The organism is Sphingomonas humi (assembly GCF_039536725.1).
In the GTDB taxonomy this organism is placed as follows: domain Bacteria; phylum Pseudomonadota; class Alphaproteobacteria; order Sphingomonadales; family Sphingomonadaceae; genus Sphingomicrobium; species Sphingomicrobium humi.
This window is the reverse complement of the sequence record NZ_BAAAZD010000001.1, coordinates 1,535,162-1,584,951: the sequence shown is the minus strand read 5'-3', so window position 1 is coordinate 1,584,951 and position 49,790 is coordinate 1,535,162. Positions and strand designations below refer to the sequence as shown.

The following is a 49,790-nucleotide window of genomic DNA, read 5'->3' as shown; positions in this document are numbered from 1 at the left end:
GATCGGCTGGTGCAGCTACGGCCATGTCGTCGTTTCCCCCTGGTATCGAACAGCAGCGCGGCGACCGCCTGCTAGAATGAGCACTCCATGCCTGCCGGCATATCCTGCCGCGCAAGCCGCGCAATCTTGAGGTTGAGCGGACCTGCGCTGCTGATCGACAGCGTCCGGCCCGTCGCGGGCGCGCAGGCGCTGGTGATCACCATTTCTCGCCAGCCCTTGCCGGCCGATGCCTTGAGCCCACCGGTGATATCGATCGCCTTGCCACCCGTCCTCAGCGTGACCGCGGCAGTCGGAGCATCGGCGATCTGGTACACCAGGCGGAACCCGCCCTTGCCGCGCGCAGCGTCGGCAAAGGTCAGCGTCGACCCTGGCGCAAAGCTGATCTCGCGCGCGTCTTCCTGGCGATTGCGATCGATGCCCCTGGCAACAATCCCGGTGCCAGTGCCGCGTAGGTTGGGCAGCAGGACGTCGCCGCCCCGGGCGGTGATCCCGGCGCCAAGTCGCCCGAGGTCGAACCATTCGGCCGACCGCGTATCGAGGATCGGGCAGGCTTCGGACAGTTTCGCCAGTCCGCCCAGCTGACCGAACGACAGGCCGTACCCGCGCTCGAACAGCGCTCCCTGCGGCCCATTGACCGGCTGGCCGGTGCAGGCGGCAGGCCAGCTGAACGACAGCCGTCCCGTCGGCGCGCGGCGGCCATAAAGCATGTCGGCAACGCCCGCCCCTTCGCCGCCCGGAAGCCAGCTTGCGACAAAGGCGTCGGCGGCGTTCAGTTCGCGGTTCATCCACAACGGGCGCCCCGACAGGAACAGCGCCACGGTCCGGATCCCGGCCTTGCGATACTTGCGCAACAGGTCGAGCCCTTCGCTATCGGCGAAAACGAGGTCCTTCCGGTCGCCTGCGAACTCGGCATAGGGCTTCTCGCCGAACACCACGACCGCGACGTCGGGCCTGGCCGAAAAGCTGCCGTCCGGCGACAGCGTCGCCTTCCCGCCGGCCTGCGTCGCCGCGTCGCGAAGCCCGGCCCAGATCGACGTGGCGCCGGGGAAGCGCGCGTTGGTCAGTTCCTCGCCGCCCTGCCAGGTCAGCGTCCATCCGCCCGCGGCCTGCGCGATGTCGTCGGCCGCGCGGCCGGCAACGAGGATCGACGCCCCCGGCTTGAGCGGCAGCACGCCATCGTTCTTGAGCAGCACCTGGCTCTTCGCCACCGCTTCGCGGGCAAGCGCGCGATGTTCGGGCGATCCGAGCAGCGACAGCTTGCCGCCGTCGAACCGCTCCGACGGCCGCTTTGCGCCAGCGTCGAGCAGCCCGGCGCGAAGCTTCATCCGCAGCACGCGGGTGACCGCTTCATCCAGCCGGGACATCGGGATCGTCCCGTCCTTCACCTGCGCCAGCAGGCTGGCGTGAAGTGCCTTCGCGTCGTCCGGCACCATGTAGATGTCGAGCCCGGCGAGGAGCGCCTGGGGACAGTTGGAATTGGTGCAGCCGGGGATCTGCGCATGTCCGTTCCAGTCGCCGACAACGACCCCCGTGAAGCCCATCCTCCCGCGCAGTAGGCCGGTCAGCAGCGGTTGGTTGCCGTGCATCTTGGTGCCGTTGATCGAATTGAAGCTGGCCATCACCGCTTCGACCCCCGACGCGATCGCCGCCGGATAGGGACGCGCGTGGATCGCCTCGAGGGCGGCGATGTCACCATCGACATTGCCCTGGTCGACACCCTGCGCGGTGCCGCCGTCGCCGAAGAAATGCTTGGCGGTGGCGATCACATGGCCCTGTCCGATGTGGCCGGTGGGGCTCGTCTTGCCCTGCAGGCCCTCGACCAGCGCCGCGCCCAGCTCGACGACGATCGCGGGATCTTCGGAATAGCTTTCGTAGGTCCGCCCCCAGCGATCGTCCTGCGCGACCGCCACGGTGGGCGAGAAATTCCAGTCGATGCCGGTGGCGGCAATCTCCGCCGCGGTAGCAGCGCCGATCCGGCGGACAAGGTCGGGGTCGCGCGCCGCGCCAAGGCCGATATTGTGCGGGAAGATGGTCGCGCCGACGACATTGGTATGGCCGTGGACCGCGTCGGTTCCCCAGATCGCCGGAATCGCCGGCTCGCCACCGGGAAGCGGCGCGGTCGAGGCATCCCACATCTCGTCGGCAAGCTTCAGCCACGCCGCCGCGGGGGCGAACTCATCGCCATAGGGTCCGCCATTGCCGCCATTCAGGTAGCTGCCATAGCGGTAGGTCCGCATCTCCTCGGGCGTGACCGAATTGATCTGCGGCTGGATCAACTGCGCGACCTTGCGCTCGAGCGACATGCGCGACAGCAGCGCGGCGATGCGTGCGTCATCGGATTGCGGTTGCTCAGGGGTGGCGGCGGGAGGGACTGCTGCAACGGGTGCCGGACGCTCGGCAGTGTTGCAGGCCGCAATCAGGCTAGCCCCACTGAGCACCGCCAGCGATTTCCACATTCGTCCCGCCACGCAACCGGCCCCACTCTTGAGAACGTTCTCAAGAACGTCTTGCATGCACCTTACGGTTTTGCAAGCGACTAAACCGGGCGCGACATGCCGATCAGCAGGATCGTCGCGGCGGCGGCAAAGGCGGCCAGTGCGATGAACAGTCCCGTGAAGCCGAAATGGGGCACCAGCGCGAGGGTCAGCCAGGGCGTCACCAGCGACGGCGCGGTGTTGGTGAGGTTGAACAGGCCAAGGTCGCGCCCGCGCGATCTGGCCCGCGGCAGCACCCGCAAGGTCTGCGCGCTGTGCAGCGACAGGAAGACCGACGCGGCAAGTCCGAACAGCATGTATCCGGCGATCGCGGTCCCAAGGCCCGGCGCTCCCGCCATGACCAGCAAGCCGATCGCGGCGGTCCCCGCGCACAGGGCCAGCGGCGTGAAGGGCCGGTCGTGGCGATCCGCCCAGCGGCCGGCGCCAAGCGCCAGCGGGACGGCGCCAAGCAGGATCAGCCCGAAGATCTGCGCCACCTGCGCGTCGCTCATCCCCGGGTCGATGCTGCGCAGCCAGAACAGGAGATAGGCGAACAAGGCGGCCTCCGACACCTGCACCATCAGCCGCGCCAGCCACATCCGCGCAACCTCGCCGCGAGGTCGGCGGCGGGCATGATCGACACTTCCTTCCACGCTCGAGATCGCAACGGTCCGCGGGCGGCCGACCAGCAGGACGGGCGTCACACACAACACAACCAGCAGCGCGACCAGCCACAGCCGCGTGTCGGCAGCGGCAAGGCCCGGAGCCGTCACCAGCACCCCTGCCCCGGCCCCGGCCGCCGGGGCGAAGGACAAGAGGCCGCCCAGCGTCCCTTTCTGCGCGTCGGGCACCTCGTCCCCCGCCCAGGCGGCGAGCGGCGCAAGCATCATGTTGAGCGCGACCTGCCACGCGACCAGCAGGAGGATGACCGCCGACGCGCTCACCACCGCGCCGAAAGCGCCAAGCAGCAGGCACGACGACACTAGCCCCGCCGCGATCCACGGCACGCGTGCCCTGGTCACGTCGCTCGCCCAGCCGAAGGTGATGTTCGAAACGCTTGCCGCCACCGCGCCTGCGAATGTCGCATAGGCCAGCAGGGCGATATCGCCGGTGCCGGCCATGGCGGTGACGCGGGTCGGCAGGAGGATGGTCAGGAACGGAACATAGGCGATCGCGCCCCCGGCCACGGCCAGCGCGTACAACCAGAGGAAACGCCGCGACTGGAGCGCTTCGCCGCCCGCCTCAGCCGGCAACCGGCACCGGCCCGGTGGAAGCGCGCTCGATGAGGCGGGCGGGGATGTTCACCGGCCGCGCAAGCAGTTCTTCTCCCCGGCTTTCGGCGATCAGCAGCTCGACCGCGCACGACACCGTTTCGGCAATCGGCTGGTCGATCGCCGTCAGCGGCGGGTTGGCGAAGGTGGTGACGGGCGTGTTGTCGAAACTGACGATCGACAGGGCGGCCGGGACGGCAATGTCCATCTGCGCGGCGGCGTCCAGCGCGGCCAGCGCCATCTGATCGTTACTGGCGATGATCGCGGTCGGCCGGGGCGATAGTTCGAGCAGCGCGCGGGCCGCGGCGAGCCCGGAATCGTAGCTGAAGTCGCCGCGCAGGCAGAGGCCGTCGACGGGCAGTCCGGCCTCCTTCATCGCGCCCAGCCACCCCGCCTTGCGCCAGTCGCTCAGCGAATATTCCTTCGATCCCGCGATAAAGCCGATCCGCCGATGCCCAAGCGCGATCAGGCGCTGGGTCGCCTCGCGGGCGGCGTCCTCGTCCCCCATGACGATCGGGATCCCGCCATTCTTCCCCTTCGATCCGATCCGCGCGAAGGGCACGCGGCGGCTTTGCAGAAAGCCCGTGATCAGCGGATTGTCCGAATGCGGCGGGGTCAGGATGACGCCGTCGGGCTGCAGGGACGCCAGCGTCGCGGCCAGTTCTCGTTCGACGTGGTCGTCGTGCGTATCGACCAGTTCGAACAGCATGCGATAGCCGTGCTCTGCGCATTTGAGCATTCCACCCAGCAGCATCTGGTCGACCCAGTCCGAACCCTGTCGCGCGCGCCACGCTTCGAGCGTGCGGTCGCGGTCGTTCAGCGCGAGGATGAGGTAAGAACGCGACCCGCTCATCCGCTGCGCCGCGATCGAGGGAATGTAGCCGAGCCGGTCGATCGAGGCCTGAACCCGTTCGCGCATCTCCTCGCGGACATTGGGCTCGGCGTTGATCACCCGGCTCACCGTCTGAAGCGATACGCCCGCATCGGCGGCGACATGCTTGATCGTGACGGCCTGGCGCCTTCTCGGCATCGGTTCAGCGGTCTCCCTTGCAGGAGGCCCCGCTAGCCGCGACCGGCCGGCATTGCCAGACCCGCACCCAGTCCACCTGCATCCGCTGCGGCCAGATCGTCTCGTCGACGCCCTTCACCCCGCGTTCCTCGGATAGCCCGCCCCCGACCGCGAGGTTGAGGATGAGGTGGAACGGCCGATCGAACGGCGCATCGGGATCGCGCGACGCGGCGCTCCACCATTCGCCGCGGCGCTTGGTCGCATAGACCCGGCCGTCGTAGGTCCAGTCGATCCGGCCCGGTGCCCAGACGATGCCGAAGGTGTGAAAGCCATCGAGGACGCCCGGTGCATTGGTCTCGGTGCTGTTGAACGCATTCTTGGGCCACTGCCCGCCAAAGTGGAGCGTACCGAGGATCGTGTTCTCGCGCCCGCCAGGACATTCCTTGCACGCGACGCCGAGATTGACCGCTTCGAGGATGTCGATCTCGCCCGACGCAGCCCATGCCCCATAGGCCTGTTCCTCGGGAAGCATCCAGATCGCGGGCCACGTTCCCTGCCCTGCCGGAAGCTTGGCGCGGATCTCGATCCGGCCGTAGCGCCATGCCGCCTTGCCCCGGGTCACCATCCGGGCAGAGGTATAGTCGCGGGTCGCGCGCTCGGCGGCCTTGTCCGGCGCGGTGCGCATATGTGCGGGCAGCGCCGGCCCTGCGAAACGCTCCTTGCGGGCGGTGATCGTCAGCAGGCCGCCCGCCACCGCGGCATTGGCCGGCCGGTCGGTATAGCATTGCCGTTCGCTGTTGCCGCCGCCCCAGCAGTCGCGGTCGAAATCCCACTTGGCCCGGTCAATCGACGAGCCTGCGAATTCGTCCGCCCAGACCAGCTGCCATCCCGCCTCACCGCCCGGTTCGCGCGCCGCGCCCGCGGAGGGCAGGGCGACCTTGGCGACGATCTTGGCCGGGCTGTCGGGCCCGAGCGGCGGAGCCGAACTGCCGGCCGGGGCGGCGGCCGCGGCGGAAGAGCCGCCAAGCGCGAGAGCGACCGGCAGGGCGATGAACGATGGACGCAGTCTCACTCCGGCAACCTCCTCCGGCACGGGTGGCCGTTGCTGGATTGACCAAAGGGTCAACGCAAGGCCACCCAATTCCGGTTCGTCAGAATTCGAACCTTGCGAGGAAGGTGAAGCGGCGATCGTTGCGGAACGCCGAGCGGGTCACCCGGTTGCCCTGGAAGTCGATCACCTGCGTGGTCCGGGTCACCTCGTCGAGGAGGTTTACGCCCTGCACGCCAAGCTTCAGCTGCTTGCTGAGGTTATAGAAGACCGATGCGTCGAGCTGGCCGCCGCCTTCCTGCCAGATCGGCGAGAAGGGGAAGATGTCGTCGCGGGGCGTGATCAGGAAGTCCGACCGCCAGTTGTAGGCCGTGCGCGCCGCGAACTTGCCCTTTTCGTAGAAGAGGACGGCGTTGGCGGTGTGCTTGGAAATCCCCGCCAGCGGCTGGCGCGAGGCGAAAGAACTGCGCGAAGCGCCGCCGACCTGCGTGTTGGTGAAGTCGCCGCCATCCACATAGGTGTAGGTCAGCTGGGTGCCGAACCCGCTGAGCAGCCCGGGGAGGAAGTCCCAAGCATGCTGGTAGGCGATTTCGAAGCCCTTGAGCTTGCCGCCACTGCTGTTGATCGGGCCGTTGACCTCGACCGGGATGGTCACGCCCTTGGGACTGGTGAACGGCACCAGCGCGATGCCGCCGTTCACTATGCCCTTGATGTCCTTGTAGAACATCGCCGCGGTCAGCGACCCGACCCGCGCGAAATACCATTCGAGCGAGAGATCATAGTTCCACGAGGTCACCGGACGCACGTTGCGGTTGCCGGTGAACAGCTGGAACAGCGGCCCGTTGGCAAGCGTGCCCTGCGCCCGAAGGTCGTTGGTATTGTCGCCGATCGAACCGCCCGAAGAGAACAGGTTGAGGTCCGGCCGCGACAGGCCCTTGGACACCGCGACGCGCGCCAGCATGCCGCGTCCGAAATCGAACCGCGCGTTGAAGCTCGGCAGGAAGTGGTCGAAGGTGATCGCGCGATCGTCGACCAGAAACTCACCCGTATGGGCGTCGGCGAATTCCTGCTGGCGGGTGGTCGACAGGCTGCAATAGCCCGGCAGCGCCTGGCCCGGCGGGGTCTGCTGGCACGACGCGGTGATCTCGGCGACCTGGACCTTGCCGTCCTTGTTGCCGGCCGGCCCGTTGTCGAAGAAGAAGCCGTTGGGGAAGCCGATCAGGCCCGCCGTCTTGACCCGGGTCTGGACGTAGCGGAGGCCGAAGTTGCCATCGACCTTCACCCCGTCGCTCAGCTGCGTCCCGAAATCGATGCGGCCGTAGGCAGCCTTGGTGACTTCGCCGACGTCGCTGATTTCAGGCGGGCAGAACGGTCCGCAGGTGACGGTCGTGCCGTCGATCTGCGTGAAGGACCGGCCCTGCACCCCGAAGAAGGGGTTGGGGGTCTGCGAGAAGGTGTTGATCTCCTGCGCCTGCTTCTTCGAGATACCGGCCAGATATTCGCCGAGGAAATCGTCGCCGCCGAAGAAGTAGGCCGATCCGCCCGGCAGCGGGATGGGCGCGTTGCCGCGCTGGAAATTGTCCGCGAACGGGCTGCGCACCGACGAATATTTAGGGAAGTCGTTGACGTAGGCGCCGCCCGCGATCGCGAATTCCTGGCCTGGAAGCCCGGTGAAGAAGCGGCCCGGGACGAACGGGCAATTGGGGCCCGCATTCCACGGCGCGCACCCGGCGCGGCCCGCCCACGGGGCCGACAGATTGCCCCAGGTGCTGAAATTGGTGTTGCGGGTGGTGCGATCGCGATCGGCCCACCGCGCGCCGAACCGCGCCTTCTTGAAGAAGCCAGTTTCGCTGATGTCGAATTCGCCGTCGGCGCGCAGGCTGCTGAGCTTGGCGTCGTTCTTCTCGAGGCTGTCGAGGAGGAACCAGTAATAGGTCGAAAAGCCGCTGGAGAAATAATCCGCCGGCGAGCCCTGCGGCGCAAGGAAGGTGACCTGCGGGGTCTTGCCCGACGCGTCGATCGCAACGTCCGCCCAGGTGTTCATCGCGCCGATCACCGAATCGCGCGACAGGTCGGACTTGATGCGCTGCGCTTCGAAGTTGAGGCGCAGGCGATCGGTGACGTTCCACTTGGCGTCGAACGAGAAATCCTCGGTCGTGCCCTTGGCCTTGCGCTGGAAGCGCACGCTCTCGAGCGGGATGCCGCCGCGGCCGAACGGATTGGCATAGGCATCGCCCGGACGCTGGGTCAGGATGCCGCTCTGGAAGATGTTGTTGGAATCGAACTTCCAGGTGCTTCCGGCGCGCGGGACCGGGAACAGGGCATCGTCATTGACCTGCGCGAGGAGCGCATATTCATCGGTGAAGAAAGTGGTCTTGGAACGCAGCCATTCGGCGGTCGCGACGAAATTGCCGCCCGGCGCTTCCCACTGGACGCTCGCATTATAGGCGCGGCGCTTGCGCTCGAGTTCGGTGGTGCGGACGCCGGCGCCCTTGGGCGCAACGACCGTGCCCGGCGGCGGGAAGTTCGCCTCGGTGAAGTTGGGAGTGCTTCCAAAGCCCGCGGAATCGACCGGGACGACGCGCAGGCACGGCCCGTCAAGCGACGCCTTGCGGTAGCAGGGGTCGGTCAGCTGCGACGCGTCGGTGCGCGACGTCAGCTTGGAATCCGCAAAGCCGGCCTGGAGGCCGAAGGTACCGATGCCGGTATCGAAGGTGTTCGACACCAGGAACGAGACGCCCGGCGTCCACTTCTTGGCCATGTCGCCGTAATTGGCTTCGACCGTTCCGGCGATGGTCAGGCCACGCTTGTCGAGCGGCTTGCGGGTGACGAGGTTGACGGTGCCCGAAATGCCGCCGTCGACCATGTCGGCGGTGACGTTCTTGAACACCTCGACCCGGCCGAGCAGTTCGGGCGACAGGTCGTTGAAGCTCAGTTCGCGCCCGCCGGTGGCGGAAAAGATGTCGCGGCCATTTAGCTCGGAACGGACGAACGGAAGGCCGCGCAGGATGACGCCGGTGCCCTCGACCGAGAAACGGTCGGGATCGCTGGTCTTCTCGAAGCGTCCGATGTTGATGCCCGGAACACGTTGCAGCGCCTCGGCGACGGAGCGGTCGGGAAGCGCGCCAATGTCCTCGGCGGTGATGACGTCGACCACCGTGTCGGCGCGCCTCTTGCGCGACTGCGCGCTGCCCAGCGCGGCGCGGAAGCCGGTCACCACGATGTCGCCGGAATCGGCCGTCGCTTCCGGCGTGGTAGCGGGCTCTTCTTCCTCCTTGGGCGGGGGCGATTTGGCGGGCGCACTCTGCTGCGCGAAGGCCGGCTGTGCCGCGATCAGGGCAAGCGCGGAAGCGCTTCCGAGCGTGCACCAGCGAATTGCGTCAAGACCGATCCGATGGCCGCGAATCATGTGTTAGTCCCCCTGCCAAAAATGCAATGCAAAGGGGCGCGTACTTCCCCCTCGCATTGCCACTGGATATCGCGCCTCGTGAACGTTCACAACAAAATAATGAACGTTCACATCTTGCCTTCGATTTGGCGCTGCGCGAAGCATTGCGGTGTCACTTTCTGGGGGAAATTTCGTGAAGCCAATCCGGCACATCGTCATCGTCGGGGGCGGCACGGCCGGATGGATGGCCGCGGCCGCCCTCTCCCGCCTGCGCGAAGGCAACGACCTTCAGATCACCCTTATCGAATCCGAGGAGATCGGGACCGTCGGCGTCGGCGAAGCGACCATCCCGCCGTTTGTGGAATTCAACCAATTGCTCGGCATCGACGAGCGCGAGATGATGGCCGCGACGCAGGCGACGTTCAAACTGGGAATCCAGTTCACCAACTGGGGCCAGCAGGGCGACAGCTACATCCACCCGTTCGGGGCCTATGGCTATCCGATCGACGGGGTCGGTTTCCAGCAGCACTGGCACCGCGCTCGCTCGCTCGGCGATGCGCGGCCGATCCAGGCCTTCAACCTTGAAACCATGGCGGCCTATTTCGGCCGCTTCGCGCGCACCGACGACTATCGCCGCGAGGACCTTCCGCCGGTCAATTACGCCTATCACATCGACGCCTCGCGCTATGCCCGGTACCTGCGCGGTTTTGCCGAGCAGCGCGGCGTGGTGCGGCGCGAAGGACGTGTCGCCGACACCGCGCTCGAGGGCGAGACGGGGTTCGTTCAGTCGGTCACGATGCACGACGGGACCGTGGTGGCCGGCGACCTGTTCGTCGACTGCTCGGGCTTTCGCGGGCTGCTCATCGAACAGGCGCTCAACACCGGCTACGAGGATTGGCGCCACTATCTTCCGTGCGACCGCGCGGTGGCTCTGCCGTGCCTGCGCGAAGACGGCTCGCCCCCTGCCCCGTTCACCCGCGCCACGGCGCATTCGGCGGGCTGGCAATGGTGCGTTCCGCTGCAACGCCGCAACGGCAACGGCCATGTCTATTGCAGCGAATATATGGGCGACGACGAAGCGCTCGACATCCTCACCGACAACCTTGCAGGCAAGCCGCAGGCCGACCCCAATTTCCTCCGCTTCACGACGGGACGGCGAAAGAAGTTCTGGAATGGCAACGTCGTCGCGCTGGGCCTTGCCGCTGGCTTCATGGAGCCGCTTGAATCGACCTCGATCCACCTCATCAACACGGGCGTGAACAAGCTCATCTCGTTGCTCTCGCTAAGCGGCATCACGCCGGTGCAGGAAGAAGCGTTCAATCGCCTGACGACCAAGGAATATACGCGCATCCGGGACTTCCTGGTGCTGCACTATAACGCCACGGCGCGGACCGATTCCGACTTCTGGAACCACGTCCGCACGATGGCGGTCCCCGACACGCTGACCGAGAAGATGGAGCTGTTCCGCCTCAACGGCCAGATCTTCCGCGAAGAGGACGAGCTGTTTACCGAAACCAGCTGGGCGGCGGTGATGATGGGACAGGGGATCGCGATGGAAGGCCATAACCCGATGGCCGCCCGGATCCCGCCCGACAAGCTGCGCGGCGAGTTCGACGAGATCGAGAAATCGGTTCGCTTCGTGGTCGAGCGGATGCCGGCGCACGGCGACTATCTCGCGCGCTACTGCCCGGCCGCCGCCTGACCTCAAAACGTCCCGCGCACGCTCAAGGTGAAGATCGGGCCGATCAGGCGGTTGCGGGTTTCGACGAAGTCGATCGGCGCGCTGTTTCGGCGGCCGGTGTAGACGATCCGGTCCCAGCGGCTGCGCGCGTTGAGGAGGTTGCTGGCCGACGCCTTGACGGTGAGGCCGAACACATCCTTGTTCTCGATGAACAGGCCCGCCCACACCGGTCCCTCGAACTGACGGCCGACCTCGTTCAGGCGGAAGGCGCGGGTGACGTGGGAATAGCTGGCGTTGAACCCGTACGCCCAGTTGCTCTTCGGAATGTCGTGACGAAAGTCGCCTTCCAGCAACCGGTCGGTGAAGCTCGACAGCGCGCGCTTCTCGCCGGTCAGTGGGTCGCGGATCGCGCTGAACTGCATCAGCCCGCGCAGGTTGATCCGCGCACCCTTCAGCCCGAAGGGATCGAGCTGGAAAGTGCTGTTCCAGTCGATCGCATAGGCCCGGGCCTTGTCGATGTTGCCGGGGGATTCGCCGGTCGCGCCGATCGGGATGATGTCGACGAAATCCTCGAACAGTGCCGCGATGAGGTTCACGCGCGTCTTGCCGAAGCGGCCGAGATCCTTGGCAAGCTCCAGCTCGTAGCGCCACTGCTGGGTCGGCACGAGGTCCGGATTGCCGGCATTCTGGTTGTCATTGTCGAGGAAGACGCGGGCCAGGAACTGCTGGAAATCGAGCTGGCCGACGCGGCGGATGATCTTGAAGTTGGCATTGAAGGTCGGCGACAATTGGGCCGCGATGTTGAGCGAGCCCTTGGGCCGGAAGAAGCTGCGCTGCTTTCCGCCCGGTCCTTCCTGGACGATGGTCGACCATTCGCCCCCCGCCACCAGCTGCACCGAAACCGCCTTGGACAGCGGTCGGCCGATCGTCGCCAGCGCTTCGTAGCGATCCTCGCTGACCTTGCCGGTGCCGCCCGGAAACGGCTGCTCGGCATAGCTGCCGTCGGGGTTGAGGTTGAACAGGCGCGACGTCAGGTCGAGGCTGTTGAACGCCGCTTCGCCCGACAGCTGGAAGTCGGTCTTGCCCCACTTCCAGCGATATTCGCCGCGCCCGATCTTCTCGGCCGACGTACCCTCCTGCACATAGCGGCCGCCGGTCTTCGGACTGAGGTTGCTGTAGGCCGTCAGGGTCGACTGGATGAACGGCTCGTCGGCCGAACGGAGCAGGCCGATCAGCTTCAGGCGCCCGCCGACGAGCGCGAATTCGTAATCGGCGCCCGCTTCATAATTGAAGCCCTTTTCGCCCTGCGTCAGCCGCCGTTCGAGGTCGGGTCCGGTGACCCGGTCGCGCCGGCTGATCTCGCGATAACGATAGTCGAACCGGCGGCCGAGCAGGTTGAGGTTGCCGACCGAGGACCCCGGCCCATCGAGCTTGAACTGCCCGCTCAATTGCGGCTGGTCGAAGTTGCCGCGCCAGGCGTCGTTGCGGGTTTCGAACAGGCTGCCGTCGGCGCGGGTGATGACGGTCGGTCCGCCCGCCGCGCTGCGGCTGGCATCGTTTTTCAGGCTGACCGTATATTCGATCTTGCCGGCGGTGCCGCTGACCGAAACATCGCCGCGGGTGAAGTTGGGATCGGCATAATGGGCGCGAATGTCGGGCCGGTAGGTGAACTGCCCGCTGACCTTTTTCTTCGCTTCGTAGACGACATTGGCGACCTGTCCCGTCAGCCCCGGGACATCGACTTCGGCAGCATCGACCAGCTCGATCCGCGTGACATTGCCGGCCGGAATCGCCTGCAGCGCGGTAACCGGGTCGGTCGACTTTCCCGAAATCCGCTTGCCGTTCAGCAGCACGTTCCCCGACGCCTGGCCAAGCCCGCGCGAACTGGTGTCCTCGCCGCGGATGGAGAAGCCCGGAAGCTGGTTCAGCATGTCGAGCGCGGTGCGAGGGGCAAAGCGGGCGAAGTCGGCAGGCGTGAACACCCGCTTGGTGCCCACCGGCGTGGCGACCGGCGCAGGCGCATCCCCGGTCGCCGGGCCCGCGGTCTGCGCGAAGGCCGGGTTCCCCAGCACGCCCAGCGACGCGAAGCCTAGCAATATCGCTCGACGATTGCCGGTACGCATGAACATTCTCCTGTTGGTTCGGGCTGCAGGCCGCCCTTCCCTCCCGGCGGTCCGGCGAAGGTTGAGGTGCGGCAATCGTCGGTGGGGATCGGGAAGGCGGTGGTGCGCCCTCAGGGCATGAGCGAGCTCGACACGAAGTAGGCGCCGCCTTCCATCGCGAAGGTGCCGCCCCCTCCCGCGTCCGGCGCGCGGCCGATGTCGTCGGGCCTGATCCCCAGCGCCTTCAGCTGGACCAGCCGCGATACCGACAGGTTCTTGAATCCGCGCCGCTGGTAACTGGCGATGAACTCGGCAGTGACCCCGAGCGCCTTGAGCTGGATCAGCTCCTCGACCGGCACACGATCATAGCCGACGCTCTTCAGTGATTGGAGATAGGCGGGCGACACGTTCATTGCCTTGAGCGGCAGCAGATCCTCCGGCTTGCGCAGGCGATAGCCGTAGGCGGCGAGGTCGCGGATATAGGCCGGCGTCACGTCGAGCGCGGTCATCCCGGCGAGCGTCTTGGGGCTCGGCATCTCGAACCGGCCCTGCTTCAGCGCCTCGACCAGGTCGCGGCGCGCCCCGACCATGGTCAGCGTCAGCCACTCTTCCTCGCTCGGGCGGCGCATTCCAGACGCGACGAGATAGTCGGCGAAGGCGGCATTGCCGGTGAAGCGGCAGGTGCCCCGGGCACGCTTGGCCAGCGTCGCGCCGGTGCAGTCGAGGCGGCCCGGCTCGCGCACCATGGCGAAGCGTACCGGCGCTCCGTCGCGACCATTCAGCGCAGCCCGGTCGAGCCCGGCAAGATCGCGGGCATCGAAGGAGGTGCTCGATATCCGGTTCCGCTCGCTGTCGCTGCGGCGAACGGTGAGCTGCAGCTTGTCGCGGCTGTTGTCCTTAAGATCGAAATCGAGGCGGCCGATCTCGGCTGCGAAGCCGGTCGTGGCGATGCTGGCCGACGCCGGGATGAGGGCGAGGCAAAGGGCGAGCGAACGATGCATGATGATGCTCCTTCCTGCGTGGTTCTTCAGGCAAGCCGGTCCCGGTCGCTCCCGCGGAAGCGTTAAGGGGGGCGGCAATGGTGGGCGTGGTGAGCTAGATCAGTTGCCGTCGGGCTCGGGCGGCTCTGGCGGTTCGGGCGGTTCGGGCGCTTCCACCCGGACCACGCGCTTGACCTTGATGTTGGGCGACCAGCCTGGCGGCAGCGGTCCGTTGCCCCCGGCGAAGTCGGTGATCCCGGCGGCGTGGAGGCGGATCATCTGGCGCGGGGTGATGCCCGGGTTCTGGTCCCGCAGGCGCTTTGCCAGCTTGCCGGTAATGCCCATGGCGCGCATCGCGGTAAGATCGCCGAGCGGGACGCCGCGCATTCCCGCGGCAGCAAGATCGGCGACATAGGCCGGGCTGACCCCCACCGCACGGGCACCGGTCAGTTCGCCGATGCTGCTCTGACCATAGCCGGCCTGACCCATGCCGCGCAGCCAGTCGGGGGTGGCGCCGACGGCCTTCAGGCCCGGCAGGTCGTTTTCGCTGACGCGGCTGCCGGGCAGAGCGGCGCGCATCGCGGCGGCCCATTCGGGGGTGACGCCCAGCATCCTGTAGCCGATCGCACGATCGATCGCCTCGTCCATGCTCGAGCGCGGCGCCGAAGGCGGCAGCGGCGGCACGGGCGCGGCGGGTGGCAGCGAGGCGCTGTGCGGGTGGGCCATCGCGACCTTGAACGCAGTCTGGCGCGCTTCGGCTGCGGCGGCGCTGGCTTCGGCGGCGACCGCCCTGGCGTCTTCGGACGCCTGCTTGCCCGCCCGCGCCGCTTCCTCGCCCGCGACGGCGATGGTGACGGCCTCGGTGGTGGCGACCGTCGCCTTGGCGACCGATGCCGCGACCAAGGAGGGCAGCGAATTCGACGGGCTGGCGGCGGCAACCGACAGGCCGGACCTGGCCGAACTCTCGGCAGCGCGCGGGCTGAAGGTGATCGCGGCAAGCGGCGTCGCGGCGGCGACCACGCCCATGAACAGGCCGGCGGCAAAGCCCTTGCCCATCGGGGTGCGCGGCAGCGTTCCGTCGAGCACGCGCTTGACCCGGCGGGTCAGGCTGCCCTTCCCCGGTGCGACGCCATGCGCGCCGAGCAGCAGGCCCTTGCAGTCGTGGCGGGCGACGCCGACCAGCAGCTGGGCATAGTCCACTCCCGCGACATCGGCGGCGAGCACCGCATCGTCGGCGGTCTCCTCGCGCAACTGGTGCGCTTCGCGGGCCAGCGCCCAGACCAGGGGGTTGAACCAGTAAAGCGCCGTCGCAATGCGGCCGAGCAGTAGCTTGGCCCAGTCGAGCCCGCGGACATGCGCCAGTTCATGCGCGATGATCGCTTCCGCCTCGATCCTGGCGTCGAGCGTCTCTTCGTTGAGCAGGATCACCGGCCGGAACAGCCCCCAGCTGATCGGGGACTTGAGCTCGCTGCTGGTCAGCAGCGCCGTGCCGTTCTTGAAGTTCATCCGCCGCTGGGCATGGGCCAGCGCCGACAGCCACGACGGTTCGACCAGCACCGATGCCTTGGCGCGCAGCGTGACCAGCCGCAGCACCGCGACCAGGGTGACGATCAGCAGCACCGTGACGGGGATGCCGTAAAGCAAAGGCCACCACGGGTCGGGCGTTGCGGCAGCGGCCTGGAACGGCTCGGCCGCGGGCAGCGGCGGCGTATTGCTGATAGGACCCACCGCGATTTGCGCCGGCTCGACCGGGGCCGCCTCCAGCAGCGGCGCGCTCACCACCAGCTGCGGCAGGAACATCGACCCGAGCGGGAACAGGACCAGCGCGAGCAGCCCGAGATGGGCGACCATCCCGCGTTCGGCGGCGGAGCGACCCTTTAGCAGGTGCAACAGGCCGAGCGTTGCGCCGGCAATCAGCACCGATTTCAGGGCAAAGGTGACCAGCATCTCCATTTCAGTTCCCCGTGGCCTTGCGGGCTTGCGCGATCATCTGTTCGAGCGCGTCGAGCTCCTTTGTATCGATCCCGTCGGACATGCCGAGGAGCGCGCTTGCGGCGCTGGTCGGCGATCCGTTGAAAAAGACCCGGACGACCTCCGACAGCGCCGACTTGCGGGCGGTCTGGTCGGACACCGCGGGGCTGTAGAGGAAGCCGCGATCACTGTCCTCGCGCTGGACCGCGCCCTTGTCCTCGAGGCGCTTCAGCATGGTGCGCACCGCCGAGCCGCTGGGCGAACCCGGCAGCTTGTCGGTGACGTCGGACGCGGTCATCGCGCCCTGCTGATAGAGCAGGTCGACGATCTGGCGTTCCTTGGGGGGCAGGCGGTTCAGCACGGTCAGACTCCGAAAGCTACATTTGTAGCGTGTGCTACATTTGTAGCGCAGGCGCAAGCGGCGTCCGTGTCGTTTGTCGAAAGACCCGCCTCGACGAACGGCGGAATTGCCCCGACCCGCTTGTTGCGCGGATGCAAACGCTTCGCCATCGTGCCCGCATTCCCGCCGCCGGCAGCTCCTGCCTGCGGCTGCCACACAGCATGAGGCTGCCTTTATGATCGTCCGGCTTTCGCTCACCTGCGCCCTTCTCGCGAGCAGCGCGCTCGCCGCCGCGCAGGAAACGCAGCCGCCCTCCCCGTCGCCGAGCGAGGCCGCGAGCCAGCACGCCCCGCCCGCCGGCGCGGCGCAGGAATCGGGCACCAAGGCCGATGCCGCCAAGTGGAACGTCGAGGCGCCGCGCGGCCTGACCCTGCGCAAGGTCAAGCTCGACACCACCGAAGGCACGTGGATGAACGTCGACGTGTCGCCCGACGGCAGCCGCATCGCGTTCGACATGCTGGGCGACATCTACGTCATGCCGATCGGCGGCGGCACTCCGACCCGGATCGCCGAGGGCCTCTCCTACGAACAGCAGCCGCGCTGGTCGCCCGACGGCACCCGCCTTGCCTTCGTCTCGGATCGCGGTGGCGGCGACAACATCTGGATCATGAACGCCGACGGCTCGGCCAAGCGGCAGCTGACCAAGGAAGACTTCCGGCTCTTGAACCAGCCGAGCTGGAGCCCGGACGGCCGATATATCGTCGCCAAGAAGCATTTCACTACCACCCGCTCGCTCGGCACCGGTGAAGTCTGGCTCTACCACGTCGACGGCGGCAGCGGCGTCCAGCTGGTCAAGCGCGTCAACGACAAGTGGCAGAAGGAACTGGGCGAACCGACCTTCGCGCCCGACGGCAAGCACGTCTATTTCACCCGCAACGTGACGCCCGGCGGCACCTTCCAATATGCGCAGGATTCGAACAAGGCGCTGTTCGCGATCGAAAGCTACGAGATCGACACCGGCGAAACACTTCGAGTGACCGGTGGCAACGGCGGCGCGGTGCGTCCCAACCCCTCGCCAGACGGCAAGTATCTCGCCTTCGTCCGCCGGGAACGCGCGCAGTCGAAACTCTACGTGCGCGACCTCGCCAGCGGCAACGAGCGCAAGCTGTATGATCTCCCCGACCAGGACATGCAGGAGACCTGGGCCGTCACCGGCGTCTATCCGAACATGGACTGGACCGCCGACAGCCGCGAGATCGTGCTGTGGACCGGCGGCAAGATCCGCCGCCTGTCGGTCGCCGACGGCAGCGCGCGCGACATCCCCTTCCACGTCACCGACGACCGCGTCGTCGCCGACAGTCTCCACCCCAAGGTCGAGGTGTCTCCTGCCAGCTTCCAGACCAAGATGGTGCGCTGGGCGCAGGTATCGCCCGACGGACGCCAGGTGATCTTCGAATCGCTCGGCAAGCTGTGGCTAAAGCCAGCCGCCGGCGGTGCGCCCCGGCGCCTTACCCGCGGCGACGATGCCAGCTTCGAAGCCTGGCCGAGCTGGTCGCGCGACGGTCGCACCATCGCCTTCGTCAACTGGACCGACGCCGGCCTCGGCAAGGTCATGACGGTCGGTGCCGCCGGCGGCGCTGCGAAGGCCGTGACCACCGAGCCCGGCCATTACGAAACGCCGCGCTTTTCGCCCGATGGCCGCACCATCGCTCTCGAAGTGGGCTCGGGCGGCGGGCTGACCTCGGACAATTGGAACCGCGACAGCGGCGTCTATGTCGTCCCGGTGAGCGGCGGCAAGCCGCGGCTGGTGAAGCGCGGCGCGGGCAATCCGCAGTTCGCCGCCGCCAACGACCGCCTGTTCATGACGCTCGGCGAGGACGACAAGCTCAAGCTCGTCAGCACGGACCTTAACGGCGAAGCGCGCCGCAACCATGCCTCGGGCGACCTTGCCAGCGACTTCGTGGTCGCTCCCGACGGGCGCTCGGTCGCCTTCCGCCAGAATTACGAAGCCTATCTGATGCCGCTTCTGCCGGGCGCGCAGGATGTCAGCGCCGCGACCGACAAGGGCGCGCTCCCCGCCATCCGCCTCAGCCAGGGCGGGGGCGACTTCATCCACTTCTCGAACAACGGGAATGAGGTCCATTGGAGCATCGGCGCCAACCTCTACGGTGCCAGCACGGCCAACATCTACAGCGGCGGCTACAAGGTTCCCGCGACCAGCCTCAACCTCTCGCAGACGGTGCGCGCGGCCAAGCCGACCGGCAGCGTCGCGCTGACCGGCGCGCGGATCGTCACCATGCGCGGCGCTGATGGCGGGATCATCGAGGATGGCGTGGTGCTGATCCAGGGCGACCGCATCGCCGCGGTCGGCAAGCGCGGCGAGGTGCAGGTGCCCGCCGGCACGCCAAGCGTCGACATGGCCGGCAAGACCATCGTCCCCGGCTTCATCGACGCCCACGCCCACGGGCCGCAAGGCGAGGACGGCTTCGTGCCGCAGCAGAACTGGTCGACCATGGCCAACCTCGCCTTCGGGACGACCACCATCCACGATCCCTCCAACAGCTCGCGGGAGATCTTCGCCGCCGCCGAAATGCAGCGTGCGGGCCTGATCCTGGCCCCGCGCATCTTCTCGACCGGGGAGATCATCTACGGCGCCAGGGCCGCCGGCGCCTTCGCCGAGGTCGGCAAGTTCGACGACGCGCTGGCCCACGTCCGCCGCCTGAAGGCGCAGGGCGCGTGGAGCGTCAAGAACTACAACCAGCCGCGCCGCGAACAGCGCCAGATGGTGGTTGCCGCCGCCCAGGCCGAAAACATGCTGGTGGTCCCCGAAGGCGGTTCGCTGTTCAACATGGACATGAGCCTAATCCAGGACGGCAATGCCACGGTCGAACACAATGTCCCGGGCAGCACCTTCTACCAGGACGTGCTGCAGATGTGGTCGCAGACCAGGACCAACTACACCCCGACCCTGGTCGTGACCTATGGCGGGCCGGGCGGCGATCCCTACTGGCGCTCGCACACCAACGTCTACGAGCAGCCGCTGCTGCGCCGCCACGTTCCACCCGGAACGCTCGCCGCCGCCAACGCCCGCCGCGAAATCGCGCCCGAGGAGGATTATTCCGACACCTGGTCGGCGCGCGAGGCGCGCAAGCTGGCCGACCGCGGCATCTCGGTCAGCATCGGCGCCCATGGCCAGCAGGACGGCATCGGCGCGCACTGGGAAATGTGGAGCTTCGTCAAGGGCGGCTGGACCCCCCTTCAGGCACTGCAGGCGGCAACGGTGAACCCCGCGCGCACCCTCGGCCTCGACCGTGACGTGGGCTCGCTCGAACCGGGCAAGCTGGCCGACATGGTGGTGCTCGACGCCAATCCGCTCGACAACATCCGCAATACCGAAAAGGTCGCCAAGGTGATGCTCGGCGGGCGGCTCTACGATGCGGCGACCCTCAACGAGGAAGTGACCGGCACCCGCCAGCGGCAGGCCTATTGGTGGGAAACCAGCCGCTCGCCCTTGCCCGGCCGCAAGGCCGAGCCCGCGCACAAGCATTAGGATTATCGGGTCGGCGGCTGAACCCCCAGTCGCCGACCATGAAATAGCGGAAGAGCAGCGTTCGCCCGGGCCCAAGCCGCTTTGGCCGTGGGGAGCACACTCGCGCCGCCACGGCATCACCGGCTGATGAAGCGTGTCCGGAAAAGGACGCTTTTCCTTGCCTAATCCGCCGTTTCGTGGCCCAATTGCACGCGATGTTGCTCGCTCTCGACACCGCTACGCCGGCCTGCACCGCCGCTTTGTTCGATGCGGACGGGACGCTGCTGGCCCGCGTCGACGAAGTGATGGCGCGCGGCCATGCCGAACAGCTCATGCCCCTCCTCGACCGTCTGCTCGATGGTCGGCGGGCGACGTCGGTCCTGGTCGGCTGCGGGCCGGGAAGCTTTACCGGCCTAAGGGTCGGGATCGCCGCCGCCCATGGATTGTCGATCGGCTGGGGCGTCCCGCTGGCGGGCATGTCGACCCTTGCGCTCCTCGCCGCGGGCCTGCCAGGCGACGGACCGGTCGCGGTGGCGCTGACCGGCGGGCATGGCGAATTGTTCGTCCAGCAGTTCGACCGTGGCCCGCTCCGTCCCCTCGCCCCGGTCGAGAGCCTGTCTCCGACCGCCGCCGCCGCCGTCATCGACGCCCCTTTGGTTGCCGGCTCGGGCGCGCACGCCCTGCTTGCCGCGCGTGGACATGGCGAAGCGGTCTATGCCCTCCCAGCCGCCGCCAATGCCCTGCGCCTGCCCGAAAGCCTTCGCTCGCTGCCCGCGCGCCCGGTCTACGCCCGCGCCCCCGACGCCAAGCCGAAGGCCGCATGAGCAGCGTTGCGCCCTCCTCGCTCGTCCTCGCCCGCGCCGGGGGCGATGACCTCGACGATGTCATGGCGGTGATGTGCGCCGCCTTCGACAAGCGCTTCGGCGAGGCCTGGACCCGTCCCCAGTGCGCCGGGATCCTTCCCATGGCCGGGGTCTCGCTGACACTTGCGCGCCAGGATGGCAGGCCGGCCGGCTTCAGTCTTTCGCGCCGCACCGCCGACGAGGCAGAGTTGCTGCTGATCGCCGTTCATCCCGACGCGGCCCGCCAGGGGGTCGGCCGCGAACTGTTGAAGCGTTTCATGGCCGACCAGCGGCTTGCCGGCGCCCGCCACCTTCACCTCGAGGTGCGCGACGGCAACCCGGCAGTCGAATTGTATCGCCACGAAGGCTTCACCGTCGCTGGTCGCCGCAGCAACTATTACCGCGGCACCGACGGCGACAGGTTCGACGCGCTGACCATGGTACTTACTTCCTGATCTTTGTACTGTCTCGCGTCTTTCCGGCTTGTTATTCACCGCCGATCATTGTTAAGCCCATCGAGCATTCCGCCAGTAAAGCGTTTTCCTTCTCGGTAGGAATCCTTAGATGAACGACAATGACCACGGTTCGGAAACCCTGATCACTTTAACCGCGGATATTGTTGCCGCGCATGTCAGCAACAATAGCGTTGCCGTGAACGACTTGCCGCAATTGATCCAGAACGTGCACGGCGCGCTCGCGGGCCTCGGCAACAAGCCCGAAGTGCCCGAAGTAAAGCTCGAGCCCAAGGTCCCGATCCGCTCATCGGTCAAGCCCGACTATCTCGTCTGCCTTGAAGATGGCAAGAAACTGAAGATGTTGAAGCGGCATCTTATGACGCACTACAACATGACGCCCGACCAGTATCGGCAGAAGTGGAGCCTTGCTTCCGACTATCCGATGGTCGCTCCCAATTACGCCGAGCAGCGCCGCACGCTCGCCAAGAGCATCGGCCTCGGCACCAAGCGCAAGCGTGGCGGCCGCGTCGCCAAGTAGTCATTCTCGGGCCGGCGGGGCCTAGACGCCCCGCCTCTCCCCGCGTAATCGCTTGGCCATGCACCGCACGATCGACATCGAAGCGCTCTGCGCCGAAAAAGGGCTGCGGATCACCGAGCAGCGCCGGACCATCGCGCGGATCATCGGCGAATCCGCCGACCACCCCGACGTCGAGACGCTGCACGAGCGCGCGGCGGCAATCGATCCTAACATCTCGATTGCCACCGTCTACCGCACCGTCCGCCTGTTCGAGGAAGCCGGGATCCTCGAACGGCACGAATTCGGCAACGGCCGCTCGCGCTACGAAGCGGTGTCGGATGAACATCACGACCACCTGATCGACGTCGAAAGCGGCAGCGTGGTCGAGTTCCACGACGAGGAGCTCGAACTGCTCAAGGCCCGCGTCGCCGAACGCCTTGGCTTCAAGCTCGTCGACCACCGGCTGGAACTCTACGGCGTCCCGCTTGATCGCGACCGCTAGGCGCCAGCCTTTCTGACGACCCGCGCATGACCTTCCGCGCACTCGTCCGCCTCGGCCTGATGGCGCTGTGGTTCCTGGTCTGCGCCGCCTGTCACCTTATCACCCGCCCCTTCACGCCCTCGCCCTGGCCGCGGCGCCTGCTGCGCGGAGTCGGCTGGATCGCCGGCGCCCGCGTCGCCACGCAGGGAGAGCGCCCGCGCGGCGGCACCCTGATCGTCGCCAATCATGTCAGCTGGCTCGACATTCCGATGTTGGCCGGCGCGACCGACTGCGCCTTCGTCGCCAAGGACGGCCTGCGCTCCCACCCCTTCATGCACTGGCTGTGCGTGCAGAACGGCACCGTCTTCGTCGAGCGCGACCGGCGCGGCTCGCTCCACGACCAGATCGCCGCGATGGAAGCCGCCATCCGCAGCCACAAGCCCCTGTGCTTGTTCCCCGAAGGCACGGTCAGCGACGGCACCCGCCTCCTCCCCTTCCGCTCGAGCCTGCTGAAGCTGGCCGAAGACCCGCCCCTGCCGCTCAAGATCCAGCCGGTCGCCATCGACTATCGGGGCGACGCACCCGAATTCGGCTGGCCGGCGGGCGAGACGGGCACGGCGAACTTCCTTCGCCTGCTCGGCCGCAAGGGCACGGTCCACGTCACCCTGCGCTTTCTCTCCCCGCTTGCCGATGGGCAGGACCGCAAGGCGCTCGCCGCGCAGTCGCATCGCGCGATTGGCGCGGCGCTGGGGCTTGCCTGACTGGCCTAGCCGCTTCGCCCGGCCTATAGGCCGCGCGCCATGAACGCCCCGCGCACCTTCGCCATCAAGTCCTTCGGATGCCAGATGAACGTCTATGACGGCGAGCGGATGGCCGAGCTGCTCGGCGCCGAGGGCATGACCCCCGCCGCGGCCGGCGCGGATGCCGACGTGGTTGTCCTCAACACCTGCCATATCCGCGAAAAGGCCGCCGAAAAGGCCTATTCCGAAGTCGGCCGCCTGCGCCGCGAGGATGGCAGCCGCCCGGTCATCGCGCTGGCCGGCTGCGTCGCGCAGGCCGAAGGCGCCGAAGCGAAGCGCCGCTCGAAGGCGATCGACCTCGTCGTCGGCCCGCAGGCCTACCACCGCCTGCCGCAACTGCTGCGCGAGGTCGAGGCGGGCGGCCGCCCGGTCGATACCGACCTCCCGCCGCTCGACAAGTTCGCCGCCCTCCCCCGCCGCCGGCGCGCGGGCGTCTCGGCCTTCCTCTCGGTGCAGGAAGGCTGCGACAAGTTCTGCACCTATTGCGTGGTCCCCTACACCCGCGGCGCCGAGGTCAGCCGGCCGCTCGCCGACCTCCTCGACGAGGCGCAGCAGTTGGTCGACGGCGGCACCCGCGAGCTCACCTTGCTCGGGCAGAACGTCAACGCCTGGGCTGACGGACGCGAAACGCTGGCGACCCTGATCCGCCGCCTCGCCGCCCTGCCCGGCCTGGAGCGCGTCCGCTACACCACCTCGCACCCCATCAACATGGCCGACGACCTCATCGCCGCCCATGCCGAAGTGCCGCAGCTGATGCCCTACCTGCACCTTCCCGTGCAGGCCGGCAGCGATCGCATCTTGAAGGCGATGAACCGCCACCACACCGCCAGCGATTACCTTGCCGTCATCGCCAAAGTTCGCGCCGCCAACCCGGCGATCGCGCTCAGCGGCGACTTCATCGTCGGCTTCCCGGGCGAGACCGACGAGGATTTCGACGCCACGCTGAACCTCGTCCGCGAGATCGGCTACGCCGCGGCTTTCTCCTTCAAGTATAGCGCTCGGCCCGGGACCCCAGCGGCGACGATGGACGGCCAGGTCCCCGAGGCGATCAAGGACGAGCGGCTGCAGCGTCTCCAGGCTCTGCTTGCCGAGCAGAGCCGCGCCTTCAACCATTCCAAGGTCGGCGCAACCACCCGCATCCTGATCGACCGGGTCGGGCGCAAGCCGGGCCAAATGATCGGCAAATCGCCCTGGCTCCAGTCGGTATTCGTCGAGACCGACGCCGGCATCGGCGACATGGTCGACGTACGGATGACCGAAGCCCTCCCCAACAGCCTCGGCGGCGTGCTCTGCACCGCCTGACGACGGCGGTCATCTTGCTATTTTGAGCCAAATGGGTTATTGTGGCGGCGAATGTTTCCCTTCGTCTCCCCGCATCGGACTACCCGCAGTGCTGCCACTTCAAGCGGCGAAGTGGACAAAGTGAAATCCAAGGCAGTTTGCTTTTCCGCGCTCACGCAATTCCTCGCACGTTGCTGATGACTCTCGCGATTGATCCACTACATTCGGGAACGATGACGCACCCCATGGCTTCACGCCGCTAGATGCCCAAGCGCCCCGACCTTCGCGCCGTGGATGATCCCACCCGCGCCCGCCTCGAGATCGAGTTCGAGCAGCCCTACCTCCTGGGACCGCTGTTCGGCGATTACGACCGCCACCTGGTGGTGATCGAGGACCGCCTCGGCGTGAACATCGCCGCGCGCGGGAATCGCGTCCAGATCGAGGGCGAAGCCGACAGCGCCGCCCGCGCCCGCGAAGTGCTGGTCGATCTCTACAGCAGGCTCGATGCCGGCCAGGACGTCGACCTCGCGGTGGTCGAAAGCGTCATCGGCATGGGCGCCCAGCGCCAGCTCGACGGGATCGTGCCCGACGCCGAAGCGCCCGCCAGCAATCCCAACCGGGTGATGATCCGCACCCGCAAGAAGACCATCGTCCCCCGCTCGACCATCCAGACCACCTATATGGAGGCGCTGGCCCGGGACGACATGATCTTCGCGCTCGGGCCGGCGGGCACCGGCAAGACCTATCTCGCAGTCGCGCAGGCGGTGTCGATGCTGATCGGCGGCCAGGTCGACCGGCTGATCCTCTCGCGTCCCGCGGTGGAGGCCGGCGAACGGCTCGGCTTCCTGCCCGGCGACATGAAGGAGAAGGTCGATCCCTATCTCCGCCCGCTTTACGATGCGCTCTACGACATGCTCCCGACCGAGCAGGTTGAACGCCGCATCGCCAGCGGCGAGATCGAGATCGCGCCGATCGCCTTCATGCGCGGCCGGACGCTCAGCGATGCCTTCATCATCCTCGACGAAGCGCAGAACACGACGCCGCAGCAGATGAAGATGTTCCTCACTCGCTTCGGCATGCGCAGCCGGATGGTGATCTGCGGCGATCCCAACCAGACCGACCTTCCCCGCGGGGTCGAGAGCGGCCTTGCCGACGCGGTCGACAAGCTCGAAGGCATCCCGCGCCTCGCGACGGTGCGCTTCAGCGCCGCCGACGTCGTCCGCCATCCCCTCGTCGGGCGGATCGTCGAAGCCTATGAGGGTCCGGGCAAGTGACGCTCGACATCAGCATCGACGCCGACGAGGAATGGGACAGTAGCACCGACTGGGCGCGCCTTGCCGAGAGCGCTGCCCGGGCCGCCATCGCCGAAAGCGCCTTTCCCGCCCTCGCCAAGGCCGCGCGCCCGGTCGAGCTTTCGATCGTCCTCACCAGCGACGAGGAAGTGCGCGCCCTGAACGCCGAATGGCGCGGCAAGGACAAGCCGACCAACGTCCTGTCCTTCCCGCAGGCCGAGGCGGATGAGCTCGAGGATGCCGTCACGCCTGGCCCCGAACTGATGCTCGGCGACATCGTCCTCGCCCGCGAAACCTGCGTCCGTGAGGCCGAGGAAAAGGCACTCCGCCTGCACGACCATGCCGCGCACCTGCTGGTCCACGGAACGCTCCATCTCCTCGGCTACGATCACATGGACGACGACACCGCAGAAGACATGGAAGCCCGCGAAGTGCGCGCCCTCGCCCGCCTTGGCCTTGCCAACCCTTATGAGGTGGCGGCCTGATGGCGACCCAGCCCGATAGTGGTTCGCGCCTGTGGCGCGGCCTGCGCAGCCTGATGTTCGGCGACGACGGCGAGACCACGCTGCGCGACCAGATCGAGGAAGCGATCGACGACGCCGAGGACGACAGCCCCAAGCAGGGGGATCTGAGCCCGCTCGAACGGCAGATGCTCAAGAACCTGCTTCACTTCGGCGACCGCACCGCCGGCGACATCTGCGTCACCCGCGGCGAGATCATCTCGGCACCGCACGGCAGCAGCATGGAGGAGCTCGCCCGAATCTTCGCCGAAGCCGGCCACAGCCGTTTGCCGATCACCGGCGAAAGCCTCGATGAGATCATCGGCATGGTTCACATCAAGGACGTCTTCAACGCCTATTTCGACGCGACCGAGCGCAAGAGCGTCGAGGAAATCCTTCGCCTGCCCTTGTTCGTGCCGGAAAGCATGGGTGTGCTCGACCTCCTCGCCCGCATGCGCGCCGAACGCATCCACCTTGCCGTGGTCATCGACGAATTCGGCGGCACCGAGGGCCTCGTCACCATCGAGGATGTGGTCGAGGAGATCGTCGGGGATATCGCCGACGAGCATGACGAGGAGGAGCAGGCGCTGCTCGCTCGCCTCGACGACGGCCTGTGGGAAGCCGACGCCAGGATCGAGCTCGACGATCTCGCCGCGGCGGTGGACAAGCGCCTGATCGCCGAGGACGACGAGGTCGATACGCTGGGCGGGCTCGCGTTCCTGCTCGCGGGCCGGATCCTCGAACCTGGCGAAAGCATCGCCCATCCGAGCGGCTGGCGGCTCGAATCGGTCGAGGCCGACGAACGCAAGATGATCCGCCTCCGCCTCCATGCTCCCGAAGGCACGGAGATCGCCGACAGCTAGGTGCGGCGGTAGCGCAGGTAATAGGGCCGCCGTCCCTCGCGCCGGCTCTTGGCGCCGTAGCGGGTCTCGATCCAGCCCGAGGGCGGATCGAGGAAGTCGCCCGGCTTCTCCGCCAGCCACTCGAACCGCTCGGTGTGGCGCTGCATGACGGTCAGGGTCCACTCCAGATAGACCGGATGATCGGTCGCGATCCTGAGCTCGCCGCCCGGCTTGAGCTTGTCGGCGAACAGCCCGACCGGCCCATCATTGACCATCCGCCGCTTGGAATGCCGCGCCTTGGGCCAGGGGTCGGGATGCAGCAGGTAGATCATCAGCAGGCTTCCGTCGGGCACCCGTCGGAGCACCTCCAGCGCATCGTTCATGTGCAGCCGCACGTTGCGCAGCGCCCCGTCCCGCACATGCGTCAACGCCGTCGCGACCCCATTCAGAAACGGCTCGCACCCGACAAAGCCATGTTCGGGCAGCAGGTCGGCGCGGTAGGCCAGATGCTCGCCCGACCCGAACCCGATCTCGAAGTGCAGCGGCCGGTCGTCGCCGAACAGGCGCCGGGAGGTGATCTCGCCTTCGGTCGGCACGGCGACTTCGGGCAGCAGCCTGTCGATGAGTTCCTGCTGGCCCTGGCGGAGCTTGTGTCCGCTCGAGCGGCCGTACAATCGATTGAGGGTGGTCGGGTCACCCGACTTGAACGCGGTCATGGACCTGCCTTTACTGCACCGCGTTCAGGCCACAACCGCGAGAAGGCACGAGGACGCACGATGGACGGCAACAATCCCCGCAGCTCGGCCCAGATCGCGGGTCACCCCATTCATCCGCTGTTGATCCCCTTCCCCATCGTCAGCTTCATCGGGGCATTGGTCACCGACGTCATGTGGCTGTCGACGCGCGAGGGGGGCTGGGCGACGGCGAGCAACTGGCTGCTAGGTGTCGGCCTCGTCACCGCCCTCGCCGCGGCCGCCGCGGGCATGGCCGATTACTTCGGCGACGACCGCGTCCGGAAGATCGGCGCGGCCACGAAGCACATGATCGCCAACATCGTCGTCCTGACACTCGAGGCGGTGAACCTCGTGATCCGCTTGACCGGCACGCCCGAACAGATTGGCGCGATAGGCATCTGGCTCAGCTTCGCGAGCGTGCTTATCCTCGCCTATTCAGGCTGGCTGGGCGGCGAACTGGTCTATCGGCACCGGGTGGGTGTTCAGGACACCGGGCACGATGGGGCCGAAAATGACCTTGCGGCCGCGCGCGGCCCGCTGTCCGACGACAGGTTCGGCCGCGACCGCCGCTGATCGGCATGGGACCTGACCTAAGGGCCGCAGCAACCTGAGCCCCCCGCGAGTTGTTCAGACGGCATGGCTTTCACGCAACTCGACCCCACGCTCCCCCTCCACGTCCTCGATCGCGGAAAGGGGACGGCCGTGGCGGTGATCGACTATGGCCCTGAATTTGATCTTCTGTGAGTGGTCGCCTTTGACGAGGGCGGCGCCATCTGGTGCGTCCCCAATCCTCAGGTCCGCATGCAAGCCAACTGGTCGATGGGGCGCCGGCCGGACCAGCCGTCGGGCAAGGTCCAGCCGATCGCCAGGCAGGTGGTCTAGCCGACCAGCGCCTTCAGGTCGTCGCCGAGGTCGGTCTTCTCCCACGGGAAATAGTCTCCCTCGGCCTTGCGCCCGAAATGGCCGTAGGCGGCGGTGGGTCCATAGATCGGCTTGTTGAGGCCAAGCGCGGTGCGGATGCCGCGCGGGGTCAGTCGGCCAAGCCGATCGATCTTGCCGATCGCCTGCTCCAGCTGGTCATCCCCGACCGTGCCGGTGCCGTGCGTGTCGACGTAGAGCGACAACGGTTCGGACACGCCGATCGCATAGGAAAGCTGGATGGTGCAGCGGGTGGCAAGCCCGGCCGCGACGATGTTCTTGGCGAGGTAACGCGCGACATAAGCGGCGGAGCGATCGACCTTGGTCGGATCCTTGCCCGAGAAGGCGCCACCCCCGTGCGGCGCAGCGCCGCCGTAGGTGTCGACGATGATCTTGCGTCCGGTCAGGCCCGAATCGCCATCCGGACCGCCGATCTCGAAGCTACCCGTCGGGTTGATGTGGTAGACGGTCTCGTCGCTCAGCAGGTCCGCGGGGATCACCGAAGCGATCGCGTCGCGGACATAGGCCTTGAGCTCTGCATCCTGGTCGCCTTCGTCATAGCCCTTCTTGTGCTGGGTCGAAACGACGATCGCGGTCGCAGCGACCGGCTTTCCGTTTTCGAAGCGCAGGGTCACCTGGCTCTTGGCATCGGGCTCGAGAAAAGGCGCGGCGCCCGAATGGCGGTCGGCGGCCAGCTTCTCGAGGATCTTGTGGCTGTAATCGAGCGTCGCCGGCATGAGGTCGGGCGTCTCGTCGCAGGCGAAGCCGAACATGATGCCTTGGTCGCCCGCGCCTTCGTCCTTGTTACCGCTGGCGTCCACGCCCTGCGCGATATGCGCGGACTGCGGGTGAAGGTTGTTCTCGAAGCGGAGCTTCTCCCAGTGGAAGCCGTCCTGCTCGTAGCCGATCTTCCTGACCGTCGCGCGGACGACCTTTTCGATCTCGTCTTCGATGCCGGGCGCCCAATTGCCCTCCTCGTCCATGATGCCTTCGCCGCGGATTTCACCGGCGAGGACCACGAGATTGGTGGTCGTCAGCGTTTCGCAGGCGACGCGCGCTTCCGGATCCTTGGACAGGAAAAGGTCGACGATCGCATCGCTGATCTGGTCGGCGACCTTGTCGGGATGGCCCTCGGAGACGGATTCAGAGGTGAACAGGTAGGACTGGCGCATGGGACTCCGGCAGTTCTGGAAGGCGGATATAAGGATATAAAGAAAGCTTTATATGTGCCGCCTGTAGCGAGCCCGCGCGTCGATGCCAACCGCCAGAATGAGGAGCAGGAGGGCAAGGGTGAGCGGGATCGCATTGCCATGGCGGCTGAAGAAAGTCGGCGGCCTCGGCGCTGGCAGGTCGGCGTCGATCGCGCCTGCGGTGCGCCACGGCAGGGAGTGCAGCAACCTGCCGTCCGCGCCGATTACCGCGCTGATGCCCGTCGGTGTCGAACGGATGATGGGCAGCCCCTCTTCCGCGGCGCGCAGGCGGGCTTGGGCAAGGTGCTGCGGCGGTCCCCAGCGCCCGAACCACGCATCATTTGACGGATTGAACAGGAAGTCGGGGCGGTGCCGGGGATCGACCACTTGGCCCGAGAAGATGATTTCGTAGCAGACCTGCACGCCCATGCTGCCCCAGCCAGGGAGGCTGAGATTTCGCGGGCCGGGCCCTTCGAGCGTGTCCCCTTCGCCCGGCGCAAGCTGGCTGAGGCCGATCGCCGACAGCAAGGGACGCATCGGCAGATATTCGCCATAGGGCACCAGATGCGCCTTGTCGTAGCGGCCGGCGATCTGCCCGCTGGCGGAGATGGGCATGACGCTGTTGGTGCTTCCGACCAGCCGCGCATTGCGATCCACGACAAGCGCGAAGGCGCCGGTGACGAGCAGGTCGGACCCGGGACGCAGCAATCCGCCTGCACGGCGCGCCGGCGGCAGGGGCGTGGTCAGGCGTTGCGGCGGCGGACCTTCGAGTTGGAAGGCGACCGGAACGGCAACCTCGGGCCACAGGAGGAGCGTCGGCGGCGAGCCGGCGGGGATGCGCGACAGGCTTGCCAGGCGCTGGAAGGCTTCTTCCTCCAGCCCCTCGCGCCACTTGTCCTCCTGGCCGATGTTGGGTTGCACGACACGGATCGCCGGTCGCGGGCCAAAGGCGCGGTTCTGAACGAGAGAGAGGGGCAACAGCCAGACAATGCCGACGCTGACCGCCACCACCAGTCCGATCACGCGCGGTGAGGCCTGTCGCGGCTCAGGCCGAACAAAAAGCTGCAGGAAAAGTCCCCCGATCAGGACTACCAAAGCCGAAAGTCCGTAGGTGCCGACCAATTGCGCCCATCCCCGCGCGGAAGTGTCGATCAGAACCACGCCCACCGGATTCCAGGCAAAGCCGGTGAACATCGTCGCACGCAGATATTCGGCAAGCGTCCAACCCGCCGCCAGCGCAAGAACCAGGGCCGTCCGTGACCGTCGCCCGAACCGCCACGCAAGGCCGGTCGCCAGCGCCGGGTAGATTGCGAGATAGAAGCTCAGCAGCACCACCGCGACCCAGCCAAGCCAGGCCGGCATCGCCGCCTGATAGGTGAAGGCGGTGGCGATCCAGTTGAGGCCGAGGACGAATTGCCCGACCCCGAACAGCCAGCCGGTCAGCAGGGCCTTGGGAAGACTGCCCGCCCGCCCGATCAGGAATGCAAGCGCGGCAAAGGCGAGTGGCATCAGCGGCCACCAGCCAAGCGGCGCGAACGCCAGCGCGGAGACCAGGCCCAGCGGGAAAGCGGTGAGCAGGAGCAAAGGGCGGTTCACGCCGCCGCCCATGGCAGATGCGGACGGGCCTGCAAACAAGCTCGGCACTAGCGCGCCAATGGCGCGTTAATGGCACCGATCCCCAATTCACGGAGAATAAACATGAACATCGACACCCTCGCCGGCGAAGGCACCCGCACCAAGGGCGATCTCAAGGCTGGCCTCGGCGACCTGACCGGCGACACCAAGCTGCAGCAGGACGGCGCTGTCGACCAGCTGTCGGGCACTGTCCGCAAGGGCATCGGCCAGGTCCGCGATTTCGTGAAGAACAACAAGGCGGCCAGCTACACTGCCGCGGGCGTGATCGGCCTCGCGATCTTCAATAGCCTGCGTGGCAAGGGCGCAAACACCCGCAACGCCTGACCCAACAGGGGCGGCCCGCTCGGGGCCGCCCCATTTATCGTGATGTTCAAGCCGGAGTGAGCCGCAGCAGGCGGCCATTGTCCTCCAGCAGATAGATTTCGCCCTTCGGACCCTGCTCCACCTCGCGAATGCGGGCATTCATCGGCCAGCGTTCGGCCTTGGCGGCCTTGTCGCCAGTCACATCAATCCGGATGAGCGATTCACCCGACAGCGCGCCCAGCAGCAGGTCGCCCTTCCATTGCGGGAAGAGGTTGCCAGTGTAGACGATCAGCCCGGCCGGCGAGATGCTCGGGTTCCACCACACCTTGGGCGCTTCGAATTCTGCCCGGGTCGGATGGTCGGGAATGTCCCCGCCGCCGTAATTCGATCCGTTGGAAACGACCGGCCAGCCATAATTCTTGCCCGGCTGGATGAGGTTGACCTCGTCGCCGCCCTGCGGGCCCATCTCATGCTCCCACAGGCGACCATCGGGCGCGAACGCCATCCCGAGGAGGTTACGGTGCCCGGTCGAATAGAATTGCGCCTGTAGCCCGCCCTTCGCAGCCCACGGATTGCCGGGGAATGGTTGTCCTTCCGGCGTCAGTCGCAGCACCTTGCCGAGATTGCCGGTGGTTTCCTGCGCGGGCTGAAATTTCTGGCGCTCGCCCGAGGTTACATACATCGCGCCATCGGGGCCGAATGCGATGCGGTGCGAGAAGTGGCCGTTGCCCTCGGCCTTGGGCGACTGACGCCAGACGATCTTGAAATCCTGCAGCGCATAGGTGGCGCCGGTGCGGGCGAGCCGGCCGTATCCGACGACCGCGCCACTCGTCCCGTCCGGACCGCCTTCGACGAAACTGAGATAGATGCGGTTGTCAGGGCCGACCACCACGTCGCCGAGACCCCCCTGCCCCGCGACCTTGACCGCAGGCACGCCCGACACGGCGGTCTTGCTTCCAGTATCGGGGCTCACCACCCACAATTTGCCACTCTTCTCGCTTACCAGCGCTTCGCGGCCGCCAGGCAGGAAGGTCATCGCCCACGGCGTTTCGAACTTGGCAACCTCGGCCACGTCGAACGGCTTCGCCCCGGTTGCGGGCTTGTCCTGGGCGGGAACTGCGGCCGTGCCGCACGCAGAGAGCGCTAGACCAAAGCCCAGCACGCCATGAAAGGTCTTAAATCGCATCCTAATTCCTCGTAGGCGAGTTACATGGGGGTAACCCTAGCTCTTCGCTCCGATATAGGAAGCACCACACTTAGTGCAGCCAGTCACCCTGCTCAGCCTCGCCACCGCCGTTCCGCCCCATCGCATCAGCCAGGGTGAAGCCAAGAGCATCGGCCGCGATCTCTTCTCCGGGCGCAAGGCCCTTTACGATCGCCTTTCGGGCGTGTTCGACAATGCCGGCATCGACGGACGGAATATCGTCGCGCCGATCGAATGGTATGGCGGCGACCATCGCTGGGAATCGCGCAACAGCCTGTATCTCGATGCCTCCGAACGATTGTTCGAGGACGCGGCAATCTCTGCGCTGAAGCGGGCCGGCCTTGGCGCCCAGGACATCGACGGCATCGTCTTCGTTTCGACCACCGGCATCGCGACACCGAGCCTTGAAGCGCGGGTGGCGCCGCGCATGGGCTTTCGCAGCGACGTCCGGCGAGTACCCATTTTCGGGCTCGGCTGCGCTGGCGGCGTCAGCGGGCTTGCGACGGCTGCCCGGCTTGCCGCGGCCGACCCGGGCTCACGCTGGCTGTTCGTCTGCGTCGAGACCTGTTCGATCTCGATCCGGCTCGACACGGACGACCCCGCGGCGCTGGTCGCGACCGCGCTGTTCGGAGACGGCGCGGCCGCGGCGATCGTCTCGACCGAAGGGAATGGGCCTGCCACCATCGGCGGCGCAGGCGAGCGGCAGTGGCCCGATACGCTCGGCATCATGGGCTGGCGGGTCGAGGATCCGGGCCTGGCGGTGGTGTTCGACCGGGCTATCCCGCCCTTCGTCACCGCCGAACTGGCGGGCGCGGTCGACGGCATCCTTGCAGATCTTAAGCTTACCCGTGGCGACATCGACCGCCTTTGCTCGCATCCCGGCGGCGCCAAGGTCATCACCGCCATCGAGGAGGCGCTCGACCTTCCGACCGGTACCCTCGACCTTGAACGCGAGGTGCTTCGCGACCATGGCAACATGAGCGCTCCGACGGTCATGTTCGTCGCCGAGCGGCTGATCGAGCGGGGCTTGCCCGAGCGGACCCTCATGACTGCCTTCGGTCCCGGCTTCACCTGCGCCGCACTGACGCTGGACCGCGCATGAGCGAGCATCATTGGCCCGCCTACGCCATATTGTTCTTCGTCACCTTTCAGCGATTATCCGAACTTCAGATCGCCCGGTCGAACACCCGACGACTGCTTGCGGCGGGCGCGTACGAGCACGCGCCGGGCCATTATCCGCTGATCGTTGCGGTCCATGCGGGCTGGCTCGCCACCCTGTTCTGGCTCGCGCCAGGCCGGGACATTCACTGGCCGCTATTTGCCTTGTTCATGCTTTTGCAGGCCGGCCGCCTGTGGGTGCTGCGGACCCTCGGGCCGCGGTGGACGACGCGCATCATCGTCTTGCCGAACGCCCCGCTGGTGACCGGTGGACCGTTCCGCTTCGTGCGCCATCCCAACTATCTCGTGGTGATCGGCGAGATCGCCGTCCTCCCGCTTGTCTTCGGCCTGTGGCAGGTGGCGCTGCTCTTCTCGGTCCTCAACGCCCTCGTCCTGACGATCCGGATCCGGGCAGAGATGAGCGCGCTTGGCGGCTAGTCAGCGCGGGTAGACGAAGACGTCATATTCCTCGTCGGTCTGGGCCGGGCGGAGGGAAGCGAGGGGGCGCGTCGCGGCATGGAAACGCTGCCGTCCCGCGGGCGTGATGACGGTGTGGTTCTGGAACATGACCTGGTAATCGCCGTCCTCGCCGATCGGCTTTTGCAGCGCGATGACGACCGGTTGCGCGGTGCGCTGGTTGAGCAGCGCGGCATCGGCGAGGATGTCGTCCAGGCTCAGCCGATCGCGCCCACCCTTGCTGAACGGCGCCCAGGTCCCAAACCGCGACTGGCGAAGTAGCCACATCGGTCTTCCGCCCCGGTAATAGACAATCGCTTCGCCGACCATGTCGGGATCCACGATCAGCGGCGAAGCATCCAGTCCCCGTCGCTCCAGCAACGCGGCTAGATCGGCAGCGCGGCTGTAGGGCACGCCGCGGAACGCCTGCACCAGCGGCTTTCGGACAAGGGTCACCACCTGCACCGCAAGCAGGATCACCAGCATCCATTTGCCGACCGGCACCGCCCTCGCCCGCCAATGGTGGTGGGGGAGATTTTCTTCACCGCCGTCCTGCGCAACGATCCAGGCGAGCGCGAGCAGGAAAACGAGCAGCAGCGCGACGTGTCTAAGATACGCCATGTAGATGAAGAAAAAGAAGAATTTGAGCGCCAGTAAGGCGAACAGTGCAGTTGCGAAGGCTCGCTTGTGACGCGCGAAAATCGACAGGCTGCCAGTGATCAGCACCAGGCTGATGGTTTGCGCAGGGGGCGGGATCCCCAGGTCACGCACGAAGGTTTTCTGGTGGAACACCGCCCGCACTAGGTTCCAAGCGGTGAAAGGGCGCTTGTCGAGGCCAACCGCAGCATCGTTGAACGGAGGATAGACGGTAAGGAACGACACAAGAGCGCCACCTGCGGCAAGGACCGCGTTCGCCCCCAGCCGCGCCCACTCGTCGCGCCGGTCGGTGGAGCCGGCACCGAGCACTTCCAGCGCGCGATAGCCGAACAGCGCGCCGGCGAAGATCAACGCCGGCATGTTGATGTTGCACAGCACGAACAGGAGGAAGCCGAACCACAGGCTGTCCTTGATCCGCGTCCACAAGGCCGCAATCGCGAAGATCAGCAGGGCCGCAATTCCGTAATTGCGGGCGATGACGGTGTAATCCATCACGAAGAAGGCGCTGAACAGCGTGCAGAATACGACCCCGATCCGAAACGGGGCGCGGAGCGCGAACAGGGCGGCGGCAAGAAACCCGAACAGCAGGCCGGCGCCGCTCAACACCTCGCGGGAGCCGGTGAGCGCGTAACCGGCGCGCAGGATCAAATACCAGACGGAAGGATGTCCCTCCCCGCGCAGGCCGCGCAACATCTCCGCCACCGTGTCGCCGCCCGTCGCAAAGGCAAATGCGCGGGCCTCGTCACGCCAGACCACGTGCATCGAGGCGAGCCAGGCGACCAGCAGGACCCACCCACCGAGCAGCGCCAATCGCTGCCAAAGAGGCGGCCCACCTATCGGGTGCAACAGCGGATCGCGCCGAACAGACGCTCTTTGTTCGCCTTCAGCGAGGGTAGACGTAGACGTCATATTCTTCGTCGCCGCCACCCTTTCTAAGCGACGCGATCTTGCGAGTTCCTTCCTTGAAACGCGCAACGGAGCTCGGCGTCAGGATCGTATAGTCATGATACATGACGTCCCAGCTACCACTTCGGCTCCTGTCGATGTCGAGCGCAAGCCCAATCACCACCGGCTTCCCGGTACGAGAGCGAATGGCCTCCGCCTGCTGAAGCAGGCGGTCGAGCGTCAGGCGCTTGTTGCCCGACAATGCAAGCGGAGTGATGGTCGCCGGACGATCCTGGCGGATCAGCCAGTAGGGCCGGCCTGTCTGATAGACAACCGCTTCGCCCATCGTGTCGGGATCGATCATAAGCATAGCGCCCTTCAACTCCGGGCGAGCCATGATGTGGGCGAGATCTTCGGCATGGGAAAAGGGGCGGCCGAGGGCCAAGTTCTGAATTGGGTAACTGATGTACCGTGCCGTCTGCATGCAAAGAAGGATGATAAAAGCGCTCGAGCCCAGCAGGAGTAGGGGCCGCGCCTTTTCCGTGGTCCAATCGCGAGCCCATCCCTTCTGCGCCTCGATCCAGGCAAGCGAGAAGGTAAGAATAAAATACAGGGCAACGTGCCGCGAGTAGCCTGGATAAACGAAGAAAAAGAACAGCTTCAAACAGACAAGCGCAAGCAAGGCCGAAGCCAAGGCCTTTGGCCTTTCGAGGAATAGCAACAGGCTCGCAAAGACGGTCAGCGGGCCCAGCAGGGACCCACTGCCGAAGCCGATCGCGGTGAACGAGCGCTTGGCGGTAAACAGAGCGGCAAGCAGGTTAGGAAAGGTCAGCGGCTCAGCAGACGTACTCGCGGCCGCCGTGTTTGCCGGCGGATAGACGGCGATGAAGCAGAGAAAGGTGCCTGCGAGGAGCAATGCACCATTAAGCGCAAAGCAGCGCCATTCCGGGTCGCTCAAGTCCCTCTTTTCTCCCAGCAGCTCGAGCAACCGGTAAAAGGCCAGAGAACCCGCGATGAAAACGCTCGGCACGTTGGTATTGGCAAGCAACAGCAGCAGCACGCCCAACCAGAGGCTGTCGCGGATTCGCGGCCACAGCGCGGCGATTGCCAGCATGACGAGGGCCGAGATGCCATAGTTGCGGGCCATCACCGTATATTCGAATCCGAGGTGAAGGCTGAAGATTATCAAAGCGAGTATGCCGATCCGGAACGGGGCTCGCAGGACCAGCAGCGCGGTGGCGGCGATACCGATCGACAGCGCGATCACCCTCAGCACGAGCGGATCGCCGAACAGGTCCCAACCAGCGCGCAGCAGGATATACCAGAGGTAAGGATGTCCCTCCCCCTGAACCACGCGGAACATGTCGGGCCATGATTGCCCCATCTGCATCAATGACCAGGCCCGCGCCTCGTCCCGCCACGGCACGTGATGCACGGCAAGGACAAGGGTTACCCCGAGCCAGAGCAGCAGCAGAATCCAGCGGGCACGTCGGTTGTCCGTTGTCGGCTGCTCGGCAAGGAGCGGCTGCCGAAGCCACTGATCGACCCTTCTCGTCACTTAATCCCCCGGTTTGCCGCACTGCAGCACGGCTGCTATGCGCGCCCTAATTCTTTTTTTGCAAGCGCATACACTCTCGTTAACCTTACTCTGTAAGAGTTGCGGGCGGCAGGTGGTTCGGGAGACGTTTTCGTGATCAATGGGAAGAAGGTTGCCGTCGTTCTTCCGGCGTACAACGCCGACCGAACGTTGGAACGGACCTACAACGAAATTGACTTCACCATTGTCGATGACGTGATCCTGGTCGATGACTGCAGCAAGGATCGCACCTCCGCCCTCGCCCGCGAACTCGGCATCTTCACCGCGACGCATGAGAATAATCGCGGGTACGGCGGCAATCAGAAGACCTGCTATTCCATCGCGCTGGAGCGCGGGGCCGACATCGTCATCATGCTCCACCCCGACTATCAATATAGTCCGAAGCTTGTTCCGGCGATGGCGGGCATGATTGCGTCTGGCCATTATGACGCGGTGTTCGCGTCGCGCATCCTCGGCAACGGCGCGCTCGCCGGCGGAATGCCGCTCTACAAATATGTCGCCAATCGTTGCCTGACGGCCCTGCAGAACCTGCTCATGGGAGCGAAGCTCAGCGAATATCATACCGGTTATCGCGCCTGGAGCCGCACGGTCTTGGAAGAACTCCCGCTGCCGGCCTGCTCTGACGACTTCGTGTTCGACAACCAGATGATCGCGCAGACGATGTGGAAAAATTTCCAGATCGGCGAGATCAGCTGCCCGACCCGCTATTTTGAGGAAGCGTCCAGCATCAACTTCCGCCGCAGCTGCACCTACGGCTTCGGCGTGCTTGGCACCGCTTTCCTCTATCGCCTGTGCAAGATGGGCGTCACTTCCTCGCGGCTCTTCACCAGCGACGAGCGGCTTGCGCCCGCCCACGCCGTGAAGTCCGTTTCGTCCTCCGCACCGGTCCCTGCCGAGGTCGCCTGATGTCGCGTTCCCTGCTGGAGGAGCAGACCCGCCGGGTGCAGAAGCTCCTCGCGCATCCCGCGTCGCGTCAGCTCATCCGCTATATCATCGCCGGGCTGATGGTCACTCAGTTCTCGACGCTGATCTATTCGCTCCTCGTCCTGCAGCATATCAGTCCGTATCTAGCCAACGTCGGCAGCACCGCCTGCGGAATGCTGGTCGGCTATGTCGTCCACAGCCGGTGGAGCTTCAAAGGCGGCAATAAGGACAGCGAGACCCTGCAGCTCGGCCGTTTCCTGATCGCAGCGGGAATTGCTTTCCTGATCAACAGTTTCTGGGTCTGGCTTACCGTGCAGCAGTTGAAGCTGTCGCCACTTGCGGCTGTGCCGCTGATGATGGCCGCGACACCGGTCCTGAGCTTCCTCCTCAACCGGTACTGGGTCTTCCGCGCTGCCTGAAGCCAAATCGCTGGCGTCCGTGTAAGGACATTGGACGACCACCGGTGAGAGGAAGCAGGAGTGAGTGGTAGCGTTGCGGTGAAGATACTTTACGTCCTCAACGATGACCCCAGTTTCTCCGGTTACGGCGGGGCGCTGCGAAATCGGCAAATCCTGAGATCACTTCGGAAGGTCGGCAAGGTAGATGTCGTTTGGATCCGCTCAGCGGGCGACCAGCGCTTGCTTTCCGAACCTGACGGCGAATGCATTTCTTGCCTGCAGCTTCCGCCGCCGCGGTCGCTCAAAACGCGGCTTGAGAACTACCGGTTCGGACGGTCCGAGATTGGCAAGCTGTATCGGGCCAACAGATATGACGTGATCGTGACCCGCCAGCCGGCCGCGACGCTAGTAGTTCCGAAGAACCTCTTCCCGAAGGTCATCATGGATTGCGATGATTTCGTCAAATCGTTCGCAGGCGGGACCTTCCGGCAGAAGGTCCGCAACTCATTGCGGACATACGCAACGAAGCGCTTGATCGGAAAGGTCAGGCACGTCTGGCTCTGCTCAGAGCCTGATCTGGCTCGCGCACGCCCTCTCAATCCGGGGACAAGCCTGCTGCGCAACATCGTTGCACCCTTTACGCCGCGAACGCATGCGTCCCGCTCCGGCCTGCGGGTGATGATGGTGGGCGCATTTAACTATTCGCCCAACCTGGAAGGGCTGCGATGGTTTGCTGGGCAGGTCTTCGGACCTGTCGCGGACAAACTTGGGCATGTCGAACTCCATGCCGTGGGCCTTGCGACGGAGGAATCGAAGGCGCTTGGGAGCGATCGGATACGCATCCGCGGCTTCGTCGAAGACCTACACGCTGAATATGCGCTCGCAGACGTCGTCATCTGCCCCGTGCAGTCCGGCGGCGGCACGCAAATCAAGGTGATCGAGGGGCTGATCAGCGAGCGCCCTGTTTTGTGCTCCCGCTTCTCTTACCTGCCTTTCGCAACCCTGATTGAGGACGGACAACACCTCATAGTCGCCGACGGCGCCGAGGAATGGAAGGACAAGCTGGAGCAGATTTTGCTTCGTCCCGACGACTTCATCTCCATGTCCCGCGAAGGTCGTCGACGCGCACTTGAAGTTTTCGGAGAAGAATCGTTCGATCGTGAAGTTGCAAACACAGTTGGGGACGTGCTGTCCGACGCAACTAAGGCGTAAGGGGGTTACGCGATGACGCCGCAGGAGTTTTTCATGAAGGCGCGCGCACGCCTGCTGGGTGAAAAGACGAGATGGATGCGGATCGAGTCCCGTTTCGTTGTCCAATTCCTTCGCCATTTCGACGTCGATTGCGTTTTTGACGTCGGCGCCAATGAGGGGCAATATGCGCTTCGACTGAGGCGCGCGGGGTTCAAGGGCACGATCATCTCGTTCGAACCTCATCCAGGAATGACGCGAATACTGAAAAGTCGAGCAGCGGGAGACCCTCGGTGGATCGTCATCGAACGCGCCCTCGATAGTGTTGCCAAGGAAACCACCTTTAACGTCTCAGAGCAATCGGAGATGAGTTCACTCCATTCCCCGACGCTGGAAGGTGAAACGCGATTCTGGAACGGTTTGCATGACCAGCGCTCGATCACCATCCAGACTACGACGCTCGACGCGATCTTCCTCGACCTGCGTACCGAGCATGGCTTTCGCCGGCCATTCCTGAAGCTGGACACCCAAGGTCACGACATGGAAGTGGTTCGAGGCGGGGCCGCGGTCATGAACGACTTTGTCGGCCTCCAAAGCGAGCTTGCCTTCACCAAGCTTTACGAAAATAGCCCCGATTACGCGCAAAGCCTCGCTTTCTATCAGTCGCTCGGCTTCAAGATTTCGGGCCTGCTGCCGAATAATGAGGGTCATTTTCCCGACCTGCTTGAGATGGATTGCATAATGTATCGGGTCTGAGGATTCTGCGTCCGACCCTTGCCTTGGGTTCTTCCCTCACCTATCAAGGCATCTCCTCCTCACATCGTTGATGCTGGCGAGGCCGCCCGGGACACCGCGGCGGTCCGAGGGGGTTTGAGCCTATGGGAGCCGCATGGACGCAACGCTGACTTCACGGATCGAGACCGAGGCCAAGGCGCTCGGGTTTGAGCTCGTGCGCGTGGCGATGGTGGGGGGCAAGTCGGACCCGACCTTGCAGATCATGGCCGAGCGGCCCGAAACCGGCCAGCTCGACCTTGGCGACTGCGAAGCCCTGTCGCGGCGGGTGTCGGACATTCTCGACGCGATGGAGGCCGAAGGCCGTGACCCGGTCGAGGGCGCCTACCGCCTCGAAGTCAGCTCGCCGGGGATCGACCGACCGCTGACCCGGCTCAAGGATTACAGCGACTGGCAGGGTCACGAGGCCCGCCTCAGGCTTTCCCGCGAAGTCGACGGCGCCAAGCAGGTGACGGGCGACATCCTCGGCGTCGAGGGTGAGACCATCGAGATTTCCGGTTCGCAGGGTGCTCGCCGCATTCCGTACGACGCCATCCACTCGGCCAAGCTGTTGCTGACCGACCGCCTGATTGCCGCCACCATGCCCCTCTCTACCGAGGGCGCCGACGAACTAGAACCCCAAGAGGAAGACTGAAAACATGGCAACCGCCGCTCCTGCTGCCGCAACGGCCAACCGGGCTGAGCTGCTTGCGATCGCCGACAGCGTCGCGCGCGAGAAGCTGATCGACCGCGGCATCGTCATCGAGGCGATGGAAGACGCGATCCAGCGTGCCGCCCGCGCCCGTTACGGCCAGGAAAACGACATCCGCGCCAAGCTTGACCCGCAGTCGGGCGACCTTCGGCTGTGGCGCGTGCTCGAGGTCGTCGACGGCGACATCGAGGATTATTACAAGCAGATCGACCTCAAGGGCGCGCAGAAGCTCAAGGGTGACGCGGCGGTTGGCGATTTCATCGTCGATCCTCTCCCTCCGATCGAGTTCGGCCGCATCGCCGCGCAGGCCGCCAAGCAGGTCATCTTCCAGAAGGTCCGCGACGCCGAGCGCGAGCGCCAGTATGAAGAGTTCAAGGATCGCGTCGGCGAGGTCATCACCGGCGTCGTCAAGCGGGTCGAATTCGGTCACGTGGTCGTCGACCTCGGCCGCGCCGAGGGCGTCATCCGCCGCGACGCGCAGATCCCGCGCGAAATGCACCGCGTCGGCGACCGCGTCCGCAGCTTGATCCTGCGCGTCGCCCGCGAAACGCGTGGGCCTCAGATCTTCCTGTCACGCGCCCATCCCGACTTCATGAAGAAGCTGTTCGCGCAGGAAGTGCCCGAGATCTACGACGGCATCATCGAGATCAAGGCCGCCGCCCGCGACCCGGGCAGCCGCGCCAAGATCGGCGTCATCAGCTACGACAGCTCGATCGATCCGGTCGGCGCCTGCGTCGGCATGAAGGGCAGCCGCGTTCAGGCGGTCGTCCAGGAAATGCAGGGCGAGAAGATCGACATCATCCCCTGGAGCGAGGACACGGCGACGTTCGTCGTCAACGCCCTCCAGCCGGCCACCGTCGCCCGCGTCGTCATCGACGAGGAAGAAGGCCGGATCGAAGTGGTGGTGCCCGACGACCAGCTCAGCCTGGCGATCGGCCGCCGCGGCCAGAATGTTCGCCTGGCGTCGCAGCTGACCAGCAGCCAGATCGACATCCTGACCGAAGCCGACGCTTCCGAGAAGCGCCAGCGCGAGTTCGTCGAGCGGTCCGAGATGTTCCAGACCGAGCTCGACGTCGACGAGACGCTGGCCCAGCTGCTGGTCGCCGAAGGCTTCACCAGCCTCGAGGAAGTCGCCTACGTCGAAGCCGACGAAATCGCCTCGATCGAAGGGCTCGACGACGACATCGCCGCCGAGTTGCAGAGCCGTGCGGGCGAAGCGCTGGAGCGCCGCGAAGCCGCTGCCCGCGAAGAGCGTCAAGGTCTTGGCGTCGAAGACGCGCTGGCCGACCTGCCGCATCTCACCGAGCAGATGCTGGTGACGCTGGGCAAGGCCAATATCCGGACCCTCGACGACCTCGCTGACCTGGCGACCGACGAGCTTATCCAGAAGAAGCGCCCCGAACCGCGCCGCCGCGCGGAGAATGCGCCGCAGCGCACCGAGGACAAGGGCGGGATCCTGGCCGAATATGGCCTATCCGAAGAGCAGGGCAACGAGATCATCATGGCTGCCCGTGCCCACTGGTTCGAGGACGAAGCCGAAGATCAGGCTCAGTCGCCGTCGGGCGACGCGCCGCAGACCGAGGAGGCCGCCGATGCGGAATCCTCGCAATGACGCGCTAGCTGAGGCCGACGAGGTAGGTGCGAGCGGGCATACGCCCGAGCGCACCTGCATCCTCACGCGCCGGACGGCGGACAAGGCGGAGCTGATCCGCCTCGTTCTCGGTCCCGACGGACAGGTTCATCCCGACATTCGGGCCAAGGCGCCCGGTCGCGGCGCGTGGATCGGCGTCACCCGGCCCGAGCTTGAGACCGCGCTGGCCAAGGGCAAGCTCAAGGCTGCGCTTGCCCGTGCCTTCCGCACGCAGGCGGTCGAGATCGCGCCCGACCTGCCCGATCGCATCGAGCAGGCGCTCGCGCGCGCCGCGCTCGACCGGCTCGGGATGGAGGCGCGTTCGGGGACGCTGACCAGTGGTTCTGACCGGATCGAGCAGGCCGCGCGGATGGGCAAGGTTCACCTTCTCCTGTTCGCCGCCGATGCCGGTACCGATGGACGCCGCAAGCTCGACCAGGCCTGGCGGGTCGGCGGTTCGGAGGAGCTGGGCTATCGCGGCGGGCTGGAAATTCCGGCCGACCGCACCATCTTGAGCATGGCGCTTGGCCGCGAAAATGTGGTACATGTGGCGCTGACCGACCCGAGAGCGGCCGCGCGCGTGCTTGGCACCCTCAAACGCTGGCGTGCTTTCATTGTAGGAATTGGCTTGCTAGGCCGCGGCGATGGTGCCGTCGGTCAGGGCACGCCTGACGAGTAGTATAAAGGAATTTATGAGCGACCAGACCGACAAGCCGAAGCTGGGTACCCGGCCGCCGCTGGGAATCAAGCGCACGGTTGAGACTGGCAAGGTCAAGCAGAGCTTCAGCCATGGCCGTTCGAACACGGTGGTGGTCGAGGTCAAGAAGCGCCGCATCCTCGGCCGCCCGGGCGAGGCGCCCGTTGCTGCGCCCGAACCGGAAGCCGCCGCGCCAGCCCCGGCGCCCGTTGCCGCTCCTGCTCCCGCTCCCGCGGCGCCCCGCCGCTCGCCCGCTGACGACATCGCGGCCCGCAAGGAAGAAACAGCACGGCGGATGCGCGAGGCCGAAGAGGCCCGCATGTCCGCGCTCGAGGATGCTCGCCGCCGCGAAGAGCAGGCCAAGGTCAACGCGACCGAGGACGAGAAGAAGCGCGCCGAAGACAAGCGCAAGGCCGAGGAAGACGCGGCCCGCAAGGCCGAGGAAGACGCCAAGCGCCGGATCGAGGAGGAAGCCCGCAAGGCTGACGAGGCCGATGCCGCTGCCGCTGCGGCCGCCGCTTCTGCCCCCGCAGTCGAAGAGCCTGCGCCCCAGCCGGCCGCGCCTGCCACCCGCACGGTCGCGTCGCGTCCGGGGCAGATGTTCCAGCCGGTGCGCCGTCCCCCGCCGCCGACCCCGGCCAAGCCCGTCCAGCAGCAGCAGCCGCCGCAGCAGAGCGCGCCGCAGCAGTCGCAGGCCCAGTCCTCGCCTTCGGGTGGTGGCGGTTCGTCCGCATCGCCTTCGCGCCGCCCCGAGCCCGCCCGTCCGGCTCGTCCGGGTGGTGCCGGATCGCGCGGCGATGATCGCCGCCATTCGGGCAAGCTGACCGTCACTCGCGCCCTTGCTGGCGACGATGATCGTTCACGCAGCCTCGCCGCCCTTCGCCGGGCACGCGAGAAGGAAAAGCGTGCCTATGCCCAGTCGGGCCCGCGCGAGAAGCAGGTCCGTGACGTCGTGGTGCCGGAGAGCATCACCGTCGGCGAGCTTGCCAATCGCATGGCCGAAAAGGCGGCGGATCTGGTGAAGGCGCTGTTCAAGATGGGCACGCCCGTCACCGTCAACCAGACGATCGACCAGGATACGGCCGAACTTCTGGTCACCGAGTTCGGACACAACATCAAGCGCGTCAGCGACAGCGACGTGGATATCGACACCGCGGCCGACGTCGATGACGAAGCGACCCTGACCGCGCGTCCGCCGGTGGTCACGATCATGGGTCACGTCGATCACGGCAAGACCTCGCTGCTCGATGCCTTGCGCGGTGCCAACGTGGTGTCGGGCGAGGCCGGCGGCATTACCCAGCATATCGGCGCCTATCAGGTGAAGGTGCCGAGCGGCGACCTCATCACCTTCCTCGACACGCCGGGCCACGAAGCCTTCACCGAAATGCGGATGCGCGGTGCCAACGTCACCGACATCGTGGTGCTGGTGGTTGCCGCCGACGACGGCCTGAAGCCCCAGACGGTGGAAGCGATCAACCACACCAAGGCCGCGGGCGTGCCGATGATCGTTGCGATCAACAAGATCGACAAGCCCGACGCCCGGGCCCAGCGGGTCCGTGAGGAGCTGCTGCAGCACGAGATCGTGGTCGAACAGCTGGGCGGCGACGTCCAGGACGTGGAAGTGTCGGCGCTCAAGGGCACCAACCTCGACGGACTGCTCGATGCCATCGCGCTTCAGGCCGAAATCCTCGAGCTTCGGGCGAATCCCGATCGCGCTGCCGAAGGCACCGTCATCGAAGCCAAGCTCGACAAGGGCCGCGGTCCGCTCGCGACCGTGCTGGTTCAGCGCGGCACGCTCAAGGTCGGCGACGTCCTCGTGGTCGGCGCCGCATCGGGCAAGGTCCGCGCGATGACCGACGATCATGGCAAGCAGGTCAAGGAAGCTGGTCCGTCGATGCCGGTCGAGGTCCTCGGCCTCGGCTCGGTGCCGTCGGCAGGCGACCAGCTCACCGTGGTGGAGAACGAGGCCCGCGCCCGTGAGGTCGCGAGCTATCGCCAGGGCGTGCTCGACCGCAAGCGGACCACCGCCGCACCGATGAGCCTCGAGAACATGTTCGCCAACAAGGCGTCCACCGTGATCGAATTCCCGCTGGTGGTGAAGGCCGACGTGCAGGGCTCCGCCGAGGCGATCGTCAACGCGCTGAACCGCCTGTCGACCGACGAGATCAAGGTTCGGATCCTCAACTCGGGTGTCGGCGCGATCACCGAGAGCGACGTCACGCTGGCGTCCGCCACCGGTGCGCCAATCATTGGCTTCAACGTCCGCCCGAACGCCAAGGCTCGTGAAGTCGCGGCGCGCAACAAGACCGAGCTTCGCTACTACGACGTCATCTATCACCTGACCGACTGGGCCAAGGGTGCGATGGCGGGCGAGCTTGGGCCCGAGATCATCGAAACGGTCGTCGGCCGTGCCCGCGTGCAGGAGGTCTTCCCGGCCGGCAAGCGCGACAAGGCCGCTGGTCTGCTGGTGCTCGAAGGCGTCATTCGCAAGGGCCTCCACGCCCGCCTCACCCGCGAGGATGTCATCGTCTCCAAGACGACGATCAGCTCGCTGCGGCGCTTCAAGGACGACGTGGCGCAGGTCATCGCCGGCCTCGAGTGCGGCGTGCTGCTGGCCGATACCAACGACATCAAGGCGGGCGACAACCTCGAAGTCTTTGAGGTCGAGGAGCGCGCGCGCACGCTCTAGGGCGTTGGTCATTGCGAGACGGAAGCGAGGCAATCAATGGCGCAGGCCCGATTGCTTCGCCCCGCTTGCGATGACGCGAGATAAGACATGAAGAAGATCGAGTCCCCCGAAGGCCGCTCCGTCCGCCTGCTCCGCGTGGGCGAGCAGGTGCGCCATGTGCTGAGCGAGGTGCTGGCGCGCGGCGATGTCCATGACGCGACGTTGCAGAGCCATCTCGTCAGCGTGACCGAGGTGCGGATGAGCCCCGACCTTCGCCACGCGACCGTGTTCGTGAAGCCGCTTCTCGGCCAGGACGAGGAAGTGGTGCTGAAGGCGCTGCGCACTAACACCGCCTTCTTCCAGGGCGAGGTCGCGCGGCGGGTGAACACCAAATATGCCGCCAAACTCAAGTTTCTCGCGGACGAGAGCTTCGATGAAGGCGGCAAGATCGACCAGATCCTGCGCACCCCGCACGTCAGCCAGGACCTCACCGAGGAGTGAGCGACCTCGCCGCGCCGATGCAGGGCGACGGCTGCTCCGCCCTTCCCTTTACCGAAACCTATCGCGCCGCGCTCAAGTCCGCATGCGCCGAGGATCGCGAGATCTGGGCGATCTATTCGACCAGTTTCGACCCCGACCACTTCGATGCCAGCCTGGACGCCTGGCTCGCCCGCCCGGACATGGAAACGTTCGTCCTGTTCGAGGGCGACGAATTCGCCGGCATGTCGAGCTTCCTCGCGATCGAGCCTGCCCGCGGCGTTCTGGAGATCGGCGGCACCTATTACCGCCCTCACCTGCGCGGGACCGGCTTCAACCGCCGGATCAAGGACATGATGCTGCGCCGCTCCTTTGCCTGTGGCTACCGCCGGATCGAGTTCCGCGTCGATGCACGCAACGCCCGCAGCCAGGCGGCGATGGCGAAGCTCGGCGCGACCCGCGAGGGCCTGCTCCGCGCTGACCGCATCACTTGGAACGGCCACGTCCGCGACACCGTGCTTTTCTCGATCCTCCGGGACGAATGGCCGTAAGCAACCTCGGATGCCTTGCGCGTTGAACTCCTGCACCAGGACAGGAGCCGATCGACATGACCGAGAAGAAGGGCCGCGGCAGCGCCACTGCCCAGAAGGCCAACGCCAAGGCGAGCCACGAAGGCAAATCAAACCCCCGCAAGTCGTCCGCCGCGCAGGCCGAACTCGGCAAGAAGGGCGGAAAGGCCGCGGCGAAGAAGCACTAGCTTTCGCGGGTGAGGCGATCTTGGCTATGGCCCGTCCATGGCCAAGCTCTATTTCTATTATGCCGCGATGAACGCCGGCAAATCGACTACCCTTCTGCAGGCGGACTTCAACTATCGCGAGCGCGGCATGGAGACCATGCTGTGGACCGCGGCGCTCGATGATCGTGCCGGCGCGGGGCGCATCTCCTCGCGGCTGGAGATCGGGGCGGACGCCCACGCCTTCGACCCGACCACCGACCTCCTCGAGACGATCGGCGCCGAACTGACCCATCGCCGCCTGCATTGCGTGCTGGTCGACGAAGCGCAGTTCCTGACTGAGGCACAAGTGCTGCAATTGTGCCGCCTTGCCGACGAGATGGACATTCCCGTCCTCTGCTATGGTCTGCGTACCGACTTCCGCGCCGCGCTCTTCCCCGGCAGCGCGGCCTTGCTGGCACTGGCCGACGCCCTCGTCGAGCTGAAGGCGGTCTGTGAGTGTGGGCGCAAGGCAACGATGAACCTGCGCGTCGACGCCGAGGGACGCGCGGTGGCCCGCGGGCAGCAGACCGAAATCGGCGGCAACGACCGCTACGTCGCGCTGTGCCGCCGCCACTTCTTTGCCCGCCTCCGGTCGGCCGAGGAAGCCGGGGCCGCCGCGTGACCAGGCCCCTTTCGGGGTGGATCATCCTCGACAAGCCCCACGGCCTCGGCTCCACCCAAGGCGTCAGCGCAGTCAAGCGCGCTCTGCGCGATGCCGGGGAAGCGAAGACCCGGGTCGGACACGGCGGAACGCTCGACCCGCTTGCGACCGGCGTCCTCCCGATCGCGCTTGGCGAAGCGACCAAGCTGGCCGGCCGGATGCTCGACGCGCTGAAGGCCTACGACTTCACGATCCGCTTCGGCGCCCAGACCGACACGCTCGATCTTGAAGGGCAGGAGATCGCGACCAGCCCGCACCGGCCGACCCGCTTCGAGGTCGAAGCCGCCCTCCCCTCCTTCACCGGTCCGATCGAGCAGGTTCCGCCTGCCTATTCGGCCCTCAAGGTCGACGGCAAGCGCGCCTACGATCTGGCCCGCGCCGGCGAGGAAGTCGCGCTCAACAGCCGGTCGGTGACCATCCATGCGCTCGACATCGTGTCTGCCGGCGATGGCCTGCTGGATGAGGTGACCCTCTCGGCTACCGTGTCCAAGGGGACCTACATTCGTAGTCTTGCGCGCGACCTCGCGCTGGCGCTCGGCACGGTTGGCCACGTGACCATGTTGCGCCGAACCCGCGCCGGGCCGTTTGCCCTTGATCAGGCGATATCACTGGACTTTCTGGGTGAATGCGCTAAGGGCGGCTCGCTCGACGGGGCACTTCTGCCATTGCAAGCAGGGCTGGACGACATCCCGGCCTTTCCCGTCACCCCCGAAGAAGCCCGCCTGCTCCGGTTCGGACAGCGGCTTTCCCGGGTTCCGCCGCGAAGCGGTCTCCACGTCGCCATCGATGGGCTCACCCCTGTCGCGCTGGTCGAAGGAGACCGGATCGTACGCGGGTTCAACCTTCAGGAATAGGAGTAACACGATGTCGATTACCGCAGAGCGCAAGGCCGAAGTCATTCAGGAATATCGTCGCGACGAGAACGACACGGGTTCGCCCGAGGTCCAGGTCGCCATCCTGACCAGCCGCATCCAGACGCTGACCGACCATTTCAAGAGCCACGCGAAAGACAACCATTCGCGCCGCGGCCTGCTGATGATGGTCAACAAGCGTCGTTCGCTTCTGGCCTACCTCAAGAAGGAAGACGCCCAGCGCTACACCGATCTGATCGGTCGCCTCGGCCTCCGCAAGTAACGAGATACGAAGGGCGCCCGAGCGGCGCCCTTCGCTTATCGGGCCTACCGCAATCCGGCGGGCAGTCCGGGAGCTTAAACGAACGCTCCACCCGCTGGCAGGCCGGATTGCCTGCCAAATGACCGAACCCGTCCGCATCCGGCGGCGGGCCACAAGGAAACAGAATGTTCAATATCAACACCGTGGAAGTCGATCTCGGCGGCAAGACGCTGAAG

The 49,790-nt window shown here is 66.2% G+C and carries 46 protein-coding genes (1 of these 46 cut by a window edge); 31 read left to right on the top strand and 15 right to left on the bottom strand.

Translation table 11 applies throughout. From position 1 onward, the window contains the following. Positions 1-71: 71 nt before the first annotated feature. The 5 genes from ABD729_RS07800 to ABD729_RS07780 form a co-directional block, all read right to left on the bottom strand. Positions 72-2,456, bottom strand: coding sequence for a glycoside hydrolase family 3 protein (locus ABD729_RS07800; RefSeq protein WP_344709598.1), 2,385 nt, complete (start codon positions 2,454-2,456; stop codon positions 72-74). 80 nt (positions 2,457-2,536) lie between these two features. Then, on the bottom strand, positions 2,537-3,727 hold the full coding sequence (locus ABD729_RS07795) for an MFS transporter (RefSeq protein ID WP_344709597.1): 1,191 nt from the start codon (positions 3,725-3,727) through the stop codon (positions 2,537-2,539). After that, positions 3,717-4,775, bottom strand: a complete 1,059-nt coding sequence (locus tag ABD729_RS07790; protein WP_344709596.1) for a LacI family DNA-binding transcriptional regulator — start codon at positions 4,773-4,775, stop codon at positions 3,717-3,719. The genes ABD729_RS07795 and ABD729_RS07790 overlap by 11 nt, the downstream gene beginning before the upstream one ends. A 4-nt stretch (positions 4,776-4,779) precedes the next feature. Then, the gene (locus ABD729_RS07785) at positions 4,780-5,826 is read right to left on the bottom strand and encodes a glycoside hydrolase family 16 protein (RefSeq protein ID WP_344709594.1); all 1,047 of its coding nucleotides are present in this window, start codon (positions 5,824-5,826) and stop codon (positions 4,780-4,782) included. 79 nt (positions 5,827-5,905) lie between these two features. Beyond that, a complete protein-coding gene (locus tag ABD729_RS07780; RefSeq protein ID WP_344709593.1) occupies positions 5,906-9,211 on the bottom strand; it encodes a TonB-dependent receptor in 3,306 nt (1,101 codons plus the stop codon). A 172-nt stretch (positions 9,212-9,383) separates the two neighbouring features. Here ABD729_RS07780 and ABD729_RS07775 point away from each other — a divergent pair, with 172 nt between their 5' ends. Beyond that, complete coding sequence (locus tag ABD729_RS07775; RefSeq protein ID WP_344709592.1) at positions 9,384-10,892, top strand: tryptophan halogenase family protein; 1,509 nt, start codon at positions 9,384-9,386, stop codon at positions 10,890-10,892. Between the two features lie 2 nt (positions 10,893-10,894). Here the strand turns inward: ABD729_RS07775 and ABD729_RS07770 are convergent, their stop codons facing one another. The 4 genes from ABD729_RS07770 to ABD729_RS07755 all read right to left on the bottom strand — a co-directional run bounded on the left by ABD729_RS07770 (position 10,895) and on the right by ABD729_RS07755 (position 16,285). After that, positions 10,895-12,994, bottom strand: coding sequence for a TonB-dependent receptor plug domain-containing protein (locus ABD729_RS07770; RefSeq protein WP_344709591.1), 2,100 nt, complete (start codon positions 12,992-12,994; stop codon positions 10,895-10,897). A gap of 110 nt (positions 12,995-13,104) precedes the next feature. Next, on the bottom strand, positions 13,105-13,974 hold the full coding sequence (locus ABD729_RS07765) for a hypothetical protein (RefSeq protein WP_344709590.1): 870 nt from the start codon (positions 13,972-13,974) through the stop codon (positions 13,105-13,107). Between the two features lie 99 nt (positions 13,975-14,073). Further along, positions 14,074-15,906, bottom strand: a complete 1,833-nt coding sequence (locus ABD729_RS07760; RefSeq protein WP_344709589.1) for a M56 family metallopeptidase — start codon at positions 15,904-15,906, stop codon at positions 14,074-14,076. A gap of 1 nt (position 15,907) precedes the next feature. Then, on the bottom strand, positions 15,908-16,285 hold the full coding sequence (locus ABD729_RS07755) for a BlaI/MecI/CopY family transcriptional regulator (RefSeq protein WP_344709588.1): 378 nt from the start codon (positions 16,283-16,285) through the stop codon (positions 15,908-15,910). A 214-nt stretch (positions 16,286-16,499) separates the two neighbouring features. Here ABD729_RS07755 and ABD729_RS07750 point away from each other — a divergent pair, with 214 nt between their 5' ends. From ABD729_RS07750 to ABD729_RS07705, 10 genes are all read left to right on the top strand, one after another. After that, positions 16,500-19,814 (top strand): amidohydrolase family protein, encoded by a 3,315-nt coding sequence (locus ABD729_RS07750; protein WP_344709587.1) that lies wholly within the window; start codon positions 16,500-16,502, stop codon positions 19,812-19,814. A gap of 194 nt (positions 19,815-20,008) precedes the next feature. Beyond that, positions 20,009-20,617 (top strand): tRNA (adenosine(37)-N6)-threonylcarbamoyltransferase complex dimerization subunit type 1 TsaB, encoded by a 609-nt coding sequence (tsaB, locus tag ABD729_RS07745; RefSeq protein WP_344709586.1) that lies wholly within the window; start codon positions 20,009-20,011, stop codon positions 20,615-20,617. Further along, the gene (locus tag ABD729_RS07740) at positions 20,614-21,090 is read left to right on the top strand and encodes a GNAT family N-acetyltransferase (RefSeq protein WP_344709585.1); all 477 of its coding nucleotides are present in this window, start codon (positions 20,614-20,616) and stop codon (positions 21,088-21,090) included. Before tsaB ends, ABD729_RS07740 begins: the two co-directional genes overlap by 4 nt. 109 nt (positions 21,091-21,199) lie before the next feature. Continuing rightward, complete coding sequence (locus tag ABD729_RS07735; RefSeq protein ID WP_344709584.1) at positions 21,200-21,628, top strand: Ros/MucR family transcriptional regulator; 429 nt, start codon at positions 21,200-21,202, stop codon at positions 21,626-21,628. A 58-nt stretch (positions 21,629-21,686) separates the two neighbouring features. Further along, positions 21,687-22,109: a Fur family transcriptional regulator gene (locus tag ABD729_RS07730; RefSeq protein WP_344709583.1), complete on the top strand. Its 423-nt coding sequence runs from the start codon at positions 21,687-21,689 to the stop codon at positions 22,107-22,109. Between the two features lie 26 nt (positions 22,110-22,135). Further along, positions 22,136-22,849 (top strand): lysophospholipid acyltransferase family protein, encoded by a 714-nt coding sequence (locus ABD729_RS07725; protein WP_344709582.1) that lies wholly within the window; start codon positions 22,136-22,138, stop codon positions 22,847-22,849. A 39-nt stretch (positions 22,850-22,888) separates the two neighbouring features. Then, positions 22,889-24,190 (top strand): tRNA (N6-isopentenyl adenosine(37)-C2)-methylthiotransferase MiaB, encoded by a 1,302-nt coding sequence (miaB, locus tag ABD729_RS07720; RefSeq protein ID WP_344709581.1) that lies wholly within the window; start codon positions 22,889-22,891, stop codon positions 24,188-24,190. 242 nt (positions 24,191-24,432) lie between these two features. Beyond that, complete coding sequence (locus ABD729_RS07715; protein ID WP_344709580.1) at positions 24,433-25,443, top strand: PhoH family protein; 1,011 nt, start codon at positions 24,433-24,435, stop codon at positions 25,441-25,443. Next, a complete protein-coding gene (ybeY, locus tag ABD729_RS07710; protein WP_344709579.1) occupies positions 25,440-25,946 on the top strand; it encodes an rRNA maturation RNase YbeY in 507 nt (168 codons plus the stop codon). The genes ABD729_RS07715 and ybeY overlap by 4 nt, the downstream gene beginning before the upstream one ends. Continuing rightward, complete coding sequence (locus tag ABD729_RS07705; protein WP_344709578.1) at positions 25,946-26,824, top strand: hemolysin family protein; 879 nt, start codon at positions 25,946-25,948, stop codon at positions 26,822-26,824. The genes ybeY and ABD729_RS07705 overlap by 1 nt, the downstream gene beginning before the upstream one ends. Here ABD729_RS07705 and trmB read toward each other — a convergent pair. Continuing rightward, complete coding sequence (gene trmB, locus ABD729_RS07700) at positions 26,821-27,519, bottom strand: tRNA (guanine(46)-N(7))-methyltransferase TrmB (protein ID WP_344709577.1); 699 nt, start codon at positions 27,517-27,519, stop codon at positions 26,821-26,823. The genes ABD729_RS07705 and trmB overlap by 4 nt on opposite strands. Before the next feature lie 60 nt (positions 27,520-27,579). Between trmB and ABD729_RS07695 the strand changes: the two genes are divergently transcribed. Then, complete coding sequence (locus ABD729_RS07695) at positions 27,580-28,110, top strand: DUF2231 domain-containing protein (RefSeq protein ID WP_344709576.1); 531 nt, start codon at positions 27,580-27,582, stop codon at positions 28,108-28,110. A 171-nt stretch (positions 28,111-28,281) separates the two neighbouring features. Beyond that, entirely contained in the window at positions 28,282-28,419 is a 138-nt protein-coding gene (locus ABD729_RS07690; RefSeq protein ID WP_344709575.1) for a hypothetical protein, read from the top strand. On the opposite strand, the gene metK is transcribed toward ABD729_RS07690, so the two are convergent. Continuing rightward, positions 28,416-29,627 (bottom strand): methionine adenosyltransferase, encoded by a 1,212-nt coding sequence (gene metK / locus ABD729_RS07685; RefSeq protein ID WP_344709574.1) that lies wholly within the window; start codon positions 29,625-29,627, stop codon positions 28,416-28,418. The two genes, ABD729_RS07690 and metK, sit on opposite strands and share 4 nt — an antisense overlap. Positions 29,628-29,675: 48 nt before the next feature. Next, positions 29,676-31,241, bottom strand: a complete 1,566-nt coding sequence (gene lnt, locus ABD729_RS07680) for an apolipoprotein N-acyltransferase (RefSeq protein WP_344709573.1) — start codon at positions 31,239-31,241, stop codon at positions 29,676-29,678. 102 nt (positions 31,242-31,343) lie between these two features. On the opposite strand from lnt, the gene ABD729_RS07675 reads away from it, so the two are divergent. Continuing rightward, positions 31,344-31,604 carry a CsbD family protein gene (locus tag ABD729_RS07675; RefSeq protein WP_344709572.1) on the top strand — a complete coding sequence of 87 codons (261 nt, stop codon included), beginning with the start codon at positions 31,344-31,346 and terminating at the stop codon, positions 31,602-31,604. A gap of 46 nt (positions 31,605-31,650) precedes the next feature. Here ABD729_RS07675 and ABD729_RS07670 read toward each other — a convergent pair whose 3' ends face one another. Continuing rightward, positions 31,651-32,769, bottom strand: a complete 1,119-nt coding sequence (locus ABD729_RS07670) for a PQQ-dependent sugar dehydrogenase (RefSeq protein WP_344709571.1) — start codon at positions 32,767-32,769, stop codon at positions 31,651-31,653. 73 nt (positions 32,770-32,842) lie between these two features. Here ABD729_RS07670 and ABD729_RS07665 point away from each other — a divergent pair, with 73 nt between their 5' ends. After that, positions 32,843-33,889 (top strand): type III polyketide synthase, encoded by a 1,047-nt coding sequence (locus tag ABD729_RS07665; protein ID WP_344709570.1) that lies wholly within the window; start codon positions 32,843-32,845, stop codon positions 33,887-33,889. Beyond that, positions 33,886-34,383: an isoprenylcysteine carboxyl methyltransferase family protein gene (locus tag ABD729_RS07660; protein WP_344709569.1), complete on the top strand. Its 498-nt coding sequence runs from the start codon at positions 33,886-33,888 to the stop codon at positions 34,381-34,383. Before ABD729_RS07665 ends, ABD729_RS07660 begins: the two co-directional genes overlap by 4 nt. Here ABD729_RS07660 and ABD729_RS07655 read toward each other — a convergent pair whose 3' ends face one another. Together ABD729_RS07655 and ABD729_RS07650 are read right to left on the bottom strand one after the other, a co-directional pair. Continuing rightward, entirely contained in the window at positions 34,384-35,868 is a 1,485-nt protein-coding gene (locus ABD729_RS07655; RefSeq protein ID WP_344709568.1) for a hypothetical protein, read from the bottom strand. It lies immediately after the preceding gene. 73 nt (positions 35,869-35,941) lie between these two features. Further along, positions 35,942-37,501 carry a hypothetical protein gene (locus tag ABD729_RS07650; protein ID WP_344709567.1) on the bottom strand — a complete coding sequence of 520 codons (1,560 nt, stop codon included), beginning with the start codon at positions 37,499-37,501 and terminating at the stop codon, positions 35,942-35,944. A gap of 132 nt (positions 37,502-37,633) precedes the next feature. On the opposite strand from ABD729_RS07650, the gene ABD729_RS07645 reads away from it, so the two are divergent. From ABD729_RS07645 to pnp, 15 genes are all read left to right on the top strand, one after another. Further along, entirely contained in the window at positions 37,634-38,446 is an 813-nt protein-coding gene (locus ABD729_RS07645) for a glycosyltransferase family 2 protein (protein ID WP_344709566.1), read from the top strand. Next, entirely contained in the window at positions 38,446-38,883 is a 438-nt protein-coding gene (locus ABD729_RS07640) for a GtrA family protein (protein WP_344709565.1), read from the top strand. Before ABD729_RS07645 ends, ABD729_RS07640 begins: the two co-directional genes overlap by 1 nt. A gap of 60 nt (positions 38,884-38,943) precedes the next feature. Then, on the top strand, positions 38,944-40,074 hold the full coding sequence (locus ABD729_RS07635; RefSeq protein ID WP_344709564.1) for a glycosyltransferase family 4 protein: 1,131 nt from the start codon (positions 38,944-38,946) through the stop codon (positions 40,072-40,074). A gap of 12 nt (positions 40,075-40,086) precedes the next feature. Then, on the top strand, positions 40,087-40,806 hold the full coding sequence (locus ABD729_RS07630) for an FkbM family methyltransferase (protein ID WP_344709563.1): 720 nt from the start codon (positions 40,087-40,089) through the stop codon (positions 40,804-40,806). Between the two features lie 133 nt (positions 40,807-40,939). Next, complete coding sequence (rimP, locus tag ABD729_RS07625; RefSeq protein WP_344709562.1) at positions 40,940-41,476, top strand: ribosome maturation protein RimP; 537 nt, start codon at positions 40,940-40,942, stop codon at positions 41,474-41,476. Positions 41,477-41,480: 4 nt separating this feature from the next. Further along, positions 41,481-43,145, top strand: a complete 1,665-nt coding sequence (nusA, locus tag ABD729_RS07620; RefSeq protein ID WP_344709561.1) for a transcription termination factor NusA — start codon at positions 41,481-41,483, stop codon at positions 43,143-43,145. After that, complete coding sequence (locus ABD729_RS07615) at positions 43,126-43,842, top strand: DUF448 domain-containing protein (RefSeq protein WP_344709560.1); 717 nt, start codon at positions 43,126-43,128, stop codon at positions 43,840-43,842. Before nusA ends, ABD729_RS07615 begins: the two co-directional genes overlap by 20 nt. A gap of 13 nt (positions 43,843-43,855) precedes the next feature. After that, positions 43,856-46,549: a translation initiation factor IF-2 gene (gene infB, locus ABD729_RS07610; protein WP_344709559.1), complete on the top strand. Its 2,694-nt coding sequence runs from the start codon at positions 43,856-43,858 to the stop codon at positions 46,547-46,549. A gap of 87 nt (positions 46,550-46,636) precedes the next feature. Further along, positions 46,637-47,029: a 30S ribosome-binding factor RbfA gene (gene rbfA, locus ABD729_RS07605; RefSeq protein ID WP_344709558.1), complete on the top strand. Its 393-nt coding sequence runs from the start codon at positions 46,637-46,639 to the stop codon at positions 47,027-47,029. Then, the gene (locus tag ABD729_RS07600; RefSeq protein WP_344709557.1) at positions 47,026-47,556 is read left to right on the top strand and encodes a GNAT family N-acetyltransferase; all 531 of its coding nucleotides are present in this window, start codon (positions 47,026-47,028) and stop codon (positions 47,554-47,556) included. Before rbfA ends, ABD729_RS07600 begins: the two co-directional genes overlap by 4 nt. 56 nt (positions 47,557-47,612) lie before the next feature. Further along, positions 47,613-47,762, top strand: a complete 150-nt coding sequence (locus ABD729_RS07595; protein ID WP_344709556.1) for a hypothetical protein — start codon at positions 47,613-47,615, stop codon at positions 47,760-47,762. A gap of 37 nt (positions 47,763-47,799) precedes the next feature. Next, positions 47,800-48,402 carry a thymidine kinase gene (locus tag ABD729_RS07590; RefSeq protein ID WP_344709555.1) on the top strand — a complete coding sequence of 201 codons (603 nt, stop codon included), beginning with the start codon at positions 47,800-47,802 and terminating at the stop codon, positions 48,400-48,402. After that, positions 48,399-49,295: a tRNA pseudouridine(55) synthase TruB gene (truB, locus tag ABD729_RS07585; protein WP_344709554.1), complete on the top strand. Its 897-nt coding sequence runs from the start codon at positions 48,399-48,401 to the stop codon at positions 49,293-49,295. Before ABD729_RS07590 ends, truB begins: the two co-directional genes overlap by 4 nt. Before the next feature lie 10 nt (positions 49,296-49,305). After that, positions 49,306-49,575 (top strand): 30S ribosomal protein S15, encoded by a 270-nt coding sequence (gene rpsO / locus ABD729_RS07580; RefSeq protein ID WP_344709553.1) that lies wholly within the window; start codon positions 49,306-49,308, stop codon positions 49,573-49,575. Positions 49,576-49,739: 164 nt separating this feature from the next. Continuing rightward, positions 49,740-49,790: the start of a polyribonucleotide nucleotidyltransferase gene (gene pnp, locus ABD729_RS07575; protein ID WP_344709552.1), read on the top strand. It continues 2,337 nt past the right edge of the window; 51 of the gene's 2,388 nt are visible here — the first part of the coding sequence; the start codon lies at positions 49,740-49,742; its stop codon lies off the right edge, out of view.

Coding starts and splice junctions, on each gene's coding strand:
- ABD729_RS07760 (WP_344709589.1), bottom strand. CDS start 15,906: ATGGAGATGCTGGTCACCTTTGCCCTGAAATCGGTGCTGATTGCCGGC.
- tsaB (WP_344709586.1), top strand. CDS start 20,009: ATGTTGCTCGCTCTCGACACCGCTACGCCGGCCTGCACCGCCGCTTTG.
- ABD729_RS07675 (WP_344709572.1), top strand. CDS start 31,344: ATGAACATCGACACCCTCGCCGGCGAAGGCACCCGCACCAAGGGCGAT.
- rimP (WP_344709562.1), top strand. CDS start 40,940: ATGGACGCAACGCTGACTTCACGGATCGAGACCGAGGCCAAGGCGCTC.
- ABD729_RS07705 (WP_344709578.1), top strand. CDS start 25,946: ATGGCGACCCAGCCCGATAGTGGTTCGCGCCTGTGGCGCGGCCTGCGC.
- ABD729_RS07725 (WP_344709582.1), top strand. CDS start 22,136: ATGACCTTCCGCGCACTCGTCCGCCTCGGCCTGATGGCGCTGTGGTTC.
- ABD729_RS07770 (WP_344709591.1), bottom strand. CDS start 12,994: ATGCGTACCGGCAATCGTCGAGCGATATTGCTAGGCTTCGCGTCGCTG.
- ABD729_RS07790 (WP_344709596.1), bottom strand. CDS start 4,775: ATGCCGAGAAGGCGCCAGGCCGTCACGATCAAGCATGTCGCCGCCGAT.
- ABD729_RS07750 (WP_344709587.1), top strand. CDS start 16,500: ATGATCGTCCGGCTTTCGCTCACCTGCGCCCTTCTCGCGAGCAGCGCG.
- rpsO (WP_344709553.1), top strand. CDS start 49,306: ATGTCGATTACCGCAGAGCGCAAGGCCGAAGTCATTCAGGAATATCGT.
- miaB (WP_344709581.1), top strand. CDS start 22,889: ATGAACGCCCCGCGCACCTTCGCCATCAAGTCCTTCGGATGCCAGATG.
- ABD729_RS07615 (WP_344709560.1), top strand. CDS start 43,126: ATGCGGAATCCTCGCAATGACGCGCTAGCTGAGGCCGACGAGGTAGGT.
- nusA (WP_344709561.1), top strand. CDS start 41,481: ATGGCAACCGCCGCTCCTGCTGCCGCAACGGCCAACCGGGCTGAGCTG.
- ABD729_RS07695 (WP_344709576.1), top strand. CDS start 27,580: ATGGACGGCAACAATCCCCGCAGCTCGGCCCAGATCGCGGGTCACCCC.
- ABD729_RS07740 (WP_344709585.1), top strand. CDS start 20,614: ATGAGCAGCGTTGCGCCCTCCTCGCTCGTCCTCGCCCGCGCCGGGGGC.
- ABD729_RS07730 (WP_344709583.1), top strand. CDS start 21,687: ATGCACCGCACGATCGACATCGAAGCGCTCTGCGCCGAAAAAGGGCTG.
- ABD729_RS07670 (WP_344709571.1), bottom strand. CDS start 32,769: ATGCGATTTAAGACCTTTCATGGCGTGCTGGGCTTTGGTCTAGCGCTC.
- ABD729_RS07715 (WP_344709580.1), top strand. CDS start 24,433: ATGCCCAAGCGCCCCGACCTTCGCGCCGTGGATGATCCCACCCGCGCC.
- ABD729_RS07735 (WP_344709584.1), top strand. CDS start 21,200: ATGAACGACAATGACCACGGTTCGGAAACCCTGATCACTTTAACCGCG.
- metK (WP_344709574.1), bottom strand. CDS start 29,627: ATGCGCCAGTCCTACCTGTTCACCTCTGAATCCGTCTCCGAGGGCCAT.
- ABD729_RS07660 (WP_344709569.1), top strand. CDS start 33,886: ATGAGCGAGCATCATTGGCCCGCCTACGCCATATTGTTCTTCGTCACC.
- ABD729_RS07595 (WP_344709556.1), top strand. CDS start 47,613: ATGACCGAGAAGAAGGGCCGCGGCAGCGCCACTGCCCAGAAGGCCAAC.
- ABD729_RS07590 (WP_344709555.1), top strand. CDS start 47,800: ATGGCCAAGCTCTATTTCTATTATGCCGCGATGAACGCCGGCAAATCG.
- infB (WP_344709559.1), top strand. CDS start 43,856: ATGAGCGACCAGACCGACAAGCCGAAGCTGGGTACCCGGCCGCCGCTG.
- rbfA (WP_344709558.1), top strand. CDS start 46,637: ATGAAGAAGATCGAGTCCCCCGAAGGCCGCTCCGTCCGCCTGCTCCGC.
- ABD729_RS07640 (WP_344709565.1), top strand. CDS start 38,446: ATGTCGCGTTCCCTGCTGGAGGAGCAGACCCGCCGGGTGCAGAAGCTC.
- ABD729_RS07765 (WP_344709590.1), bottom strand. CDS start 13,974: ATGCATCGTTCGCTCGCCCTTTGCCTCGCCCTCATCCCGGCGTCGGCC.
- ABD729_RS07780 (WP_344709593.1), bottom strand. CDS start 9,211: ATGATTCGCGGCCATCGGATCGGTCTTGACGCAATTCGCTGGTGCACG.
- ABD729_RS07630 (WP_344709563.1), top strand. CDS start 40,087: ATGACGCCGCAGGAGTTTTTCATGAAGGCGCGCGCACGCCTGCTGGGT.
- trmB (WP_344709577.1), bottom strand. CDS start 27,519: ATGACCGCGTTCAAGTCGGGTGACCCGACCACCCTCAATCGATTGTAC.
- ABD729_RS07800 (WP_344709598.1), bottom strand. CDS start 2,456: ATGTGGAAATCGCTGGCGGTGCTCAGTGGGGCTAGCCTGATTGCGGCC.